Raw genomic sequence first — 57,671 nt, forward strand, 5'->3', positions numbered from 1 at the left:
AAATAACACCCCTTTTTCTTTTATTTTACTAGAAAAGGGGTGTGTTCACAATTTATTTACTCATGCGTTTGTCGTGAAAATCACCCCGTCCCCACTCTAGGAAACGAAGTGATTACACTCATTTTTTTATATTTTATTCCACAATATCGGTAAAAATTTGCCAGTAGATTATTTAATCCGTTTCTGAATATCCTCAACGGATGGCAGTTGCTTTTCCAGATCATCTGGCAAACTGCTGGTTATTTTGTATTCACTCACACCAATTGGTTTCGAAATATCCTTGAGAGAATATTCCGCCACTACATTATTCTTACTTTTGCACAGAAGTAAACCAATAGACGGATTGTCCTGCTCTTTCTTTAAAATGCCATCTACAGCTGACAGATAGAAGTTTAACTGACCAGCATATTCCGGTTTGAAGTCGCCGGTTTTCAGTTCAATAACTACATAGCAGCGAAGGTTCAGATTATAAAACAGCAAATCAATGTAAAAATCATCGCCACCTATATTCAGATGATATTGATTTCCCAGAAATGCAAAGCCTGTTCCAAGTTCCAAAAGCAGTTTCGTGACATCACGAACCAATGCCTGCTCAATATCTCGTTCAAGCATATCTTCACGAAAAGGAATGAAATCAAAGACATATGGGTCTTTCATGGTCTGCACTGCAAGTTCACTCTGTGGAGATGGCAAACGATGTTCAAAATTCGTAACCTTGTCCGCCAGAACCTGTCGTTGGTATAATTTACTTTCAATTTGATGGACAAGAATATTTCGAGACCAGCCATTTTCTGCTGACTTTTTTATATACCATTTGCGTTCATCCATATCAGCGACCTTATCCAGAAGAACAATATTGTGCCCCCATGGAATTTGTGCAACAACCTGTTGCACAAATCTCGATCTGAATAAGTCTCAGCGAATTTTGCCATATACTTCAAATTACGAACAGAATACCCTTTGCTTTCTGGAAAAGTTATTCGAATATCTGCGGCAAGATTATCAATAAACTTATTTCCCCATGATTTATGTTCATTGATAACGCAGCCAATATCATAATAAAGGAGTAACATATCTGTATTCACATGAATCGCCGCATGGTATTGTGCAGCAATAATTTCACGTTTAATATTTTCAACAATGGAAAGATATTCCGGTGTATTCATTAGCATATGCATCGCCTCACTTTCCTATAACTCTTGTTTTTAGTTTATTTACATCATCAAACATTTCAAACTCTACGCCAGTGGATCAAAATCAGTGGAAGCAGAATTATTCAGTTTCGCAATCCATTCTTTTGCCAGAAGTGTTGTTGGTGTTTCTCCTGCAAATGGATTATTTCCAAGAGCTTTAATATAAGCGCTGTCTTTGGCAAAAATATCTCTTGGCTCCATTCCTTCTTTTTTAAAGAGCATGTTCAATTTTTTTGATATAAACTGACGTGAAAATTTTCGTTTTTCATTTACTGCCTGATCATAAAAGGCCGGAAGCAACAGAATCATAAAACGTAAACCCGCTATCTTAGAAAAAGCTCCCAGTTCTTTATCCCTCTCTGCTATTTTTGCTCCAACTGCATCTTCCCAACCTGTCAGATATTCCGAGATCATCTGAAGCATTTTATCATCTTCCAGCGGTATCCCTGCGATGTTAATTACATCAGATTTATCAAGAATCGTAATAACCTGCTGCGCTTTGAAACCGCCCGTTATTTTCTCCGCCCCCATAATAATACGTCCTTTAAGAGGCGAACATGTTTCTGTATTCAAAAGAGCTACAACTGGATGATATACTCTTTCTTTTCCTGACAGCAACCCGAGTTTTTCCCGAAACCACATCAGAAGATTGGATGCTACCTTTTCCTGTTTTTCATTTGTGTTTTTAAAAATAATTCGTTTATCTCTTGTAGTTGGTTTTATGTACATTTCAAAGGTAAGCTCAAATACATCATCATCCGCCAGTCTTTTATATTCCGGCAAAAAAGAAAACAATCTGTGCTGTCCGTCCATGATATCAAAGGAATCCTTAAATTTTGCAAATTCCGCATCTGTTTCCGGAAATTCCATATAATATAAATTTTTCACAGGACTTTCTTTTACTGGATGGACCGTAAGATTATCATTCGTTGTTCCTATAACAATAGATGTTGATAAAGAGCCATTTCCACTTACAAATGTTGCAATCTCTTCCAGTCTTTTGGGGTTAACCGGTCTCTGCGCCTCCTGTTCAACCTTCATCTCAACTTTCGTCGCCAGTCTTACCAAATCTCTGGGGTCTGCTTTTCCCACATATCTTTTTAAATTATGCTGAGTAACCTGAAATAAATATACTTTTCTCATCTGTATTCCTCCAATACTGCAAAACATTAATTACGTTGATCTATATATGTATTATATCAATTTCAGATCAAAAATCAAGATCTATTTTTTAGATCTAAACTGTCAAATAAAAAATCCAGCGATATATGATTATAATGTTCATAACATCACTGGATAAATCTCAACTATAATTCATTTAGGATTTTTTATCCCACATCAAACCCAAATTCCACCCATCCATTTCCCCACTCTCCACGGATCAGGTAGATCATATCTTTCTGTACATCTTTTACTATATAATTTCCATCTTTTTCTTCTACTTCCGCTTCTGCTCCTGCGCCTGGATCGCTTTCTCCGGAAAGTTCTGCCGGAAATGCGGTTGCTATTACTTTTTCTGGTTTTGTGTCGAAATACAGTTCCATATCTGTAGTCCCGTCCACATTCATAACCGGGAGGTCTGGCCACTGAGTGACTGCTGCACTGTCTGCCGTTTTATTCTGTTCAACCCCATCTTTATCTGCATAGCTCCAGCTGTATCCTCCGCGCGTGGCTGCTGCGCTGACTTCACCATAAGATGCACGGTATCCTATGTTCAGATACGGCAGTTCCCCGGGATCTTTTTCCGGCCAGAATTCATCGAGAATGTCCTGATACTGGTCGGCATCGGATGCTTTTCCTTCTTTGACAACTTTGATCTTTGTTACACCTGGATACTGGCCAGGATAGGATTCCAACATGATCTCGTCGCCGTAGATTGCTACGATATCGCCCCGGTTCAGGTCTTCCTCGGAGATTTTTTTTCCGTTTTTATCCTGGATATTATCGGGCATTGTCACGGTAAAAACATTTCCTGTTCCCTCTCCTACCATCAGGTGACCGTCTTCTCCCGCCGGGATATACATGGCTTCTATAGGCTTCGCTGATGAAGATTCCTGACATCCCACAAGCATACTTCCCGCCGCGATCACAATCGCTGTTAAACAACATTTCCATTTTTTCATAATTACGCACTCCTCTTTGCAGCTGATCTTTATCGCTGTTATTTACCATCCTTTAAATACTGAAATCTGATATGCTCCAATGTTTTCCGGATCTTCCAGCGCTTTCTTTCTCCATGAATTCGGGGAAAGTCCGGTGATCTTTTTAAAATTCCGCATAAAGGTAGATAAAACCGTGTATCCGACCTGCTCGGATACACTCTCCACTGAACAGTTTCCTTTCATCAGAAGTTCACAGGCTTTATTGATCCGCACCAGATTCAGATATTCAAGGGGTGTTGTATTGGTATGTTCCAGAAAGATCCTCCTCATATGCGTTTCACTTAACTCACAGCATTTGGCAAGATCCTTCGCCATAATATTTTCCATATAGTGCAGTTCCATATAATTTATCAGTTTCCGAATATAATCCATTGTATCCGAGAGCGGGGTTTCTTCCATTTTTTCCTGCCCCAGCCGGTCAAAAAACAGCAAAAGGTTCAGTGCAAGAGCCGGAATCGCATACTTGTAATTTGGCCTTTTACACTGTTCTTCCTCTATGATCATCTGCATCAGTTCTGCCGCTCTTTTATTGTTTTTTTGATCCAGCGCAAAAACTTTCTGCTCCAGGTTCTTTTTTAATTTTACGTACTTTTCCGGCACATCTGCAAAACATTTTTTCAAAATAGTATCGGAATCAACAAACAGATATTCCCACTTCTGCTTCTCATCTGCCTTTTTCTGCTCCGGACATGTCCTGTGCGGAATGTTATGAGGAATGAATGTAATGGTGCCGGCATCATAAGTAAGTTCTCGATCCGCGAGCTGCACCGTTCCCTTTCCATAATGGCAATAACCGATCTCCAGATAATTATGAAAATGCATATTGTCTGTCCCGTAAATAGTTTCCCACTTTTCCCCGGTAAGCACCAGAACAGGAATATCCCGAGAAATTTCATAATAACGATATTCTGCTTTCTGCATTTATTGTCTCCATATTCTGTAAAAATTCTCTTATGTGTTCCTTTTATTTTATTAGAATCTCTGCGGAATAGCAACGATATTTTATACAGATACTCTTCTTCTCTTGAAACCCTTATATTTTCATGCTAATATATCCAATTAGACAAAAAATATAAAAATAATAAATGGAGGAAGTATGAATCAAAAAAGTACATCTGCTCCCATAGCAGAAAACAAAATGGGCACCATGCCCGTAGGGAAACTTGTACTGAACATGTCTCTGCCAATGATGATCTCTATGTTGGTACAGGCATTGTACAATATTGTGGACAGTGTTTTCGTTGCCATGCTGTCTGAAAATGCTCTGACTGCGGTTTCCATGGCCTTTCCGCTGCAGACACTTCTGATCGCGGTAGGTGCCGGTACCGGTGTCGGTATGAACGCACTGCTTTCCAAATCCCTTGGAGAAAAAAAATTCGAAAAAGCCAACCGCACAGCCAGCAACGCTGCTTTCCTGTACGGCTTAAGTTACCTGGTTTTCCTGGTTCTTGGAGCTACGGTTGTAAAACCATTTTACGCCAGTCAGGTACATAACGCAGATCCTGAGATCCTTAAATTTGGAATCGAATATCTCAGCACAGTTATGATGTTCTCCTTTGGTCTGCTTGGACAGTTTTTCTTTGAGCGTCTGCTCACATCCACAGGAAAAACAATCTTCAGCATGACTTCCCAGCTGTGCGGAGCAGTCACCAACATCATCCTTGACCCGATCCTGATCTTTGGTCTTCTCGGTGTTCCGAAAATGGGAGTTACCGGAGCTGCCGTGGCTACCGTGATCGGACAGTGTGTAGCCTGCATCGTTGCCGGAACCTGCAATCATAAATTTAATCATGAAGTACGGCTCAGTTTTAAGGGCTTCCGTCCTGATCTTAAGATCATCAGCCATATTTACGCAGTAGGTATTCCCTCGATCATCATGCAGTCCATCAGTTCCATCATGACCTACTGCATGAATCTGATCCTGATACAGTTCACAGTTACCGCAACTGCGGTATTTGGCGTTTATTTCAAATTACAGAGTTTTTTCTTCATGCCTGTATTTGGGCTTAACAACGGTATTACACCGATCATTGCCTACAATTATGGGGCACGCCATAGAAAGCGTATGCTTAAAACTGTCAAAGTCAGCATGTTCATTGCATTCTGTTTTACATTTATCGGTTTCCTTGCCTTCGAATTCATTCCGAAAACACTGCTGGAACTGTTCAGCGCTTCCAGTGATATGCTTGCCATCGGTATTCCCGCACTTCGGATCATTGGTATCCATTACCTGATCGCATGGTTCTGTATCATTGCAGGAACTGTATTCCAGGCACTTGGAAAAGCTATATACAGTATGATCGTATCCATCATGCGTCAGCTTTTTGTCCTGGTACCTGCCGCTTATATCCTTGCTTCCATCGGCGGACTTCACGCAGTGTGGTGGGCATTCCCCATTGCGGAAATTATCTCTCTGATCGTATCTGTAGCTTTTCTGGTTGTCATAAACAGAACGATCATTCAGAAAATCACGGAAGCATAAGAACTTCAAAGCAGATATTAACCTTCCGATTTATGTAAAAAAGACAGAAGATTTCCTGTTTTCCCTGCCGGATATCTTCTGTCTTCTTTTTATTCTGTTATTTATAGATTCGGTATCCGTTCCTTCCGGAACGTTTTACCTGATAAAGAGCAAGATCTGCCTTCTGATACAGTTCCATAAAAGTATCCCCGTCCTGCGGTGCAAAAGCAATGCCCGCGCTTAAAGTAAACGTATGACCTTCCATTCCATCCATATGGATTTCACGAATTTTTTCCTGAAGACTTTTTACCCTGTTTTCCATATTTTGACGGGAGCCAATGTTATAAAGTAAAATCACAAATTCATCGCCCCCGATGCGTCCGATCACATCCTGCTCCCGGAACTGTTTTTTCAGAAAATTTCCCAGCATCTCCAGAACTTTATCTCCCATAGCATGCCCATAAACATCATTAACCTCTTTAAAATGATCCATATCCAGGATCAAAAAGCCATGAAAACTGTCGGGATCTTTTTTCCGTAGTATTTCATCAATCATATTCTGTGTATTCTCTTTATTATAAACACCTGTCAAAGCATCGGTCTGTGCAGACCGGATCAACGCTGCCTTTTCTTTATTATTGCGCACTATGATATACAAAACCAGCATTGCTACCAAAATGCAGAAAGCTCCCATAAATATCAGTTCATATCTGGAAATAAAATCATATACCTGCTGGGCATTTTTTACAGGAACTGTGTAGCAGATCATCCAGTCATTGTATCCAATCGGCATATATGCCAGATAACAGACTTCTTCTTTTCTTTCGCCCAGGCTGAGCTTTACCAGTCCATTGTCACCCTTTTTGAAATCCACCTGCATATCCTGGAGCGTATGTTTTCCTCTGAGATTTTTCTCTCCATAATACTCAAAAAGATTGGTTCCATACGTAATCTCCGTACTGGAAGCAGATCCACTGTCAAATGCAATGATCTCTCCATCACTGGTGACCAGAAAACTGTTTCCGGCTCCGTCAAAAAGATCATCAAACAACATATGGCTCAGTGCGGTAACATTACAGGAACCGCCAAGAACTCCAATCACCTTATCATTTTTGTATACAGGCACTCCAAGCACAACTCTCACTTCGTAGTCAACACTGCTTTCCAGCGGATCACTGAGAGTCTGTTTTCCGCTTATTGCCTCTTTGAAATATCTTCTGTGCGAAACATTCTTGGTAGCTCCATTATCATAATACGCATCCCCATTTTTGTCGATGAGCGCTACCCGTTCCAGATCTGTTTTCTCATAGATGGACACCAGACGTTCTTTATTTTCTTCGGAAAAAAGTTCTTCTGACTTTCCTACTGCAGAGGCAATTTCATTCAGATACTGATAATTGATATCCAGAATCGTCCACAGATGCTCTCTCTGTCTTTCCACATTGGTCTTTAAAGTTTTCTGAGAATTCACCTGCACAGATCTCTGCACGCACCCAAAGAAAATCAAAATTCCTGCCACAACCGCCAGGACAAAAACACTGGTTGCAGTAACATAATTCTTCAGTTCAAAGTGACTCTTTTTCATACGTTTTCTCCTGTTTTTGCCTTTTTATATTGCATGCTTTTATTTTACCATGAATTTTTATTTTTCTCATCTATCATTTAAAGGTCAGACCAATAGCCTTCAAAGTTACTCTGTCTATTCTATAGTATTTTCGGCTTTTTCCTTGGCCTGGTGCAAAGGATTTTCCTATGCATACCCAACTGACCGTGCCGCATGCAGGAGCTCACTGATCTGCTCTTTGGAAATTATAACAAAAAAACTGCATCTTCCAATCCTGAGATTAAAAAATGCAGATTTTTTTCAGCAGTATCTGATTACTGTTTTGCCCCTTTTCTGGCCTCACGCCTGGATTCCATATTGGAGACTACAATAGTACAAGCTGCATCGCCTGTAATGTTGACGGTAGTACGTCCCATGTCAAAGATACGGTCAACACCTGCAACAAGTGCAATACCATCCACCGGAAGTCCCACAGATGTAAGAACCATTGCCAGCATGATCATACCCGCTCCGGGCACGCCGGCAGTTCCGATGGAAGCCAGTGTTGCGGTAAGAACAATAGTCAGCATCTGCGGAAGTGTAAGGGAAATACCATAGCAGGATGCAATAAAGATTGCACAGACACCCTGGTAGATCGCAGTTCCATCCATATTGATCGTTGCGCCCAGTGGAAGTACAAAAGATGCAACTTCTCTTTTTGCTCCAAGCTTTTCTGTACATTCCAGGTTGATCGGAAGGGTTCCCACAGAAGAAGCACTGGAAAACGCAAACATAATGGCAGGAAGCATTCCCTTGAGAAATTTTGCAGGGCTTAATCCGCCCATGGTCTTAACAATAAGAGAATACACAACAAGCATATGGACAATATAACAGATATATGCGGCCAGAAGTACCATTGCAAGAGATCCGATGATCGTCGGACCGTTTGCCGCAATGACCGGGCACAGCAGGCAGAACACACCGATGGGTGACAGCTTCAGGATCATTTCCATGCATTTCATAAAAATCTCATTAAGATCATTAAACGCATTTACTACCCGGATATTTTTTTCTCCTACCAGGATAATGGCAAAACCAAGAAGAATGGCCATCACAATGATCTGCAGCATATTTGCTTCTACCATGGGAGATACAAAGTTTGACGGGAAAATATTTACAATTGTATCCATAAAAGAAGTAGCCTCTGCTGCTTCATATGTCAGATCCGTAGTCGCTACCACCGGAAAAAGTCCTTTAAAAAGATTTCCGCCAGTAAGTCCTATGGTAACCGCAAAAGCAGTGGTACAAAGATAAAAGATAACGGTTTTCAGACCGATCGCACCAACCTTTTTGATATCACTCATGGAGATGATTCCACACATAATGGAAAAAAGCACGATTGGAACAACAATAAATTTAACGAGATTCAAAAATATGGTACCGAATGGTTTAATATAAGATTCGGCAAAATCCGCATGGCTCTGCATAAGCAGACCAGCAATGATGGCCAGTACAAGCGCAATAAAGATCTGCATGGCCAGAGACAGTTTTTTCTTTTCTTTCATTTGATCTTCCCCCTGTTTTTTATACAAAAAAAGACACTGCTCCCATCGCAGTGTCTTCATTGACGACTCATTATAACATGATCCGACTGTAAAAACAACGATATTTTATTTATTTCTCTTTTCACTTACAATCAGCGGAACAATTTCCCCTTTTTTCACATCCACCAGGCCCCGGTCTGTCAGTTTCAGTGCCGGACTTACCGGTAAGCCCAGAGTGCCCACAGACATGATCGGATTATTATGCACATAGCCCAGATCCACAAGGCTTTTTCTTACCGCTTTCAGTGCAAGGCCGTTTTCCTCGATGGATTTCTCAGAAAGAAGCCCACATACCGGAAGTGCAAGCTCAGAAAGGATCTCTCCGTCTTTCACTGTCAGAAATTCACCCCTGCTGCGATGGGCATGCTTACCCCTTCATTGGTGATCATAGATGCAATGATCCCAACGCTTCCAAGTCCCGGTGCCAGAGCAAATGGACGATTGGTAAACAATGCCATTGCACAGCTGGTCACAATGATCAGAAGGATCATAACCGTCAGCGTCGTATGTTTGTCATAGCCGGCACCTGCCAGAATGTTGGGAATCGTGGCAAGTACGTATGCCATAGTTACAAAGGTTGTCAGACCTGCCAGAAGTTCTGTTTTTATATCTGTATTGAACTCAGACAGTCTGAACTGTTTTTCCAGCCAGTTTTTCATTTGTTTTTCCCCCTTGATATGATGATAGAAAGTATTGTAAAATACCCATATCAGGAAGTCAAATTCATATTATACATAAAAATTATGCCAAAATGGAATAGTCGGAGGAGTCTATGAATTACCATGAACTGCAGTATATTCTCTGCATCGCAAAACATCAGAACCTTACAAAAGCTGCTCAGGAGCTTTATATTTCTCAGCCAACCTTAACCAAACATCTCCAGAAACTGGAGCGGGAAATGGGAACCAAACTGTTCAGCCGAAGTGGAAACAGCTATACGCCTACCTTCGCAGGCCGCAAATACATGGAATATGCCCGAAAGATCCTGCAGATACGGCAGGACTGGGAAAAAGAACTGAAAGATCTTACAGAAAATAATGAAGGGGAACTGAACGTAGCTTTCCCTCTGATGAGGAGTACCTGTATGGTTCCTCAGATCATGACCTCTTTTTTTCAAAAATATCCCAAAGTAAAGGTTAATATCCTGGAAGAAGCCTATTCCATCCAGGAAAAACTTCTTCTTAACGATCAGCTTGATTTCGGCATTTTTAACGAGGTTCATGAACACCCCAAGCTGGAATATGAGCTTCTGAAAAAGGAAGAGATCCTTCTGATCATGCCGCCGGATCATCCCCTTGCATCTGCCGGCAAGGCATCCACTCACAGCACATACCCGAAACTTGATCTCTCCCTTCTGGCAGAAGAGCCTTTTATCCTGCATTTTCCGGAACAGACCACCGGACAGCTTTCACTGGAAGCTTTGAAAGCTGCCCATATCAAACCCTACGTACCCATCCAGAGCCGCAACACAGAAACCTGTGTCAAGCTCTGCATGCAGGGACTTGGTATGTGCTTCACTCCAGAAACCTATGTCCGAAATATGGACCTCCCTGTAAAACCAGCCTGCTTTTCCATTGGTGAAGATGGCGTTTTCAGCACACTGACTATTGCATACCGAAGAGGTACCTATCTTCCTCAGTATGCCAGGGATTTTATCTGTACTGCAAGGGAGGTGTTGTAGGATTAAGTAAGTATTTCTCTGTAAAAAGGCTCCCACCGCCTGCCATGCTCTGTGAAGTATTGATGTCAGCTCCATATTTCCTGACCAGCTATCTTGATTTTTATTTTTCAACATGGATATTTTTATCTGGTTTCAGTGAAAATATTTTTATAACCGCCATTCTATAGTATTTTCCGGTTTTTTCCTTGGTCTGGCGCAGGTTTTTTCCTCTGCATAGCCCACGGCCAGTGCCGCATAAAGTTCTCCATTCAGCCATTCGCTCAGCTCTTTCTGTGCAAAAAATGTATCACAGATCCACAGGCTTCCAAGACCAAGTTCTGTAGCGGTAAGTGTCATATTTTCAATGGCTGCACCTATGGACTGTGCATTGCAGATTTCCGATACACGTTCATCCATAGTCAGTATCTTATCAAAGGATGCCGCAATTTCATTTACAACAAAAATAACCACCGGAGCCTGTCTCATGATCTGAAGAGTATGCTCCGCACCGGTTATATATGGGCTGCTGTCTGGAAACCGGCATGTCTTTGTATTTTCGGATACTTCTTCTGTTTTTGATCGCTTCCTGCATTTTTTGCCTCCTGATTTTTTTCCCTGTAGTTTTAACCAAATCAAGTAAGTCCCCTGCTTCAATTGCGAAAAGCAATAAGCAGTGGGTGGGGACTTGCTTGTATCAGGATGAGCGCAAGCTCCTCCTGATAAACTGCGGAGCAGTTATTTGGTTATGAGCAAGTAGCGAAGCGGATTGCGAATATCCGCTTGACTTTTCCATCTTCACATAATCGAAGAGAACGAATGAAAGAAAGGAAGTTTTGTCGCATCGCAAAACTCCCCTCACTCTACATCCACACCATGTTTCTGGCAAGATTCATCATGGTCTGCATTCCTTCTTCATCCTGCGGTGCTTCCTCTCCATACAAACCATGCACCATGTTCCAGTATGTAGAACCAGCAACCGGCATCTGTGCAATTCCGAAATATTTATTCAAACCATCCAGCGCTGCAGTTGTTCCGCCTCTTCTTAGGATATATGGTCCAAAACATGCAAAAACTTTTTTCCTTAATTTGATATAAAACTGAATATCTGAATAGAAATATTCCATTTTATTTGTTAATAACTAAGACTTCCCATACCTAAAATGGGATTCGCACCTTGAAAATTCAATATTTCAGCTAACAAAATAGCAATTTATGCCGCTACAGCCTTGGGATGGAGTGCATTTCGCAGATATTCCGGCAGTCTTGCTTCAAAATCAGTGGTAAAAGCAGTCAGTTGTTCATCACTGAGCTTTAAATTTTCTTGAAGGCTCGCCATTAAGGAATCCATTAGGATGCCAAGTGATCTGTTGAAAGTAATGTCTGCCATTTCATCAACAAGGAAGAAGAACAGTTCCCCAAGAGTTCGCTGATCTTCATTTTGTCTCTGTTCCATTGCAAGTAACATATATCTGGTAAACACAATGGCCACATGGGCTGTCAGTGCATCATAAGATAAACTATGGCATTCTCCAATCAGGTTCAGCATGGATTTACAGGTCTTGAAGAAAACCTCGATCTGCCAGCGTTTCCCATAAATACGGATGATCTCTTCTTCGGAAAGAGTAGTATCTGTACAGATAAAGGCAAGCCAATCCCTGCGATTTGCTTTGTTCCTTACGCAAACAATTTTTGCAGGAATTGGATTTTCTTTTCCTACCATAACATCAACAGAAAGCAGATACTTTGATCTGCCGCGGCGTTTTTTATTCCGGGAATAGATCTCTTTGATATTCAGCTGTTCACCACAGTACAAATATTTAATCCGGCTGCTTTTCTTGATCATGGCAATCACATCCATACCTCTTGAGTGAATGTCTGTGACCTGTGCCGGGTTGGAAAACCAGGAATCAAACAGGATATAATCCGCTTTCAGTCCTGCACTGATGGCAGTATCCAACAGTGTCATCATTACTTCCGGTGCTTTTGTCTGAGCAAGTTTGCGTCTTTTGCCTGCAAGGGTTCTGTTATCAAAGGTCTTTACCGGGCCAATGATATTTGTATCTTTTGCGGATGCCAACAGACAGCTGTTAACAGGAATCAATGTATTTCCATCACTCCAGCTTAAAGTAAGCACTCGGAAGCCTTTTTTGAAATGCATATCCGTGTGGTCAAAAACTCTTGATCCCCGTTCTGTTTTCTTACAGCTTGTGCGATTAAAAAGACTGTCATCAATGATGAATACATTTTTTCTTTCTTGGTTTGTCAGATCACGAATGTCATTATTCACGATATCTGCTGCAAGAAGAGAAGTAAAACGGAGCCAGTTTGTTTTTGTAGAATTAAGGAAGCGATAGAAAGTGTTTTTAGAAAACTGTTCCTTAAAAGAGCCGGTTCGTTGCTGCATATACATACTTCTTCCGATAAAAATGTTACTGAGCTTGTAACGAAGCAGGGAAACAGGTGAAACACCTTTTTCTTTCATTCCGTTGCATTTAGCAAGAAGTTTGCCGACATGATGTTTGGAAAAAAATCTTTGAACACAGTCGATTAAGTCGTTCTCATCGAAATGGTTTTGTGGTATACTGGACATGGCATAAATCTCCTTTGTAAAGATGGTTTCTAGTCAACTCCATTATACCAAAGTGAACAGATTTATGCCTTTTTTATTGGCTGAAATATTGAATTTTCAAGGTTCAACACACCGCATCGGTGTGGGAAGTTTTAGTCATATATTTTTATGTATTTTCTTATTCTGTGGTTCCGACCAATATACCAAAATCATATATCTTCATAACCTTTCATTTGTAATATCGTCCATATAATTGATAACATGTTCCATATCACGCGCCGCATCCACCTGCAGTTTTTCACAGATTAAGAAAATAAATGAAAGAAAGGAAGTTTTGTCGCATCACAAAACTCCCCCCACTCTTTTATCTTTGGTTATCTTCTCGTCTGATAAAATTCGTACATGCTTCTGTCTCTGTCGCAGGATAAGGCACCCCTTCTTTCTTTCCAAGGGCAAAACATCTCATCATCCATACCATATTTCTGGCAAGATTCCGCATGGTCTGCATTCCTTCTTCATCCTGCGGTGCTTCCTCTCCATACAGACCATGCACCATGTTCCAGTATGTAGAACCAGCAACCGGCATCTGTGCAATTCCGAAATATTTATTCAGACCATCCAGCGCTGCAGTTGTTCCGCCTCTTCTTGCAACAGCTACCGCTGCTCCCGGTTTAAATTTAAAGACATCATAAACTTCATCACCCCCTGCACTGTAAAACGCCCGGTCCAGGAAATCATAAATCCTTCCACTGGGATGTGCAAAATACACCGGCGTTGCAAAAACAAAACCATCAGCAGATTTCGCCTTTTCTACAAAATCATTCACACCGTCATCTTTAAACACGCACTTTCCTGTTTTCTGACAGACATTACACTGCAGACAATCCGCAATCGGCTTTCCGCCCACCTGAATCACTTCCGTTTCTACGTTCTCTGCGTGAAATACTTTTTCCATTTCTTTGATTGCTGCCATTGTGGTTCCGTTGGGGTGGCTGCTTCCGTTTAGTAGTATTACTTTCATGTGAATACCCTCCTCTTTATTTTACAAAAAATTTTACAATTTCCCTTTTAATTCAATTGAAACATGTCCATGGCCTCCTCCTGGGATATATGGTCCAAAACATGCAAAAACTTTTTTCCCGGGTTTGATATAAAACTGAATATTTTCTAAACTTCTTTTTATAATTTATATGCTATCTCATCTTAACATTAAATCTACTGTCCCATTCCAATCTTCCCAATCAACTCCACATCCGCCGGCAACCAGTCTACTTTATCCAACTCGTTCTTCTTTAGCCATTTCGCATCTTCAGCTTCTTTCAGTACCAGATTGCCTTTTATCACCTCACACCAGAAGCAGTCCATGGACAGATGAAAGGTTGGATAGTCATATTCTATTGTATCAATCAGTTCTCCAACAGAAATTTCTGTATCCAGTTCTTCCATGATTTCTCGTTTCAGGGATTCCTGGGGTGTTTCTCCTTCTTCTATCTTTCCACCCGGAAATTCCCAGCCGTCTTTGAATTCTCCGTATCCCCGCTGAGTTGCAAAAATAATATCTTCACCATTTTTATTTACTGCTTTGATAACTGCCGCTACTACTTTTATTGTTTTCATACTATTTATTTTCTCCTGTTATAATTTTGCTTTCTAAATATCTGAGCAAATCTTCTCTAACCGCATAATGCATTTTCATTGTCACTTTTGTAATGTCCCTTAAATTTCCGTTATTGTCTTTTTTCTTATCACCGATGATATTTATAATGTCGAATGTCCCCATATAATAAAAACTGGTTTCTGCATCACTTTTCTTAATAAAAAGATGCCGTCTCTTTGCTTCTACAACATCTTTCATATAACCACTTTCCGGCCCTTTGCCAATCTGAGAATCCCATTTAAAAATCATATTATCAACAAACATGTCTGCATAATCCGGCTTTCTATCTGCATATAATTTATCTTCATTTTCTGCTCCAACTTTGTGATATGTTACAAAAATGAAAACATCTTCACCAATTCGTTTCATACCGTACATCGTTGATGATAAGTCTTTTTCACAATTCATCAAAAAACTTACATCTCGCCGAGAATATTTTTCATATAAAACAAATTTACTATCCTTTGCATAGCTGTATTTGTTTTTATATCTCTTTAGCCCTACCAAGACAATATCTTTCATCTGTTTACGAAATTCTGCATGACTTAACCGTTGCGTATAACTATACATTCTTTCCAGCATATCGTCTGTATTGGTTTTCACAATTTCAATATTTGCAAATTTCTCATATTCTTCTTTATTGCTTACAAAATGTCCTTCAAGAACATAAATCGCATTATCCCAAGCATTTTCATTTTCAATCAAATATTCCTGTTTCATTTTTTCCACAAATGTTTCTTTGGTGATACTCTCTTTTTCAAATAAATCTTTTAATATTTCCAATTCATAAGGTCTTACACCACTTAATACAGTTTTACAAAGATATTCTAATGTTACCTTCTCCTGTTCAGAAATTACCCCTTTGTAAATTTGAGGTTCTACGATACAAAGAAAATCCTGGTATGTTTTGTATTCTCGTATAAGTACCAGTGGATCAATTTCACCATTTTCATAAAAGTCCAGTAAATATGGAATTCTGCCCAAACGATTTTTCAGCATCATATAATTCTCGCGAATAATAGCTCTTATTCCTCGGATTTTATCAATAGAATGAAATATTCTTTCTTTAGAAATTTCATCAAAATGAATCGTTGAAGATCCTGGTATGATATTATTTCCACTAATCATATATTTTCGGATCGTGTCAGAATTGTAACTTCTGTCTCCATATAATGCAATCGGGATCATAAAGTTATTCCGATAATTTCCGATAAAATCCAAAATCACCACAACAACACATTAGCTTCATCGATTCGGCTGCAAAAAATCAAACCTTTTACACGTTCTCCGCTATGGCCAAAATATTCCGCCTGCTTCATAACATGTTCTACACGTTCATCCGATGTCAGATATCTGAAACTTTCCATTTTTTCTGTTGCTGATTTTCCCGCGTCTGAGATAACCTTCAGATCTGTAATCCCAAAATAATGAAATGTACATAACAGATCCTCTTCCATTGCATCCTGTAAACGAATCTCATAGGCAATCTGATGATTAAAGATTTCATAGATATTTCTGCCTTCCAGATTATCATCTCGTTTATCCGGTGTCGCTGTCATACCTAGCCATAACTTTGGAGTAAAATATTCCATTACTTTTTTGTAGCTGTTTGCAGAGCTGTGATGTGCTTCATCGATCACAATCGCATCAAACGCATTCCTGTCATATTTTTTCAAAACTTCTTCTTTGCTCAAGGTCTGAATTGTTGCAAAAACATAGGCAGCTTCATAATCCTGATGTTTCCCTGTAACCATTCCCATAGAAATATTTTTATCAAATACTTTCTTATAAGATTCCAGTGCCTGCTTTGCGATCTGGCCTCTGTGAACAAGAAACAGTACTCGTTTATATCCAAGTTCTCTCATGGCAAAAGCTGATGCATATGTTTTTCCCGTCCCTGTAGCAGAAATCAACAATGCCCGTTTCTCACCAGCTTCTACAATTTTCTGAAGATTTGTGATAAATCCAACCTGCATGGAATTCGGCTGCAGACGATATTTTTCTATTGATGTAATTTCTTCACTTCGAGCAAGTTTTCGCTGTTTTTTTATGAGTTCGTATCTCTTTTTATAGTTTTCGTAAAACTCATCAAAATCCAGTGCATACTTACTATTCCAAAGTTCATAAAATTCATCTACTACACTTTTTGACATTTCACCCTGGCTGGTGGATACAATTCGTGTATTCCATTCCCGGTTTGTAGTAAGTGCTGTTTTTGTTATATTGGAGCTTCCTATGATGATCCTGTAGATTTCTGCTTTCCGAAAAATATATCCCTTTGTATGAAATCCTTCTCCGGATTTGTCTACATCATACATTTTCAGCGTTATATTAGAAAGCGCATTCAGCGTTTTCAGAGCTTCCGGTTCACTGAAACTTAAGTAATTGGTTGTAAGAATTTCACCTTTTATCCCTTTCTCTTCCAGCTCCTGCAAAATCTGCAATAAGGGTGTAATTCCGCCCATTGTAATAAATGCAACACTGATCTGAAACTGATCGCATGTCATCAATTCATCCTCTATTGATGACAGCACCTTTTTCCCCTGTTTATAATCGTTTGAGATAAACTGTGGTTTATATGCCAGATTTGATGTACTTGTTTTATCTATGTATGCGGTTTCAAATCCATTACGTAATTCCTGAAGTTTTTCCTGCATTCCCATTCGTACTATTTCCAATCCTGTTTTTAATGAATGTTTATTGCCAATATCGATTTTTATAATTATACCATTGTTCTGTCCCTATTTGTTTTGCAATTGTTGATCTTACAAATATTTTCTCCCATACACCACAAAAATCCCTTCCCGCACCGCACATCCACATCCTGGAAATGATTCCCCTTATTCCATTCCAGCACACACTCTATCTTCTCGCTGTTTTTATAACAGCTATCCATTTCCCGGATGTTCTGCCCGACCTGGCGCATTGCTGCATTCCGGGTTCTCTCTTCACGGTCTCCCAGGCTGAGATATACCCTTTTCGTTTGTATCTGTTTTGTTTTCATATATTCCAGCCATCCTGGAAACCAGACCGACGGAGACATTCCGGCTGCTGCCGCAAATTTGACAGCGCAGCTTTCCTGGTAAGCGCTCCACAGGGCAAACAGTCCCGCAAGGGAATATCCTCCCAGGATCACCGGAATATCTTTTATATTTTCTTCTAATCCATATCGTCTTCCAATCTCCGGTATCAGCATTTTTTCTATAAATGCCAATGTCTCTCCGGCACCTTTCCCAAAGTCCTCTTTTCTAAATACCGCCGGAGCACACCAGGGTGACAGATCCTGATTCCAGTCTTTTACCAGAAACGAAACCAGCAGAAAACTTTTTTCCGTGTGCTCTGTCATAAACCGGATCTGCTGATCCAGCATCTGTGAGTGTGGTTCGTTAACCGGCTGGAGCAGAAGATATTGCGGATTTTTCTTTCCATATGCAATGCATGTAATTTCGTTGATCTCAAAAATATTTTTTTCCATAATCATTTTCTCACGATACATAATATCCAATCTTATCTCTGGCCATCCGGTACTGTTCCAGGGACATGACAACCTTTCCTTTTCGGGTATCAATAAGGCCGTCTTCTTTCAGTTTTGTGATGGTTCGGTTGATGGTTTTTACAGTCATGCCCAGTTCTTCCCGGATTCCTTCTCTCGTTTTCCGAAGGATAACTTCTCCCTTCTTCTCGATATTGTGGGTGGAAGCAAATTTCAGCATATAGTCCAGAAACAGGAATGTAGGAGGATAAAATAATCTGGCACCCCGGTTATAGGAGGAGCGATAGAGTTTGTATGCAATCTTGTGGGCTACCAGCCGCAGAAGATGGATATCCTGGGCGATCCACATCTCAAAATCCTCCCTGGAGATCATAAACACCACACATTCGGTCAGTGTTTCAATGGATACGGATGTGAGCGGTTTTTCCGCAAGAATGGTAACTTCGCCGATAAAATCAATTGCTTCATTTTTTTCGATCATAAATACATTTCCATTCTCAAATTCATTGATCACCCGGTGGTCTCCACTGCATACGATTCCGAAATAATCCAGGGGATAATCTTTCTGATGGATGATGGTCCCAGGCGGAAATTTCCGGATGGTGTAACGGGTTTTCAATTCTTCCGGCATGTTTTTAAAGTAGGTTTCTGCCTCCGGATAGGTTTCGATCAGTTCTTCCAGTGTCATTTCGCGTCTCCTGATACAGGCAGATTACATGGGATCATCTGCCGTTTTTCATAAAACAGATATTTTTTTCCTTCTGCCTGTTTTCTAAATCCCCTGACATAAGAATGGTCATATTATATCATGGTATTCTCATAATTTTACAAATTTTTCTAAAAAAGTACCTTTTGTCCTTTTTTTGCCTTTCCAAAAGCGTACAATCCTCACCGTGAAGAGTTCAGATGAGCATCGTTATTTACATATTGATCTGCTTTGTCCAAAGCTCTGCACCGGATTTCCACAGATGGTATCCGAAACACTTTACTGGCAGTTTTTTGCATCCAACCAGTTGCTTATCACAGATGGGAGCCCCGAAAAACTGTCTCTAAACACAGGGAGGAAAGAAATGAAGCAACAGGACTTTATGTATTCAGGCCTTGGCGAGCGCCTGAAAAAAGAATGGAAAATCTATCTCGCCGCACTGATCTTTATCATAATTGCTGATTCCATAGGACAGATCAAGATTCCCCTGGGACCAGGAACTTTGATCTTGTTTCCTATTTTTTATTCTATTTTTCTTGGTATCCTTTCAGGGCCTCAGATTCTGAAGACATTCAAAAAGCCTGAGGTAAAGGCTGCATCCAAACTTGTTATTGTATGTATCTGTCCTTTTATCGCCAAGCTTGGCATTAACGCAGGTGCAAGCATTGAGACTGTGATCTCCGCAGGTCCGGCACTTCTCCTTCAGGAGTTCGGAAACCTGGGAACCATCTTTTTATCACTGCCGATCGCACTGCTCCTTGGCCTGAAACGTGAGGCTGTAGGCGCCTGCCATTCTATCAACCGTGAAACAAACCTTGCTCTGATGCAGGATGTTTTCGGCCCGGATTCTGCTGAAGCCCGGGGAAGCCTTTCCATTTATATCATCGGTGGAATGGTTGGAACTATCTTCTTTGGATTCATGGCAACTGTGATTGCCTCCACCGGTATCTTCCATCCATATTCTCTTGGTATGGCTTCCGGTGTTGGTGCCGGTATCATGATGGCAACAGCTACTGCTACCTTATCGGAAATGTTCCCTGCAATGGCCGATCAGATCAGTGCACTTGCAAGTGCCAGTGAAACCATTTCCGGTATTGACGGAATTTACATGGCTCTGTTTGTAGGTATTCCACTGTGCAACTGGCTTTATGCAAAACTGGAACCCAAGCTTGGCCCCATCCATGACAAACTGACTGGAAAAGGAAGAAAAGGAGAGAAATAACAATGAGATATATTGAGTGGGCTGTAATGTTTCTTGTGGCAGGCATCGGAATCGCCCTTGCCAACTTTGTAGGATTTCAGGTAAACTTTATGGATTCTGTCCCAGGCATCCTGATCCTTCTTGCGATCTCTTTTGTATCCGTAGTGATCAGTAAGCTGGTACCTTTTAAATTGCCGGTGATCGCTTACTGTTCTCTTATCGGACTTCTTGTGGCAAGCCCGTTATGTCCGGCACGTGAGTTTGTGATCGAAGCTGCCGGAAAGATCAATTTCACCGCACCGCTGACTATGGTTGGCGCTTATGCCGGAATCTCCATCAGCGACCAGCTGAAAGAATTTGCAAAACAGGGATGGAAAATGCTTCTCATCGCGGCTCTGGTCATGATCGGAACTTTTACCTGTTCTGCCATCATCGCCCAGATTGTTCTTTCCATGACGCATGTGATCTAACAGATCTGACCAGATCAGGTATGTCCCCTGTGAGATCACAAAAACACGAAACAGCGTGATGAACTTTCTTGTAACTGTCTTCAAGCCGGCTGGTGTATTTTCACTGACCGGCTGTTTTTTCCTGTCACCCAAAACAAAGATTTCAAAAATCAGCTTTAATCTGAGAGGTAAACATGAACGAAAAAACAACTTGTGATATCTTAATCCGCAACACTTCCATCCTGGATGAAAACTTCCAGATCCGGCGCAATATTTTCATCGCCATTCAGAACGGAATCATTCTTTCCATCACTGAAAAAGAACCTTCCGGTCTTACAGTCACAAAAATCATCGACGGGAAAGATCTCCTGTGGATGCCAGGTCTTGTGGATGGCCATATGCATACCGGACAGCAGCTTCTCAAAGGTGCGGTTCTAGATGAACTGCCTATGATCTGGACCAGGATCATGCTGCCTTTTGAGAGCACTCTGACTCCGGAAAAAATGCGCCTCAGTGCCAGCCTTGCAGCCCTTGAGATGATCAAAAACGGAACGACCGGTTTTGTGGACGCCGGAAGCTATTTTATGGAAGAAGCCGCCAGAATTTATCTGACTTCCGGTCTTCGTGGCGCACTTTCCCATTCTTCCATGGATCAGGGAAATTTTCCGGATTCCATCCGCCAGACCACAGAGGAAGTTCTTGCATCGGAAGACCGGCTTTTTGATGAATTTCATGGAAAGGGTAATCTGAAGGTATTCTATTCTTTACGGGCACTGATGAACTGTTCCCCTGCACTTATCAAAGCCACTGCCGGGCGAGCCACAGAGCGGAATACTTTTTTCCAGGCTCATATGAACGAATACGCAGGGGAAGTGAATTATACTCTGGAAAAATACCAGATGCGCCCTGTGGAATATCTGGATTCCCTTGGAGTCCTGAATGAAAATTTTCTTTCTGCACACAGCATCATGTTGTCCGCCCACGAGCGTTCTCTTCTTGCAGAAAATCAGGTAAAAGTTGTTCATTGTCCTTTCAGCAACTGCGGAAAAGGTGTACCGGATACTCCTTCTCTTCTGGAGCAGGGAGTCTGCACCGGCCTCGGCACTGACGGAGCCGCCCACGGAGGCCTAAGTCTCTGGAATGAAATGAAGATCTTCCGCTCTGTTATGAATGCTTTCTGGGGAGCAAAAAATGCTGATCCCGCTGTAATGCCTGCAAAAACCATCCTGAAAATGGCCTCCGAAAACGGTGCACACCTTCTCGGCGAAGAAAAATCCGGTGTATTAAAAGAAGGGTTCAAAGCAGATCTGATCTCCATCAACTGGCGCCAGCCTCATCTTCTTGCCACAAACAATCCGGTAAATACACTTCTGGAATGTGTCTGCGGAAATGATGTGTCTGACAGCATTGTAAACGGAAAGCTTCTGATGCGAAACCGCCAGGTCCTGACCCTGGATGAAGAAAAGATCCTTTGGCAGGCAGAAAAATATTTTACTTCCGGGGAGGTGTCTGAATGAGTTCTTTAACCATCCTGACTCTCGCGATCATCGCAGCCGCAAATATGGCAGTCGGCGGATGCATCGGAATCTGTGGAATTGCCGGTTTTCTGCTTCCCATGCTGTATACCGGCGGACTGGGCTTTGATGTGACCTATGCGCTGGCACTCAGTTTTCTTGCGTTTCTGGTGTCCGGCATCATTGGTTCTTTCAATTATTACAAAGCCGGAAATCTGGAGGTACGGATGTCCCTGAAACTTGGTATCGGCAGCCTCATCGGAGCCATTGCCGGTGTGTTCCTCCAGTCCATGATCGAGAAATCCACAGCAAAAACCATCCTTTATCTGGTGGTACTGTTTTCCGGTGCTTCCATTCTGGTCCGGATGTGGAATGAAAAACGGAAAGCGGATTCTGTCTCTGCAAAGAAAGTTATTTCCGATGGAAAAAAATCAGCATCTTCTAATCCTTCCCATCCAAAATCTATTGCAGACCATATGGGATTCCTGATTTTCCTCGGAATCACAACCGGAGCGATCTGTTCTCTCTCCGGTGCAGGCGGCCCGGTACTTGTGATGCCTCTTCTGGTAGCATGCGGAGTGTCCGCAAGGATTGCCGTCGGTGTGGCACTTTTTGATTCTGTGTTTATTGCCATTCCTGCATGTATCGGCTATCTTTCCAGAATTACCTGGACAGAAATCCTGGGACTTCTGGTGCTGATCGTTCTGACTCACGGAATTGGCGTATGGCTTGGAAGCCGGTTTGCAGGAAAAGTTCCGGTTCAGGGTCTGAAAATATTTGTAGCCGTTTTCTCTGTCTGCATCGCAATTTATATGCTGGCATAAAATACTGTAAATTATCTTTTTTTGTTGCATCATTCTAAAAATTCCTGTATAATCAACATAATCATTACAACAAAAGAGCGTAACGTACAAGGGCGTACAGCACATATTTTCATATGTCTGCACGCCCTTGTGTTATTTCTGCAGTCTTCCGATGATCACTTTCTCCATCACAGCATAAGGTATCTTTTTCATACCTGCCGACCTTAGAGCTTCGGAGATCTTTTTTGAATATTGCAGAATCCGCTTTGAGAAAGGGAGGAGATTTCTATGATGAATGCAATCGGAAATGTGATAAACCAGATCGACAGCCTGGTGTGGGGCTGGTGGATGATCGTTTTGCTTCTGGGCACCCATATTTTTATGACCATCCGTACCGGTGTGATCCAGCGAAAGATCGGTACTGCCATCCGCCTGTCTGTTACCAAGGATCCCGACGCAGAAGGTGAAGTCAGCCAGTTTGGTGCTCTGACCACAGCACTTGCTTCTACCATTGGAACCGGAAATATCATCGGTGTGGGAACCGCCATTGCTCTTGGCGGTCCCGGCGCAGTTCTCTGGTGCTGGCTTACCGGTGTTTTCGGAATCGCCACCAAATACAGCGAATCTCTCATTGCCGTAAAATACCGTGTCAAAACCAAAGACGGCCGTATGCAGGGTGGTGCCATGTATGCTCTGGAGCGTGGACTGAATATGCGCTGGCTTGGTCTGATCTTTGCATTCTTCGGCGGTTTTGCTTCCTTTGGAATCGGATGTGCCACACAGGTCAATGCCATTGCAACGGTATGCAATGAAAACCTCCATATCCCACCTGCAGTGATCGGTATCGCAGTTGCGGTTCTTACTGCTCTTGTTATTTTCGGTGGGATTAAATCCATTGCAACGGTATGTGAACGTCTTGTTCCGTTTATGGCATTTTTCTATGTGATCGGCTGCATCATCATCCTTGGGATCAATTTTGACTTTATTATCCCCGCTGTAAAAACCATCTGCAAGCTTGCATTTACACCAGGGGCTGCTGCCGGTGGTCTTGTAGGACGTGGTATCATGATGGCCATGCAGTATGGAATCGCAAGAGGACTTTTTTCCAATGAATCCGGTATGGGTTCTGCTCCTATCGCTGCCGCTGCTGCTCAGACAAGAAATCCGGTACGTCAGGCTCTTGTTTCCAGCACCGGTACCTTCTGGGATACCGTTGTAGTGTGTCTGATGACCGGTCTTGTTCTCGTTACCAGTATTATGAAAAATCCATCTATCGATATGGGAAATATCACAGATGGCGGTGTCCTTACCACCCTTGCTTTTCAGCAGATCCCAGGTTTGGGTCCCGTGATCCTGGTGGTAGGTATCATTTCCTTCGCATACTCTACCGTCCTTGGATGGGCATATTACGGGGAACGGTGTGTCGAGTATTTTTCCGGCAAAAAAGGCCTTATTCCATATCGTGTTCTGTACATTGCGGTAGCCGCCATTGCTCCTGTTATTTCTCTGAATCTGGTATGGACCGTAGCCGATATCCTGAATGCCCTGATGGCCATTCCGAACCTGATCGCAGTATTACTTCTTTCCAATGTGATCATAAAAGAGACCCAAAAATATATCAATGATCTGGATGCACGGGATGACACACCTGTAGAAGTGATCGATAAGTAAAAACACACAAATATGATTATTTTATATAACAAAATTACAGCTCCGACTGCTTCTGATATTACAAAGCAGTCGGAGCTGTTCATTTATGATCGGAACGCAATCGCAAAGCAATTACTTTCATAATAATACATCCTGCTCTTTCATCTCTTCAGACACTGCAAGATATTCTTTGCTGTTTTCCACAATCCCAAGTTTTTCTTCCCAGGTAAGATTACGTTTGATTCTGGCCGGACTTCCCATTACCAGAGAACCATCCGGGATTACTGTATTCTTGGTCACAAGGCTTCCGGCTCCTATGATGCAGTCGTTTCCAATCTTTGCACCATCCAGGATCACTGCCCCCATTCCGATCAGTGTCCGGTCTCCGATGGTACAGCCGTGGATTACTGCATTATGTCCTACAGTAACATTATTTCCGATATGGACCGGCATGTTATGGCTGACATGAATCGTACAGTTCTCCTGGATATTCGTCTCCTCTCCAATCACTACAGGAGCATCATCTCCACGGATCACTGCATAATACAGCACACAGCTGTCACGACCGATCGTCACATCACCCAGGATCACCGACTGTTTTGCGATCCTGGCACCTTCTGCAATTTTTACATTTTTATAATTCATATTAATCTCCAAACATTATCAAGGGGATATTCGCGATCCGCAGGATATTTCCCTGATTCAGCTAAACTTTTTTCAAACCACAGACTGTCTTCAGCCCATGTTATATCTGGTACGGATCACGATATCTGTATATTGGAATTCTTTCTCCGGCTTCTTACTGTCAAATAGTAGCTGAAAAAGAATGGTCACCGGGGAATGCCCCTGTACAGCGGCATCCTGGCCGATAAGGAAATTAATGGTACCCTCTTTCAGCCATTTCAGATTTTCTTCCAGAAAATCGTTGGCGATCACATGCATGGTTTTATCTTTTCCAAGTTTCTGCAGAGTCTGGCAGACACCTTTTACTCCATGGCCGGTAATATAAATACCGGTAAGGTCCGGATAAAGCTCCAGAAGCTCTTCCACGATCTTGGATGCCACCCACTCATCATCGTAAGAATACCGGATATCCACAACTTCAATTCCCGGAAAGCTCTCCTTGATCTCTGTTGTGAATCCCTTCTGTCTGCTGATCAGTCCAGGATTTGCAACCTGTCCGGAAATAATGGCAACCTGTCCGTTTCCTCCTGTCATCTCTCCCATCAGGCCCGCCGCCGTACGGCCGGCCTGAAACGTATCCTGTCCTACAAAACATAATCTTTTCGTATCTTCCAGATCCGCATTAAAGGTAACTACCGGAATTCCATACTCTTCCTGATACTGATTGATTCTGGCTTTCAGAAGCTGATCTTCCGACGGTGTCAGCGCAATTCCATTGAATCCATCTTCCCGGAGTTCTTCCATTGCAGCCATTACTTTTTCCGGTTCTACGCCATCAATCTCATAAATCTTTACCGTTCCGCCAAAACTCTCCACTTCTTCTTTTGCTTCCAGGACTCCCTTCAAAACCTGCTGCATAAAAGGAGTTGTCATATACTGAAGGATCACGCCGATGCGGATTTTTCGCTTCGCCATGGCAAGAGCACGACCTGCGCGGCTGGGCTGATACCCCATCTCCCTGGCAATCTTCTTGATCTTTTCCTCTACTTCCGGACGGATGCGGCCTCTGTTATTCAGGGCCCGGTCCACGGTTCCTCTGGAAACTCCTGCTGCTTCCGCAATCTGCTGTAACGTCACTGCCATATTTTACCCTCCAAAATATCTCCTGTACTTTCCGTGTTCACGTGCACATGTTTTTATTTCATTATACACATTTACGTGTTCTCAGGCAATCCCTGATTTGATTATTTTTATAATTTCCAGGCAAGTCCCCACCCACTGCTTATCTCTTTTCGCACTCCCACAAGAGACTTACTTGATTTTGTAAAAAAATGCTTCCGAAAATTTTTCCGGAAGCATTCTTATCATTCTAAAATAAATCCCTGCGTCAGTCCAAAAGCTCCTGTACCATCTCCGGGGTAAAGGTCACGGCTTTCACATGATCCACTTCGATCTGATACAGCGCATTGGCCGCGATATGCTCTGCCGCCTGCTCCAGATCACGGATTCCTGTAGTGTCCTCAAATTTCTTGATCACTGCATCCAGCGCCTCATCGGTTACAATACATTCTTCCGGCTTCAGGCTCATACGTTTCAGAACCTTCGGAAGTGCAAATCTGGAGAAGATGATCTTCTTTTCCTCCGGTGTGTAATCCGGAATGTCGATCACTGCAAAACGTGACATCAGAGGAGCACTGATCTGTGCCTTGTCATTGGCTGTGGCAATCGGATAGACACCAACGGTCGGAACCATACATTCCATATAGTTATCTGTGAAACCAAGGTTATCCAGAAGTGTCAGAAGCACATCTGCCGGATTTCCGTTGCCTTTCCCTGATGCAGCCTTGTCAAGCTCGTTGATGATAAATACCAAATTGGATTCTCCTGCCATGGAAAAAGCCTCCATGATGATTCCTGGCTTGGCATTTGCGTAGACACGGGAACTTCCGGTCAGCTGTTCCGGATCGTTAATGGAACTCATATCCAGAGTTGTCCACGGCATTTTCAGGATCCTTGCAACTGCATAGGCGATCTGAGATTTACCGGTACCTGCCGGTCCTACAAGAAGCAGTCCGTAAGCAGGAAGTGTATGGGTACGGTTGATCTGGATGATCGTTTCAATGATCCTCTGTTTTACACGTTCCATTCCATAAAGTTCCTCATCCAGGATACGACGTGCTTCCTTGGGATCAATAGACTCAAAATAATTATGTTTCCACTGAATGTTCATCATAATAGAAAGTGCTCTCTGAGCATGGCGTCTTTCCTCCTGGGAAACTTCATGGGAGCGGGCAACTGCCAGGTTTCTTCTCGCCCAGAGACGGATATTATCCGGCATAGTCTTTCCGGCACAGGTCATAAAGTCGGTGATACTCTGAATGCTGGTGAGCTTCATGTCATCACCGTCTTCTTCCTCCTCATCGTCCTCATTTACTTCTGCCGGCGCACTGCTTGCAAAGAGACGCTCGATCATGAACTGAAGAAATCCATCCTCTGCAGAAAGCTTGGTACCGCCGCCAAAAGCGATCTCACAGATCTTGTAAACGGCATATCCCTCTTCTGTATTCTGTCCGGAAAGACGGATGTTGATATGATTTTCTCCGAGCCATTTGATCAGGCTTGTAAAACGAGAATCGATCTTCAGGATATCTGCCGGAAAAACACCGTCCTCTTCCTTGAACTCAAATGCCGTCTGCTTTGCAGGGTTGGAAAAATATCCACAGGAATGATGCTTCCATTCTCTTTTGCTGTTATCCAGGATCAGCACTGGTTTCTCCGGTGTGGCTTTTGTCTCATTGGAACGAAATGTTGTATATGTGCACTGGCTCTTTGTCTTATTTTCGTCTGCCGGTGCTGCGCTGAAATCAAAAACTGGCATATTTTTTACTCCTCTTTCTCTGAAAAATATCTTTTGTAAAGCAGACTTCGCATCCTGTTCTGACGCATATTTCTGAGCATAGTCTCTTTACAGCCGTCTGCGTTCAGTGTATCACGGATTAAAGATCTCAACAACCGCTGATATGATTTTTTATACATTTTTTGCATAAAAATCAATGAAATATTCTTCTTATTGCATTCTGTCATCATCGTCAAACGGATATTCGCAATTCGCCTTTACCACATAACTCTACACCAAATAACTGTTTCGTCATTTTCCCATAAGTTGTTTAAACAATTTCACAGTTTACCGATTGACACTGTCTGTAAACTGTGTTATTGTGCAACTATGTCTACTTTTACTATTCTTTTACAAAAGCCGACACAGTTACAGTTCCTGTGGATTTTTAATTTCCGTGGTGCTGTGATCGTATATTTTTTGGAGGAGGAAATGAGAAATCAACTTTCGCAGCGGGATGACTTTTATCCACAGATCGTTAAGCTTGTCATCCCTATCATCATTCAGAACCTGCTCAGTGCAGCGGTCAATTCTGCTGACGTTATCATGCTGAACTTTGTAGGTCAGTCATCCATCTCCGCAGTTTCCCTGGCAGCTAATTATTCCAATGTCCTGTTCATGGTATACTACGGTCTTGGTACAGGTGCTACCCTGCTTTGTGCCCAGTATTACGGAAAAGGGGATTACAAAGCCATTCAGATCATTGAGGGAATTGCACTTCGTTTTTCCATGATCATCTCTATTCTTGTGGCTCTGGTTGCGTTTACCATGCCGCAGATGATGATGAAACTGTTCACCAATGACCCGGAACTTCTGGCCATAGGTTCTTCTTATATCCGCATTATGGGTATCACCTATATCTGCTGGGGTATGACGGAGGTTTATCTGGCTGTCCTTCGAAGTATCGGGCGGGTGACTGTCAGCATGGCCATGAATATGCTGGCTTTCGGGCTGAATATCCTTTTGAACGCAACATTTATCTTCGGCCTTTTCGGAGCTCCAAAACTTGGAGCCACTGGTGTTGCCATTGCTACCGCGCTTTCCAGAACCGTGGAGCTGATCGCATGTTTTATCGTTTCCGCCTTCAGTAAAAATGTACGGCTGGATCTTCGGTATATGTTTATTAAAAATAAGCTGCTGTTCAGCGATTTTGTACGGCTTTCCCTGCCGGCTCTTGGCAATGATATTTCCTGGAGTGTTGGTTTTTCCATGTATTCGGTGATCCTCGGGCATCTTGGCACAGATGCAGTTGCTGCCAATTCTCTGGTTGTGGTTGTCCGTAATATTGGTACAGTTTTCTGTTTTGGTATTGCAAGCGCAGGTGGTATCCTTCTTGGAAATGTGATGGGCCAGGGAGATCTGGAGCGTTCCAAGCATTATGCTTCCAAAACTTTGAAACTTACAGTGATCGCCGGTGCTTTTGGCGGCCTGATCGTTCTTGCTATTACGCCTTTTATCATGAAGTTTGCTTCCCTGACTCCTACGGCTATGCATTATCTGAAGTATATGCTTCTGATCAACTGTTATTACATTATGGGAACTGCAGTAAATACAACCCTGATTGCCGGTGTATTCCGTGCAGGCGGTGATACGAAGTTTGGCCTGATCTGTGATACCATTGATATGTGGGTATATGCAGTACCACTTGGATTCTTCGCCGCATTTGTACTGAAGCTACCGGTTATGTGGGTGTATTTTCTGCTCTGTACGGATGAATTTGTGAAGTGGCCTTGGGTTATTAAGAGGTATCTTAGTGGAAAATGGGCTAAGAATATTACCCGTGAGGATATATTTGAGAATAATAAATAGAATATTGGGTGGATGTGGAGTATTGACTTTTACTGACAAACGGACGCAGGAGAGCGCAGATCAAGCTGCGCTCTCCTGCTGTGTTTTCATTGGGTGAAATTTCCAGTCAATTCAACAGGACAGAACGTTCACGTTCGTCTCCGTCCCTTCCGGTTTGAAATGCCAGCCTGGGAGACAGTATCTGTCTCCCGGGCGTCCGTTCAGCACCAACACCTTCCGCCCGACTCCCTCCCCGGTACACCAGACCGAAGCCGCAAACTACACCTGCAATCTTCTTATCACACACTCTGTCAAACGTCCAACACTCTCCTGCACCTCCCGGATCTCCTCCGCCGAAATCCCATCTTTATGAAATCCCCCGGTACAAATAACTCTCCTGTTCAATTCTCCGGAAACTTTCTCCGCCATCCATCTGCAGATCACCTCATCCTTATGCCCCGGAAAATTCAAAACCGAAGAAGTCGCACTCACCGAACCATCCCCTGACAGAGACACCCTCGGTTCCGTCTGCACCACACACCCCAGATGCGGTCGCTCCCCGCCCTGCAGGCAAAGAAGCACATCCTCACCGATCAATGCAGCACTGACCTCCAACTGACATCCCGCAGCCACCATACATTCCGTCACAATCCATTCCATCTACGATACTCCTTCGCTTCAATCCCAAACGGCTCCAGAAGCTTCGCCGCAATATGATATACCATATCATCAATACTTTCCGGCTTATGATAAAACGTCATCATCGGCGGAATGATCCGCACCCCCGGGAGCATGGAAAGCTCATAAAGATTCCGGAGATGGATCCCGCTTAACGGCGTTTCCCTGGCAGCCAGCACCAGCGTTCTCTGCTCCTTGATCGTCACATCTGCCGCACGCAGGATCAGATTATCCGCATAGCCGCTGTGGATACCCGCAATCGTCTTCATGCTGCAGGGTACGATCAGCATTCCCTCTGTTTTAAAAGAACCACTGGCCGGTTTTGCCCCGATTTCCTCCGGTGCACATACATGATCAGCCAGTCGTTTCACATCATTCACTTCCAGTTCCGTCTCCTGCCGAAGAGTCAGTTCTGCACTGGAACTCATGATCAGATAAGACTCAAAATCCGGATCCTCCCGGATAATCTCCAGACATTTTACAAGGAGCGGCAGGCCACTTGCACCTGTCGCACCGACTACAATTCTCTTTTTCATTTTTTCAGCCATTTCTCCGGATCCAGTTCCATAAAACGCGCTCTGTGGAAATGATCTTTCAGATCATAAGGTACCGTACAGTCAAAAATCGTTTTGCATGCAATTCCATGATCCCGGATACTTGGAGAAAATGCCGGATCATTGGACGGATCCAGCGGATGGCATCGAACACCCGGAATGGTGATCACATCCACATCCCCCTGGAACCTTGTGTTCATTGCCCAGAGAACATCATTCATGTCAAAGCAGTCCACATCTTCATCTACGAGGAATACATTTTTCAGCTCACTGAACGCGGAAAAGGCAAGAAGTGCAGCCTGACGCTGTCTGCCCTCATCACTTGGAGAAAGTTTCTTAAACTGAAGAACAGCCATATATTTTCCACCGCCGGCACTGCTGCAGTATACATTCTGAAGTCTTCCCGGCATCGCCTTCTCCACCATTCCATAGATACTGGCCTCTGTAGGAATTCCTGCCATGGAAACATGTTCTTCACTTGGTCCGATACAGGTCTGCATGATCGGTTTCTCCCGATGCGTTACCGCAGTTACCTTGATCAGCCAGCACTGGTCACTTGCAGGACCAGTATATCCCGGAAACTCCGGCATCGCATAGCCGGTATTGCTGTTCTGATCTTCCTTTACACGTACTCCAGGGATCACTTCTCCCTCGATCACATATTCCGCATTTGCAATAGCACGCTCATTTACCGTCACACATTTACAAAGCTCCACCGGTTCTCCACGCAAAGCCCCTGCCACAGAAAGCTCATCATATCCCAGCGGTGTTGTAGGCGGCTCAAAGCAGGAACCGATCTCAATGGCGGGATCAACTCCGATACTGATAGAGATCGGAAGCTTCTGTCCCAGTTCCTCAGCACGCTCCGCCATTGCTCCGATATGTCTGGCCCCAGGTGTAAAGAAAATCGAAAGCTCATCTTTTCCCTGAATACAGAGACGGTGAATCGTCACATCATGTACACCAGTATCCGGATGTGTGGCATAACACATACCAAGTGTAATGTACGGTCCAGCATCATCCGGTGTATTGGTCGGTGCCGGAACCAGCTTGTACAGATCAAAATCCGGATCTGTTGCTTTATGGATCACCTGCTGACACGGTACATCCCCTTCAAAATCTATCGGTGGAACAGGATTCTCCACACTTTTACAAAGCATCTTTCCAAGATTTTCCAGCTGGGTATCAAGTAAAGCAGCAACTCTTTTCCTGCTTGCGAGAAGACCGATGGCTACTTTTGCATCCGGATGTCCTTTCACATGATTAAAGATCATGGCCGGTCCCTCTTTTGTAGGACGCTTTACTGTTCCACCGGCTCCTACATAACGGTATACACCTGCAAGCTCTGCCATCGGATCTACTTCCACATCTGTCTCGATCAGCTGATCCGGCATCCGTTCCAGAAGTGCCAGGGCACTTCTTAAATCTCTTACTTTCTCTGCCATAAAAACCTCCTGCATTCTCTTTATTTCCTGATGTTATTTTATCTCTTTTTCACGTGGTCAATCAATTCTTTCTATGGTATAATTGTTTCCAATATGGAATGATTCGGTTAAAAATCAATATCCTATGAAAGGCAGGTGTTATCATGACTCTCGAACAGATCGACTATTTTATCTGCACGGTCCAGTCCCGGACTTTTTTTGATGCAGCGGAAACCATGCATATCTCCCAGTCCTCTCTTTCCAAACAGATCATGAAACTGGAAAAAGAACTGGACCTCACCTTATGGGATCGTAGTAAACGGACTGCTGTGCTTACTCCTGCAGGGGAATTTTTTTATAAAGAAGCACTTAAGATTTCCAGACAGTATCATCGTTCCATGGAATCAGTGTCCCATTTTAAGGACTGTGAATCCCAGACCCTTCATATCGGAACCCTTCCTTTTCTCTCCCAGTACCATCTCACTTCTGTGATCCACAGTTTCTGTGCCGCACATCCGGAGCTTTCTTTCTCTCTGAAGGAGGTGGAAGATCAGGATCTTCTCTCCGGCCTCGAAAAAAATCTTTTCGATCTGATTTTTGTACGGAAGCACATGCTGGATCTGAAACTTTATACTTTTCACGTTCTCACAGAAGACCGGTTGGTTGCCGTACTTCCCAAAAATCATCCTTCTGCGTCCAAAAAAACGGTCTCTCTTACTGAACTGAAAAGGGAAATTTTTATCCTGATGCCCCCACACACTTCCATTTACCGTTTCTGCATGCAAAGTTTTCATGATGCAGGGATCCATCCTCAGATCCTGCGTACTGCCCGTGCAGAATCCATCGTCAGCGCAGTGGAAATTGGTGAAGGAATCAGTCTTCTTACAGAAAGCAGCTTTCAGCTTTTCCGTCAGCCTTCTCTTGCTGCAGTCCCGATTAACGGACTGGAAAAATTATCCGTTGGAGTTGCCCATAAAAAAAATATGGCTCTCACATCTTCCGCAGAATGTTTTCTGCAGTATGTGAAAAGCCATATATAAAATATTTTTTCTATAATCCAAGCATCATTCCCACACCATGTACAACAAATGCAACGATCCATGCAGTGGCACACTGCATCAGTGCAATACCTGCTGCGGCCCTTACGGTTCCCATCTCTCTCCGCACAGTTGCAATAGCTGCAACACAAGGTGTATAGAGCAAAGTAAAGATCAAAAATACATAAGCAGTAAACGGAGTAAACAAAGTCTGAAGCAATGCCGTCTTTCCGCCCAGAAGAACTGTCAGCGTTGACACAACACTCTCTTTTGCCATAAAGCCGGTAATCAATGCTGTGGATACTCTCCAGTCACCAAAGCCCAGTGGGGCAAAAAGTGGTGCCACAATACTTCCGATCTTTGCCAGAAGGCTCTGATCTGCACTGGAAACCAGATGCAGGCCTGCATCAAAGTTCTGCAGGAACCATACGATCAGCGTTGCCGCAAAAATAATGGTAAATGCTTTCTGAATGAAACCCTTTGCTTTCTCCCAGATCAGCTGTCCCACGCTTTTTGCAGAGGGAAGACGATAGTTTGGGAGCTCCATGACAAATGGTACCGGCTCACCTTTATATTTGGTTTTCTTCAGGATCAGCGCATACAGAATACCACAAAGGATACCTGCAAAATAAAGACTGATCATCACAACGCCTCTCCACTGTTTCGGGAAAAAAGCACTGGTAAGAAGTCCGTAAATTGGAAGCTTGGCACTGCAGCTCATAAAAGGAGTCAGCAAAATCGTCATCTTCCGGTCACGTTCACTGGACAGTGTTCTTGTTGCCATAATAGCAGGTACGGAACATCCAAATCCGATCAGCATCGGCACAAAACTTCTTCCGGAAAGTCCGATCTTTCGAAGAAGTTTGTCCATAACAAAAGCCACCCTGGCCATATATCCGGTATCTTCCAGAATTGACAGGAAGAAAAACAAAGTAACAATGGTGGGAAGAAATCCAATTACACTTCCGATACCACTTAAAATTCCATCTACAACCAGGGACTGCAGTACTGAGCTGACACCTGCTGCTGCCAGTCCCTTGCCGATAAGAGCAATTACCCAGTCCACAGCCATGGTCATTCCATCCGAAAGCCAGGCTCCCAGATAATTAAACGTCATCACAAATACAAAAGCCATAATTCCCACGAAACAGGGAATCGCTGTATATTTTCCGGTGAGGATACGATCTATGGCTACACTTCGTTTATGTTCCCGGCTTTCTGCCGGTTTTACCACAGTTTTTTCACAGAGCTTTTCAATAAAATCAAAGCGCATGTTCGCAAGCGCTGCCTCACGGTCCAGGCCCCCATCTTTTTCCATGACATGTACCAGCTCACCAAGGACCTTTTTTTCCCCTTCAGGCAAAGCCAGACGTTCTTCGATGAGCGGATCTTTCTCCACGATCTTTGTAGCTGCAAAACGCACAGGGAGTCCTGCTTTTTTTGCATAGGGTTCGATCAGATGAACGGTTGCATGGATACATCTGTGAAGCGCACCTACCGGATCCTTCGGTGACTGATTGTCCGTACAGAAATCAATTCTTCCCGGTGCTTCTCTATATCTTGCAACATGAATCGCATGATCGATCAGCTCATCGATTCCCTCATTCTTTACTGCTGAGATTGGAACAACCGGTATACCCAGGATCTCCTCCAACTCATTGATCCGGACAGAGCCTCCATTTGCCCTTACCTCATCCATCATATTTAACGCCAGCACCATTGGAATTCCGAGTTCCATCAGCTGCATGGTAAGATAAAGATTTCTTTCAATATTGGAAGCATCTACTATATTAATGATTCCTGTAGGTTTCTCATTCAGCAGAAAATCCCTTGTTACGATCTCCTCGCTGGAATACGGAGAAAGTGAATAAATTCCGGGAAGATCCGTCACTGTCGCCTCCGGATGTCTCCGGATACTGCCTTCTTTCTTGTCAACAGTTACACCTGGAAAGTTTCCAACATGCTGATTGGAACCAGTCAGCTGATTAAAAAGTGTTGTCTTTCCACAGTTCTGATTACCTGCCAGGGCAAACGTGATCGGTTCTCCCTTGGGGATCGTGTCCCCAATCCGGTTCTTACGGTAATCACGGGCCTTTCCAAGCTCTCCAACGCCAGGATGGGCAATTGGCTGATGCCGTTCGCTCTCTTTCTTCGTTTCTGTCATCGATTCGATCCCAACGATCTCAATCTTTGCAGCTTCTGCCAGCCGCAATGTCAGCTCATATCCACGCAGCACAAGCTGTACCGGATCTCCCATAGGAGCGGTTTTACGAAGGGACACCTCTGTCCCTGGTGTAAGCCCCATGTCCAGAAGATGATGTCTCAGCTCCCCCTCGCCACGAACACTGATAATTCTGCCACATTCTCCAGTCTTTAATTTGTCCAGTGTCATATCGTCACCTCATCATAAGTACAATTTATATGGTAATACAGCTGTCTGTATTATCCACTGGTATAAATGTAACACACTTCAAGTTGTTTGACAATAACTGATTAATCTGATAAGTTTTATATAAATAACATTAATTTATGAGTTATTTATCATTAACATTTTTATTTTTTCTCATTTTAATTTAATTTAAATTTAACAGACAAGAAACTGTATCTTTTCAGCAAACATCTTCTAACATATTCTCCTCACTAAAAAAGCACAAACGACATATTACCTGTCGTCTGTGCTCTCTTATTACTTTGAATTTGTTTCAAAAAATTCTTACTCACCAATCAGCCAGTTATACATCTCTTCATACTGACGTGCGGAATTATTCCAGGAGAAATCTGCTGCCATTGCACGATCTACCAGTTTATTCCATTCACGCTTCTTATCATAATATACACTCTCTGCATAACGGATCGTAGCAAGCATTTCATGTGCATTGTAATTCACGAAGGAAAATCCTGTTCCTGTTCCCTCGAATTCATTGTATGGAATAACCGTATCCTTCAGACCGCCGGTTTCTCTGACGATCGGAAGAGTTCCATAACGAAGGCTCATCAGCTGACTTAAGCCACATGGCTCAAACAGTGACGGCATCAGGAATGCGTCAGATGCTGCATAAATTCTGTGAGACATTGCCTCATCATAGTAAATCTGTGCAGATACCTTGCCGTGATATTTCCAGTCAAAGTGACGGAACATATTCTCATAGCGTTCTTCACCGGTACCGAGGGCAACGATCTGAACCGCATCCTGGCAAAGCTCATCCATGATGTAAGCGATCAGATCGAATCCTTTCTGATCTGTCAGGCGGGATACGATACCGATCATCATGGCCTTTGGATCCTGCTCAAGTCCGAGATCTTTCTGAAGCTGGATCTTATTCTTGATCTTTTCCTTGCGGAAATTCTTCGCATTGTAGTTTCTGGTGATGTTTGGATCTGTCTCCGGATTGAATTCATTGTAATCAATACCATTTACAATACCTCGCAGGCTGTTGGCCCTTGCATTGAGAAGACCATCCAGCTTTTCACCGTAGAATGGTGTTTTGATCTCCTCTGCGTAAGTATTACTTACTGTGGTGATCGCATCTGCAAATACTATACCGCCCTTCAGGAAGTTGGCATCCTTATACGCCTCCAGTTTATCCGGTGCAAAATAGTAATCAGAAAGCCCTGTAATATCCTTAACAGTCTTAACATCCCATACACCCTGGAATTTCAGGTTATGTATTGTCATAACAGTCTTGATTCCACGGAAGAATTCATTCTGCTGGAAAGAATCATGAAGGTAAACCGGAACAAGTCCTGTCTGCCAGTCATGACAGTGAATGATATCCGGTCTGAATCCGATCACCGGAAGAACTGATAACACAGCTTTGGAAAAGAAAGCAAATTTCTCAAGATCCCACGGTGCGCTGTCATATGGTTTCGGACCGCTGAAATAATATTCATTGTCAATGAAGTAGAACTGGATCCCATCATACTGCATCTGCATGATTCCCACATAGCAGTTCTTGAATCCAAGATCCATATAAAAATGGGTCACATACTCCATTTTATCTTTCCATTCCTGTTTCATGCAGGCATATTTCGGTAAGATCACGCGGATATCAAAATATTTTTTGTCAAAGCACTTAGGCAGTGAGCCGGCAACATCAGCAAGTCCTCCTGTTTTGATAAAAGGTACTGCTTCTGATGTAGCAAACAGAATTTTTTTCATCTGTATTCCCCTCCCTGGGTACACCCGTTTTTATTTATGATTATACTCCAAAATTCCTCTAATTTAAAGACCGATTTTTATATTCCAGTCTGATTTTATCGGCAATCAGTGCTATGAATTCTGAATTCGTGGGTTTCCCTTTTCCGGTGCTTACGGTATATCCAAACAATTCATCGATGGTATCCATCTTTCCGCGGCTCCATGCCACCTCGATCGCATGGCGTATCGCCCGCTCCACCCTGCTTGGCGTTGTCTGATGGCGTTTCGCAATGGTTGGATATAAAACTTTGGTGATGGAATTGAGCATTTCCATGTCATTGACAGACAGGATGATCGCATCCCTTAAATATTGATATCCCTTGATATGTGCCGGAACTCCGATCTCATGAATGATATTCGTCACATCGGTTTCCAGATTCCTCTCCGGCTGAGGTTTTTTGGTTTCTGTGATACCTGGCCTTGGAATCTCCCGCACTCTTCTTTCCCCGATTTTCCGGATATGTTTGATCCGGTTTAAAAGTGTGGTGTTGTCAAAAGGCTTCAACACATAGTAGTCTGCTCCAAGACTGAATGCATCCTCTGTAATCCTTTCCTGTCCAACTGCGGATAATACGATAAACACTGGAACTTTTTTGACATTTGCGTCATGGGAAAATTTCTCCATAACGGAAAGGCCGTCCATCTTCGGCATAATGATGTCGAGAATCACAACATCCGGCTCCTTATCTTTGATTATGTTACAGATTTCTTCTCCGTTGTGTGCTTTTCCGACCAGTTCAAGGTCTTTATCTTCTTCGATCATCTGACCGAGCATGTCTGTCATTTTCGCGTTATCATCAGCAATTGCAACATTTAATTTGTCCATGAGGACCCTCCTAACTTCTCTCTCCTTGGGTTTCCAGACATACCCCCTGTCACCACGGCAGTAACCGACACTGTTAGCTGCCTGCGCTTTCCCCTTGCTGGCGACAAAATTATTATAGTGGAAATCCTATGGTAAAATCAAGATAAAAGTAGTTATTTTACCTCACTTTCGTACGATATTTTTCGACATTTTTTCTCTTTTATATCACAAAATTCACTAAAATACTGACGTTTCCTTCTGTATCCGGCATTTTTTTCCATATAAAAAAGAGGCACTTTTCCTGGATTTTTCCGTGTTTTTCTGTGCCTCTTTCCAAAGTTTCCGATTATGCATTACCTGTCATATTTTCTATAAAAATCCCATACCCTCCGGTAGAATCCTGCACAAATACATGAGTCACGGCACCAAAGAGTTTTCCATTCTGGAGCACCGGGCTTCCGGACATTCCCTGAACGATCCCGCCGGTTTTTTCCAGGAGTTCTTTGTCTGTGATCCGGATCACGAAGCTTTTGTTGGAGTCCTCATGGTTCATATCGATCCTGGTGATCTCTGCGGCATATTCTTTTACTTCGCCATCTGTACAGCAGAGAATGGACGCAGGTCCGGTTTTCAGATCCTGTTTGTAGCCTATGGGGATTTTTTTCAGATCCAGATTTTTCATCCGCCAGGCATCCATGATCCCAAAAATGCCATTTTTACTGTTTTCCGAAATTTCTCCCAGGATATTATCGGCGTCGTATCGGATCAGCCCGGAAAGTTCTCCCGGATTTCCTTTTTCTCCTTTCCGGATTCCCAGAATCTGGGCATCATAAAGATTTCCGTCTGCAATACTTAAAAGTTCACCTGTGTCCACATCGCTGATCCCATGACCAAGTGCGCCGAATCTTCCATCTTCATCCACATAGGTTAACGTTCCGATTCCCTGTGTATCATCCCGCACCCAGATTCCCAGTTTGTATTTGCCTTCTTTATCTTTTACCGGAGTCAGAGACAGAGGAATCGTCTCTTTTCCCCTGCGGACTTTCAACATCACAGAATCTCCGTCAAGAGCAGCCAGATCCTCCATAAGATCCTGCTTGCACTGGATCCTGTTCTGATCAAAAGCCACAATATAATCTCCCGGCTTTACAATGTCCCGGGCAGGTTCTTCCGTCTCACCACTTTCTGAGAGGATCTCACCTGTGTCAATGATCAGGACACCTTTGGTCTGCATATAGATGCCCACTGCGTCTCCGCTTACGTATACTCCTTTTGCAGTTGTATGTTTTACTTTCACATCCTTAAAAGGAATCACTCCAAAAACTCTGCAGTGCAAAGTATAGCTGTCTTTCCCCGAGACTGTAATGGCATCATCAAAACTGACAAAAGGGCGCTCAAGAAGGCCTGCCACCTCCCGGCTGTTCTCATGATCTACCAGGATCTGATCCGGAATCTTCCGATCCAGAAGCCGATAGCCCAGCCATCCCATCAGCATCAGATCCAGAGCAAGAAATGCCAGGATCAGATAGCGGTACTTCCTTTTTCTGTTCATCATACGTCACATCCTTTGTATTTTTTTAACAAGGGGCTATTCGCAATCCACATTCGGTTAAAAAAGAGGACTGACCTTTCGGCCGTCCTCTCTTAGTATGTAACGTATGATTTATTTCAGTCTTGTATTTTTTTGTTGCTGTGCCAATTCCTTCATTTCTCTCGCATTTCCAAGAACAGCCGGCGTGATCTCTGCGCCGCCCAGGAGTCTTGCAAGCTCTCGGACGGATTCCTCTCCTTCAAGAGGATGGATCTGAGTGATGGTCTCTGTTCCCTCCACATGTTTCTCAATCTCAAAATGGGTATCTGCCATTGCCGCGATCTGCGGAAGATGGGTGATACAAAGCACCTGTCTGTGCTGTCCGATCACTGCCATTTTTTCGGATACTTTCTGCGCGGTACGGCCGCTGATTCCTGTATCGATCTCATCGAAGATCAGCGTATCGATCTGGTCCTTATCTGCAAGGATCGCTTTGATGGCAAGCATGATCCTGGAAAGCTCACCACCGGATACGATCTGCCCCAGCGGTTTTCTGCTTTCACCTGGGTTTGTGGAAATCTCATATTCTACCGCATCATAACCATTATCTGTATAATTTTTCCTGCGGTCAAAACGGATAGAAAAATCCACATCCGCAAAATTCAGCTCCTTCAATCCATCGATGATTTTTTCATCCAGCTGTTTACTGTATTCTTTCCGGATTTCTGAAAGTTCATGCGAAGCTTCTTCAAGAATTTTTTCTGACTGTACAAGTTTTTCTTTCAGAAACTGGAAATTTTCTTCAAATTTTTGAAGTTTTTCCAGTTTTTCCTGCTGTTCTTTCTGATAAGACAAAATTTCCGGGATCGTCTGTCCGTATTTTGCCTTCAGGCTGTTGATCAGATCCAGACGTTTTTCTGTTTCAAAAAAAGTTTCTTCGTCAAAAGTAAGACTGTCCATATAAGAGGACAGATCCCGGCAGAAGTCGCTGAGAAGAGAATCGATTTCTCCGAGAGCTTCCTGCAAAGGCGCAAGTTCCTTATCGTAATCCACAATTCTTGAAAACTCTTTCAGAGCGTTTCCGGTCATGTCCGCAGCGCCCTGTTCATATCCGGTCATCCCATGGACCATCTGTGCGGTTTCCATGATCCTTCTGGCATTGCTCAATTTCCGGTATCGGTCTTCCAGCGTTTCGTCCTCGCCCGGAATAAGAGCTGCTTCTTCAATCTCATTGATCTCAAATTCCAGAAAGGCCTTTTCCCTGTTACGCTGTTCCTCATCCATATCCAGCGCTTTCAGCTGATCCATGCAGGCCCGATACTCCCGGTAAGCTTCCCGGACTTTCTCCCTGGCTGGAAGGATCCGTTCTTTTCCGTATACGTCCAGAATCGACAGCTGGCGATCCCCGTAAAGAAGGGACTGATGTTCATGCTGCCCGTGAATGTCCAGAAGGCAGGCTGCTGCTGCTTTCATCTGGCTGACTGTGCTTGTCTCTCCGTTGATTTTGTTGATACTTCTGCCATCCATGATCTTACGGGACATCAGCACCTGTCCGTCCTCCGGATAGATATCAAGCGCCGCAAGGGACTCTCTGGCTTTCGTGTTTTCAACCTGAAATAACAGCTCTACCAGGGCATGGGAAGCATTTTCGCGGATCATGCTTCTGGAAGTTTTTCCGCCCAGGATGAGCTGTATAGATCCTAACAGGATGGATTTTCCGGCTCCGGTTTCACCGGTTAAAATGTTTAATCCCGGTCCGAATTCCACCTCTGTTTCCTCTATCAGTGCAAGATTTTTTACATGCAGATGTACTAACATTGGTTTCCTTTCTGGTATAAAGTGTCTACATATTCTGTCATTTTATTTTCCACGGGATAAGATCCCGCCAAGCTTCTGTACTACTCCAGGCGCCTGCTCGGAAGTTTTTACCACACACATGATGGCATCATCTCCGGCAATGCACCCCAGAATCTCCGGCCATTTCATGGCATCAAGAGCTGCTGCTGCAGCCATGGCCATTCCGGGAATCGTTTTTACCACTACGATATTCTGTCCGATATTCATGGAGATCACTGCATCTTTCAGGACTCTGGAATATTTATCACTTAACATATCCGGTGTATGTTCTTCCAGGATCGCATATCTGGATTTTCCGTTGCTGCCTGCAACTTTTGTCATCTTCAGAGCCCGGATATCTCTGGATACGGTAGCCTGTGTAACCTTGAAACCGGCCTCATTCAGTCTTGCCGCAAGTTCTTCCTGTGTATCGATCTCGTACTGACGGATCAGTTCGATAATTTTTTCATGTCTTGCTACTTTCAAAATTGAACCTCCTGCATCAGCTGTTACTCATTTTCTGTCTCAGAACCTCCACAAAGCTCAGATGATTCAGCTTGAGGATCTTTGTCCTGACTGTGGCTTTCCGGATGACGATCCGGTCACCGGTGACCATGGATATCTGGGTATCCCCGTCAAAAGATGCCACCGCTTTCTCAATGGTATTATGTCTTCCCTCGCCGATCTCCACTGTAACCGCCTCTTCCCCGGAAAGAATGATACTTCGGGTATTCATAGTGTGGGGTGCAATGGGTGTCATGATCATCATACTGGCACTTGGAGAAACTACCGGGCCTCCTGCTGACAGGCTGTATCCGGTAGAACCGGTTGGCGTGGAGATGATGATTCCATCCGCATTGTAGGAATTCATATATGAATCATTGACATAATTCTTGAAACGGATCACACGGAGATGTCCCTCTCTTCCGATCACAATATCGTTTAACGCGATATCTTTTCCGATCAGTTCTTCTCCCCGATAGATCTTTCCCTCCAGCATCATCCGCTCTTCCAGCTCATAATCGTCAGTCAGAAGTCTGTCCAACGCCGGATATACGGAATTTTTGTCCACCTCTGCAAGAAATCCCAGAGTTCCCAGATTGATTCCGAGAAGAGGGATATCCAGATGTACCACGTCCCTTGCAGCCTGCAGAAGTGTTCCGTCTCCGCCCAGTACGATAATACACTGTGTATCCCCGGGGATTCCGTCCGGATCTGTATAATGATACGGTCCTTCCATTTTTTCGGTGATCTTCTGCACGTGGCACCTGGCACCATGTTCTTCCAGATAGTCGATGATCATATTGGAAAATGTCAGTTCCGGATCCTTGGCACTGTTTGGAATTATATAAAATCTGTCCATATTGCTTCAGTCCTTTCCAAACATCAGTCCAGCTGACCGTGGGCTTCCTTTACCACATCCTCTACGGATACCTCAAGACTCATAGGCACTTCGGTTCCTTCCGGATGTTTTTTGAGGTGAAGAAGATATTCAATATTTCCCTCCGGTCCTTTGATCGGGGAAAAGGAAAGATGACAGGGCTCCATGGAAATGCTCATGGCATAATCCCGTACCTTCTCAATGACTTCCTCATGGACTTTCGGATCACGGACAACGCCTTTTTTTCCGACTTTTTCTCTGCCTGCCTCAAACTGCGGTTTGATGAGACATACGATCTCTCCGTCTTCTGTGAGAAGATTTCTTACAGGAAGAAGAACTTTTGTCAGGGAGATGAAAGAAACATCGATGGAAGAAAATGCTGCCGGCCCTTCCAGATCTTCCGGTACCACATAACGGATGTTTGTCTTTTCCATGCATACAACTCTCGGATCATTCCGAAGTTTCCAGTCCAGCTGTCCGTATCCCACATCAATGGAATAGACTTTGACCGCTCCGTTCTGAAGCATACAATCTGTGAAACCGCCGGTGGATGCGCCTACATCCATACATACTTTATCATTCAGCGTTACGCCAAAATTTTTCATGGCTTTCTCCAGTTTCAGTCCGCCTCTGCTGACATAGGGAAGGGTTTTTCCTCTTACCTCCAGCTTGGCAGTTTCCGCAAACATAGAACCTGCCTTGTCCTCTTTCTGACCATTGACATATACTTCCCCGGCCATGATATAAGCTTTTGCTTTTTCCCTTGACGGTGCAAGTCCCTGTTCCACCATCATGATATCCAGTCTTTTTTTCATGTTATCCTCCAACAGCCCGGCTCTTTATGTGCCGGGCTGTAAAATGCCCTGCAAGTCCTTTTCCCTGCAAAGGCTGTCTCTTTTATTTTCTGTTATTCCCAATATCTTCCCAGCTCTGTTCTACAGCATCCAGGACTGCCTGTACATTCAAACCAGTTTTCATCCGCTGACTGTCCACAGTTCCGTGTTCAATAAAGTGATCCGGTATTGCCAGAGGAAGCACTCTAACTTCCGGATGACAGGCCTCCATATAAGCAGATACATGTTCTCCGAATCCACCGCTTTTTACATTCTCCTCCACAGTGACCAAAAGACTGTGGTTCTGTGAAAGCCGGTCAAGAAGGCTGGTATCCAGCGGCTTTACAAAACGTACATTGACAAATGTAGATCTTGCGATTCCGTGATCTCTTATCTCCCTACAGACTTTCTGACAGACAGAAACCATACTTCCGACACCGAGAACAGCGATCTCACTGCCCGGAGTGATCACTTCGCTTCTGCCCCTCTTAAGTGGTTCATCATGCTCTTCCATATCTGTACATGCCGTTCCCTTCGGATAACGGATCGCACAGGGACCATCCAGCTCTTCTACTGCAAATTTCAGCATCTCTTCTAGTTCTTTCCCATTCTTGGGAGCCATAACAGTCATATTGGGAATCATAGACAGATAGGAAAGGTCAAAGCATCCATGATGTGTTTCTCCGTCCGCCCCCACAAAGCCTGCCCTGTCAATAGCAAAGATCACATGAAGGTTCTGCATGCATACATCGTGGAGGATCTGATCGATTCCTCTCTGCAAAAACGAAGAATAGACCGCAAAAACCGGGATCATTCCTCCAAGAGCCAGCCCTGCCGCAAAGGTTACCGCATGCTCTTCCGCAATCCCCACGTCAAAAAAACGCTCCGGGAATTTCTTCCGGAACCGGTTCAGTCCGGTCCCATCGGGCATGGCAGCCGTAATGGCAACTACTTTCCGGTTCTTCTCTGCCACAGAACATATTGCGCTGGAAAAACAGTCCGTATATGTCGGCGCCGTTTTTTCCGCAAGGGGTCTTCCACTTTTGACCTCAAAAGGACCGGTTCCATGAAAACGCTCCGGGTGAGAAGATGCCGGGCCATAGCCTCTGCCCTTTTCCGTAAGGACATGGACAACCACCGGTCCCTCCACTCTTTTTGCCTCATTAAAAAGCTTCATCATCTGACGCATATTATGGCCGTCTACTGGCCCCAGATAAGTCAGACCCATATTTTCAAAAAGCATTCCGGGAATGATCAGCTGCTTAATACTGCTCTTGGTTTTGCGGACCGTATCCACCACGGCAGTTCCAACATGTGGAATTTTTTTGAGCGTTTTTGTCACGCCGATTTTCATTCCCGTGTAAGTCTCCGCTGTACGCAGGGCACTTAAATAGGTGGACATTCCTCCTACATTCTTGGAAATGGACATGTTGTTATCATTGATGATGATAATAAAATTCGTCTTCAGCTCAGCTGCATTGTTTAATGCTTCATATGCCATTCCGCCGGTAAGCGCACCATCTCCGATGACAGAAACCACATGGTGTTTCTCTCCCCGCAGATCTCTGGCACGGACATAACCAAGTCCTGCGGAAATGGAATTGGAACTGTGTCCGGTATCAAAAGAATCACAGTCACTTTCATTTCTCTTCGGGAAGCCACTTAAGCCTCCCTCTTTACGAAGATCCTTAAAGCCATCTTTCCTGCCTGTAAGAATCTTATGCGTATAAGCCTGATGTCCCACATCCCAGATCAGTTTATCCTGTGGAAAATCAAGCACATTATGCAGAGCAAGGGTCAGCTCCACCACACCCAGATTGGATGCCAGATGGCCGCCTGTCTCACTTACACTCTGGATCAAAAAGCTCCTGATTTCCTCGGCAAGGCGCGGAAAATCCTCCAATGAAACTTTATGAATATCATTTGGCTTTTTAATTTTTTCCAGAATCATTCGTATCCTTCCTTTATTCCTTCTATTTCCTGCGGCTGATAAGACTTTCCACAAGAAGATCCAGAAATTCGTTCTTCCTGTCAAGACTGTTTAAAAGCTCTACCGCATGTTCAGAAAGTTCTTTAACCTTGCCGGCTGCTGCCGGGGCTCCCATGAGGCTTACATAGGTAACCTTATTGTTCTTCTCATCACTGTGGATCGGTTTTCCCAGTTCCTCCTGGGTACTGGTCACATCAAGGATATCATCCTGGATCTGAAAAGCCAGCCCGATGTTCTCTGCAGCCTGCTCCACAACTTCAAGTTCTTCCTCCGATGCCCCTGCCAGCACGGCGCCGGTCATCATAGAAGCCTCGATCAGTGCGGAGGTCTTGTTCTTGTAAATATAATCCAGCATCTCACGTTCCAGAGGTTTGCCGTCATTCTCCACATCCACACTCTGTCCTCCAAGCATACCGTTAATGCCTGTCTTATCTGCCATGATCCGCATGGCAGCTATCACACGTTCTTTATCTTCAGTCAGGTCGAAAGCGGAAATCATCACCTCATAGGCTCTGTTTAAAAGTGCCACGCCGCTTAAAACGCCCATGGCCTCTCCATATACCTTATGTGTAGTCAGCCTTCCCCTCCGGTAATCATCATTATCCAATGCCGGAAGATCATCGTGGATCAGCGAATGTGTATGGATCATCTCCATCGCCGCCATAAAGGTTTCACAGAGCACGCCCTCTCCTCCAAACAGACGATAGGTTTCCCGGATCAGGATCGGACGAAGTCTCTTTCCGCCTGCCGTCATACTGTAATTCATGGCCTCTGCCATGGTTTTCGCAAAACCGGATTCTTCCGGAAGATATTTCCGGATCACGCGTTCCGCTTCTTCTGTTCTTTTTTTCAGTTCTTCATTAAAATTCACGAAATGTCCCATCCTCATTCATCTGAAGCATCTTTTTTTCTACAGTGTCCAGTCTTCCGTTCAGATCCTTAAGAAGCTCCATTCCCTGTCTGTAGAGACGGAAAGACTCTTCCAGAGGGGTATCTTTATCCTCAAGCTTCCGGGCAAGCTGATCAAGCTCCCCAAAAGTTTCTTCTATGGATCTCTCTTCTTTCTTTTCTTCTGTCTCTGCCATTATCGCTCTTCCTTCCTGATGCGATCCGCAACTGCTTCTATAACTCCGTCGGTTACTGCAATGGAAATCCTGTCACCCTTTTTTATCTGGCTGATCTCTGTCACTGCATGTCCTCCTTCGTCGGACACGAAGGCATATCCTCCATTTAACTTTCTTAATGGGGAAAGCCCTTCAAAACGCTGGATCCATATTGCCAGTTCATGTCTTTTCTCTGTAAGCTTCTGTTCCATGAAAGAACGCAGACGTTCCTCCATATCTGATGCATACTGGCGTTTTTCCCGCAGCATGGACTCCGGACTCAGATACTGAAATCTGGTCTCATAGGACTTAAGTCTTGCAGAAAAAAGAGCTGTCTTACTGTTCATGGCACGCTGCAGACGATCTCCGTACATACGGAAATTCTCCAGGACACTGCGAAAATCATCTACTGCCAGCTCTGCTGCAGCTGATGGTGTAGGTGCCCGTAAGTCTGCCACAAAATCCGCAATGGTAAAATCCGTCTCATGTCCCACTGCCGAAATCACAGGTGTTCTGCACTCAAAAATAGCACGGGCCACGCTCTCCTCGTTAAAAGCCCAGAGATCTTCAATAGAGCCACCTCCACGGCCAACGATGATCACGTCCACCCCTGCTTCATCCAGCATCCGGATTCCCTTCACAATACTCTGTGCCGCTCCTTCTCCCTGCACAAGTGCCGGGTAGAGGATCACCTGCAGATACGGATTCCTTCTGCCTGCAATATTGCGGATATCCTGTACTGCCGCACCGGTAGGTGCTGTCACCACGCCAAGAGTATGGATAAAATGAGGAATAGGCTGCTTATATTCCTGGGCAAACATTCCCATATCCTCAAGCTCCTGTTTCAGTGCCAGATACCGCTCATAGAGAGCACCAGCGCCCTCCAGTGTGATTTCTTTCGCATAGAGCTGATAACGCCCGTCTCTCTCATATACGTCTACAGCACCACCTACAACTACCTTATCTCCGTCCTTCATGCGAAAAGCAAGGCCACGACGATGCCCCGCAAACATCACACAGCTTAATGTACCTGTTTCATCCTTCAGGGAAAAATAGATATGCCCGCTGGTATGATATTTACAATTGGATACTTCTCCCTTTACATAGACTTTGCGGAGAAAGTAATCCTGAGTAAACATATTCTTGACATAATGGTTTACCTGGCCGACAGAATAGACGTTTCTCATGCGTTCTCTTCTGGGGTTTCTGCTGCTTTCTCTTCTGTGTCAGCAGTCTCCTCCTCGTTTTTCTTCTCTTCCTTTTCGGATGCGATCTTTCCAAGGACTCCGTTTACAAAAGAACCGGAAGCATCTCCGCCAAATCTCTTGGCAAGTTCTACCGCTTCATTGATCGCTACTCCTGTCGGTACATCCTCATCATATTCCATCTCATATACTGCCAGACGAAGTGCCGCGAGATCCACACGGCTCATACGTTTGGTCTTCCAGCCACGGCTCGCACTGTTCAGCTGTGCATCGATCTCTTCCAGATGCTCCTTCACATGTGCATACTTCTTCTTCATATATTCCTGGTCCTGCTCTGAAAGTTCTCCAAGACCCTCAAAATAAAGAGAGAGCTGTTCTGTCATCTCTTCTTCTGAATTAAACTCTGTCATAAACATAAGTTTAAATACATGTTCTCTCTGTTCTCTTCTTCTCATAATTTCCTCCTAAGACGGAAAAAAGGAAAGGTTTACTTTCCTTTTTCGTTCTCCATATCCACGCTGGCAATATGAATATTTACATCTGCAACCTCAAGTCCTGTCATATTCTCGATAGCGGATTTCACTTTCTCCTGAACCTTCTTGCTTGTCTCAAGAATGTTTCTGCCATACTCGATATTCAGTGACAGATCCACGGTAACGACGCCTTCCAGAATGGTTACTCTCACACCCTTGGACAGGTTCTTCTTTCCAAGTTTACTTACCAGCTCATTGGTGATATTTCCTGCCATGGAAGCAACTCCATCCACGTCTGTTGCCGCAAGTCCTGCAACGATCGCAACAACCTCATCTGCAATGTGGACTTCACCGATTCCGCCCAGATCCTGTATCTTATATGTTGTTCTTTTTTCTGCCATGGGAAACCCTCCTACGGATATAATATTTTTGTTCGTAATTTTATACTATTATACCAAAAAATGTTATGAAATAAAAGGGCTTATTTACTGAATTCTGTCAGTACCAGATCCGGGTTTCTGTCCTCAACCATACCAACGCTCCATGCATTGACAAAGAGAAGCAGCGGATTTCCCTTAAGATCTGTGACTTTCTTCATATCTGAAGTTCCCACGATCTTGTCTACTTTCACAGCTTCCTTGTTGGCGATCCAGCGGATATGCTCATATGGAAGTGTTTCAAGGCGGATATCTACATTATACTCATTCTCCAGACGATATTTCAGGACATCAAACTGAAGGACACCTACAACGCCCACGATGATCTCTTCCATACCGGTATTAAACTCCTGGAATATCTGGATCGCACCTTCCTGAGCGATCTGGTTGATACCTTTTACAAACTGTTTTCTCTTCATGGTATCGATCTGACGTACACGTGCAAAATGCTCCGGTGCGAAAGTCGGGATTCCTTCAAAAGCAAATTTCTTTCCAGGCGTACAGATCGTATCTCCAATGGAAAAGATACCCGGATCAAAGACACCGATGATATCTCCTGCATAAGCCTCGTCCACAACATGGCGGGATTCCGCCATCATCTGCTGCGGCTGAAGAAGGCGCATTTTCTTGTCACCCTGAACATGATAAACTTCCTTGGTCGCGTCAAACTTGCCGGAACAGATCCTCATAAATGCGATACGGTCTCTGTGAGCCTTGTTCATATTTGCCTGGATCTTAAATACAAAGGCTGAAAAATCATCGCTCATCGGATCTATCGGTCCGCAGTCAGCAGTTCTCGGAAGCGGAGAGGTGGTCATCTTCAGGAAATGCTCCAGGAATGTCTCCACACCGAAGTTAGTAAGAGCGGAACCGAAAAATACCGGTGTCAGCTGTCCTTTGCTGACTTCTTCCTGGGAAAACTCCGCACTTGCGCCATCCAGAAGCTCAATTTCTTCCATCAGCTGCTCTTTCTGCTCCGGATCCATGATCTCATCTGCATGCGGATCATCAATATCGATCTCTTCGATCACACCTTCCTTGGTACCTTTTTGTGTATCGGAGAAGGTAAGGATCTTCTTTGTATTACGGTCAAAAACTCCTCGGAATTTCTTACCGGAACCAATCGGCCAGTTGATCGGACAAGTAGCAATACCAAGCTCTTTTTCGATCTCATCCAGAAGATCAAACGTATCATTTGCATCTCGGTCCATCTTATTGATAAAAGTAAAGATCGGGATGTGTCTCATAACACAGACTTTAAAAAGTTTACGTGTCTGTGCCTCAACACCTTTGGAACCATCGATGACCATGACTGCGGAATCCGCTGCCATCAGTGTACGGTAAGTATCCTCGGAGAAATCCTGATGTCCCGGTGTATCCAGAATGTTGATACAATATCCGTCATAATGGAACTGAAGTACGGAAGAGGTGACGGAAATACCTCGCTCCTTCTCGATCTCCATCCAGTCTGATACTGCATGGCGGGCCGTAGCCTTACCTTTTACGCTTCCGGCCAGATTGATGGCCCCTCCATACAGCAGAAATTTTTCTGTCAATGTTGTTTTACCGGCATCCGGATGGGAGATGATGGCAAAAGTTCTTCTTTTTTCTATTTCTTTCGTATACTTCGACACGTGAGCCTCCTGTATATTCTCTGATATCTCTATTTTACTATAACCTTACCTATTCTAGTATAGACAAGGCTTTGCTGTCAAGGCAATTCAGTCGTAAATTCCCTCTGTATCAATGGTAGGATCATTCTGAGCACCTGCTGCTGTCTCTTTGTCCTCTGATCCTGAATCTGCAGGATCACTTTCTGCTGATGCAGCGGTATCCTGCGCTTCATTGCCCTCACTCCCCGCTGTATCTTTTGTGTCTGTGGCATTTTCCGCACCTGCTGCGTCTGCTGCTGTATCCGGGGCATCTGATGTATTATCATCTGCCGCTTCTTTACTCTGGCTCAGAGGCGTGATCACAATACTCTCTGCTGCCACACCGGTTTTCCGTTTTACAATATCCTCGATCTGTGCACGTTTTACATCTTCAAGATCCGCATCCGGCACTACCACATCCGCAGTTTCTCCCGTCAGATTTACGATCACATTCTCAAAGCCCTTCGCTTCCAGAAGAAGTTCTGCTGCCGACTCTTTTTCTGTAAGATCTGTCATGGAAACCATGGTATTGATGGCATTCTGTTTTTCTTCATCGCTGATATCCTTATTGCTGATGATCGCCTGCAGGTCCGCCTTGTTCTGAGAGCGCACCTGTTCTCTGCTGATTTTCGCCTGCGCCGCAAAATCCGACGCACCGGTAAGTACGGCTTCGCCCGGAGATGCGGTATCCATCACCTCCGACTGGGTTGTGCCATCTGCCCCGTTCTCATCCAGAAGGGCTGTTTCATCGGTCAGGTCATAATTCACATCGTCCAGGATACTGCTGCTGTCGGTGCTTGCCTCCTTATCTTTAAATCCCAGATCCACATCTGCGAAATTCAGATACCCGGCCACCGCGATCAAAATGGCCAGCGAGGTGATGATTACCTGGTTTTTCTTCATGATCTTTTTCACTTCTACTCTCCTCATTTCATTTTCATTACTCTAATTTTATGGGCGTCAATCTGAAATAATGCCATAATTGCCTGCTGAATATTCTGAACTGTCACTGCGCTGCCCGCCCCCTGGGCAGCCACCAGCACGCCGGTCACTTCATTTTTGCTGCTTATGGAAAAACCATCCGTATTTCCTTCATCTCCGGTCATAATGATCACTTCCACCTCTCCGACTCCTTCCACGTTGGAAAGCAGTTCCTCCAGGCGGCTCTCCAGTCTTGTTTTTTCAGACACCTGGGTATTCGCATTCTTACTGCTTTTCTGGGTTACCGGAAGCCCTGCCACCAGCAGAAGTATCCCCAGAAGAAGTACGATTCCCCACTCCTTCCACCCCATCGCCAGGATCCAGGATCTGATACTGATCTTTTCCGAGTCCGCAGATCCTTTCACACCCATCTTGTACCGCCTCCTTCTGCTTTTCCGTGATCTTCTCAGAAAACCTTATGATCACCCGGAGATTTTTCTCCATATCCACTTCAATTTCCCCACAAAAAATCTTCTGTTCATTTAAGATCTCCTCCACCTGTTTTTTCAGCTCACTTTCGTAAGCTTCCTTCAGAAAGGTTTCCCGGATCCCCTGCGCTTCCGCTTCCATCCGCTCCTGTTCTTCCTGGCTGTAATTTTTCCGGAATCCCTCCAGAAGTTCCTGACTTTTTCCTACAACAGCAAAAACAGGCGTGCAGATAAGAAGTATCAGGAGAAGGCCCATGAACAGACGGACATACTGTTCATACCGTTTATCCGGCAGAATATGCAGGATTGCCGTAGTAAGCACATGAAAAAAAGCCAGATCTTTCATCCACTGATAGATTTCCTGCCGCATGATCAGATTCCCCCTGCCATCAATATCAGAAATGTCAACATACATAAAACTTCTGCTGTAAACAGGATCCGCATCAGAAGAGCGCACCCTTCTCCCATGGTACTGAATACTTCCACAAGCCGTTTATCAGACACCGGCTGTGCCACTGCCGCCAGAAACCTGTATACAAGAGCCAGCAGTCCGTAGCGGATCACGGGGCCGGCTCCGACCACCAGAAATACAAGAAGAAACACCACACCCAGACTGTTTCTTACAAGAACTGCTGTCGTAAGCACCAGTTCTGTCACTGCATTGACCGCATTACCTACCCCCGGAAGCGTACCGGCAGTTTTTCCGATGGCACTTCTTTTCAGAGAATCCATCACTGGAGTCACCAGTCCCCGCACTACCTGCAGTCCTGCAACAACCCCCAGCAGCGTCCGAAGGCCCCAGGAAATCAAAGTTTCGATCAGTTCTGCCATCTTTCCCAGCATCTCTTCCCTGGAAAGATGATTCACAAACTTAAGAAGTATATACAAGCTGACTCCAGGAAGCAAAACACTTTCCAGTATCCACTGAAACAGCCACACCAGAAGAAGTACTCCCTGATAAAAAACAGCAGCCGTAGATGCTCCGGATGCAGCAGCCACTGCCATAAAGTACACCGGCGACAGCTCTTTCATAAATTCCGTGATCCACCGCAGTATGGAAAGCAGTGATGCACTTAAGCCGGAAAAGCTGTTCATCAGCAAAGTAAAAACAAGAAGATACACAACATAAAAACTGATCTCACCGATCTGTCCGTTGTCAAAAGCACCTGCAAATCCGGAAAAAACTGCCGCGAATAAGAGAAGAAGCAGCAGTTTTACGATCAGGCTTTTTTCTTTTTCAAGGCTGGAAAAAAGGAGACTGTGCAGAAATTCCCGCACACTCTCCTCCGAAAGCACTTCTTCACCGGACAATAACCTGTGGAAAGCTTCTGTAACAGAAAAGCTGTTCTCACCAAGCATTTCATCCACCATGGACTGCAGATCTGTAAGTTCCAGCTGATCTGTGAGCTGTTTTTCCTGGGAATTGTCTATGGATGCAGAACCTTCTGAGTCTGCCTGTCGGACCGCATCCGCTTCTGTTGTTTCTCCTGATACCGGCTGTGCAAAAACACAAACACCATTTACACCAGTATCCATCCGCTCCGGCCACTGTATCAATCCCGTGCATATCATTACCAGGACCACGATCCTGGCTTTCCACCAGACCTTTGCTCTTCTTTTTTCTTCTGATCCCCTCTTCTGATCTGTTTCTTTTTTTTTCATACAAGAAATCCCTGTATCGTATCCAGAAGTGCCAGCAGTACCGGCATACTCAGAACCATCACAGACAATCTGCAAAACAGATCGATCTGTGCCCCTGTGGAAGCATACCCGGCATCTTTACATATACCAGATGAAAATTGTCCGATATAGGTAATTCCGATCATTTTTAACAAGGTAGTGATGTAACTTCCATCAACCGGAAGACATTCTTTCAGTTTTTCAAGAGACTGAAAAAGATATCCGATCTTTCCTGCCGCCAGGCCCAGGATCATCAGACCGATTCCCACAGTAATCAGACTTGTATATTCAGGAGCCCGTGATTTCAGAAGGATCCCCAGAAGAACACCCACTGTTCCCAAAATGGAAATTCTTAAAATATCCACGTTTTTTACCTCCTTTAAAGAACAAAAAGCTGCTGGATATTTTCAAAGAGTTCATAGATATACGGTACGATCCAGAACAGCACGATCAGAAGTCCTGAAAGACTTACGAGAAATGCCTGTTCTTCCCTTCCGCTGTGCTTCAGGATCTGAGAAAGAACAGAGACCAGAATCCCTACTGCCCCAATCTTAAATATGATACTGACCTCCAAAAACTCCCTCCTTTTTCTTCAATAAGCCCGTCCCATCTTCACTGTTCAGACAAAACCTCTATATCAAAAGCACCGCCAGAAGCAGTCCTCCCAGAATTCCCAGACTCCGGTACAATCTCTTTTTTACGGAGGCCTCTTCTTTTAACCGGGAAATCTCCTCTTCCAGGTTTTCCTCATATAGAGAAAGCTGTTTCATCTGCATTTCCAGATCCAGATAACCAAGATGCTCTCCCAAAGAAAAAAAAGCGTCCTTTTCCCCGGAGGTAAGGCAGCTTTTTTTCAGGGATGTTTCTGCACATTCCCTGCATATCTGTGAGAGCGTTTCTCCTGTTCCAGACTTCATCCTGTCTGCAGCACTTATGAGAAATTCCCTGTATTTTCCATCCATTCTTCCGGCAACTCCGTAAAAAGCATCCGGCAGAGACATATTTCCGCAACGGATCTCTCCTTTCAGGAAGATTCCCATCCGCAGCAGCATCTCAAGCGTATATATTCTCTCCGAAAGCTTCATACTTCCGGAAAATCCCATTCCGGTCCCTGCCGCCACGAGCAGAATGCATCCTACAATTCTGTACATAGGCATTTTCCGTTTCCATCATAAATTCCCTCTACAATTCCCGCACGGTCATGTTTTCCAAGAAAAATATATCTTTGAAAAACCCGCGCTTCCCACAACTTCTGAAAAAACGGCTGAGACAACGTTTCTTCCACAGAATCACCGTGAGCAGTGGCGATCAGACGACAGCCACAGTGGATCACCGCTTCCACTGCCTTGAAATCTTCTTCCTTTCCAAGCTCATCCACAGCAACCACAACCGGTGACATGGACCGGATCAGCATCTGCATGCCCTCTGCTTTCGGACAGCCGTCCAGGATGTCTGTCCGCATTCCAAGATCATTCTGCGGAATTCCCTGATAACATCCTGCAAGTTCACTTCGCTCATCTACCACCCCTACTGTCACACCGGAAATATCTCCCCAACCATTACTCATCTGGCGGATGATATCCCGAAGAAGCGTAGTCTTCCCACATCTGGGCGGGGAAACGATCAATGTGTGCATAATCTGCTCTCGTGTCTGGATATAAGGCATCACGCCTCCGGCACATCCCTGGATCTCATGAGCCAGCCGCACATTGATGCAGGAAATGTATTTCATTCCCCGGACCCGGTTTCCGTCCAGGATCACTTTTCCGGTAACTCCTACACGATGTCCGCCCTGTACACTCAAAAATCCCTGACGTATTTCGTCTTCATAAGCGTACAGAGAATAACCACTGACATATTCCAGTGTCTCCTTCAGATCCTCCCGTGTCACCAGATAAGGCTCTGTGTCTTTCTGCCGCAGAAAACATTCTCCCCCGTCATAGGTAAGAAACAGAGGTCTTCCCACCCGGAGACGTATCTCATATAATTTATCATAATCAAGGTCTGCATCCACCAACAGCTGGCGGACATTGCTGGCAAACAGGTTCTGAATCTGGTTTGCGTCCATTTTTTCACCTCTTACACTTAAATATATTGCGGACATGCAGGATTTAGTACCCTTTGTCTCCTTTGGAAAAAATCTGTTTTTCCTTTATTCTGACAGAAAAAAGAGGCTTTCTTCCTCATCGTAAGCCTCCATCTTCGGAAGGCTCAGCTTCAGTACCCGGTCCACAATATTTACGGAGGATGCACGGTATGCATAGGCACAGGATTCAAACATCACATAGAGATTGTCTCCCTCCACCACGATCTGTTCCAGGCGCTCCGGAAAGCGGTAGGTCCTGGCCGAATTTTCATTTACATACAGACGCTTGTCGGACTGTTCATAAAATACCAGTCTGGATGGCAGGATTCCAAAGGAATGAGAGATCAGCAGTTTGTCATTGTAAAAAGCGATTCCCTGGACCTGCTCCGATATGGTGGAATAATCCAGCGGAACTGCCATTTCAAAATCCATGCCCAGCTCCTCATCCATGGTATTGATCAGATTTCCATCTGCGTCAACTCCGTATCGTGCAATTACACTTTCGTTATATTTTTCAAAGCAGCCTACATACAGACACCCTTCGTAAAAAGTCATAAATGAATCCCTTACAATTCCATAAAGACTGACTGTCTGCAAAGTATCCACCGGCAGGTGACTGTCATCATAATCATAGGCTTCTATTGTATCCATTTTTATGCTTACTGCCTGTGCAATTCCGTTAATATTGGAAGAATACCACAGAATCTTATGTTCCGGATCGTAGGCAAGACCTCCCACATGAGGCTGTCCAGGCAGCACTACTTCTTTTATAAAGTTATGTTTCTCTTTATCGATCACATAGATGACCGAATTATGTTTCTGTGTGCTGCAGTAAGCACTGATCAGCACATAATCTTCGGTAACTGCCAGTCCCTGAGGAGTCATGGACGTGCACATGGCCGGTGTGGCACCTTTTTCCGTAAGCAGCGTCCTTGTATTTTTCAGTCCGGGAATGACATAAGTTCCATATTCTTTCTCTTTTTCTCTTCCGTCAAAGGCAAAATAGGAAAATGCCTCTTTCTGGGAAAGCATCTGTTTCTGGCCCCGCAGCGTATACACTGCAGCACCTCTGTTTGTCACCACAGCTTTTGTTGGCAGTTCTGTTTTTGCTCTGTATACAAATGCATATAAAAAATAACATATACACAGCACAAAAACAACTGCCAGGATCTTCAGAATAAAAATCCGGAAGCTGCGTTTCATCTCTTTGTTCATTTCATTTTCTCTATTCTGGTACAGTTTATCTCAGTATGATATCTTCGTATTCAAAGCGCAATTCCAGATCATCTTTTGACCAGACTGCGCCGCTGTATCCCGGTTCCATTTCCAGCATCATGTAATTTCCTTTGTCCATGGGAATCGTCCTTAAATCTCTGGACAATCCTT

General features: G+C 44.1%; 54 protein-coding genes and 3 pseudogenes (1 of these 57 running past the window's edge). 9 read left to right on the forward strand and 48 right to left on the reverse strand.

From position 1 onward, the window contains the following. Positions 1-168: 168 nt before the first annotated feature. From GPK81_RS18640 to GPK81_RS04260, 5 genes and pseudogenes are all read right to left on the reverse strand, one after another. On the reverse strand, positions 169-657 hold the full coding sequence (locus tag GPK81_RS18640; RefSeq protein WP_442860741.1) for a PDDEXK nuclease domain-containing protein: 489 nt from the start codon (positions 655-657) through the stop codon (positions 169-171). Between the two features lie 135 nt (positions 658-792). Further along, positions 793-1,178 (reverse strand): annotated as a pseudogene (locus GPK81_RS18645) (DUF1016 N-terminal domain-containing protein); the annotation flags it as partial. Positions 1,179-1,238: 60 nt separating this feature from the next. Next, the gene (locus GPK81_RS04250) at positions 1,239-2,336 is read right to left on the reverse strand and encodes a DGQHR domain-containing protein (protein ID WP_215706605.1); all 1,098 of its coding nucleotides are present in this window, start codon (positions 2,334-2,336) and stop codon (positions 1,239-1,241) included. A 185-nt stretch (positions 2,337-2,521) separates the two neighbouring features. Next, positions 2,522-3,316 carry a hypothetical protein gene (locus tag GPK81_RS04255; RefSeq protein ID WP_118071602.1) on the reverse strand — a complete coding sequence of 265 codons (795 nt, stop codon included), beginning with the start codon at positions 3,314-3,316 and terminating at the stop codon, positions 2,522-2,524. A gap of 42 nt (positions 3,317-3,358) precedes the next feature. Then, a complete protein-coding gene (locus tag GPK81_RS04260; protein ID WP_174088732.1) occupies positions 3,359-4,276 on the reverse strand; it encodes a helix-turn-helix domain-containing protein in 918 nt (305 codons plus the stop codon). 175 nt (positions 4,277-4,451) lie between these two features. Between GPK81_RS04260 and GPK81_RS04265 the strand changes: the two genes are divergently transcribed. Next, positions 4,452-5,837 carry an MATE family efflux transporter gene (locus GPK81_RS04265; protein WP_021976867.1) on the forward strand — a complete coding sequence of 462 codons (1,386 nt, stop codon included), beginning with the start codon at positions 4,452-4,454 and terminating at the stop codon, positions 5,835-5,837. Positions 5,838-5,934: 97 nt separating this feature from the next. Here GPK81_RS04265 and GPK81_RS04270 read toward each other — a convergent pair whose 3' ends face one another. The 4 genes from GPK81_RS04270 to GPK81_RS04285 all read right to left on the reverse strand — a co-directional run bounded on the left by GPK81_RS04270 (position 5,935) and on the right by GPK81_RS04285 (position 9,622). Continuing rightward, positions 5,935-7,401 carry a sensor domain-containing diguanylate cyclase gene (locus tag GPK81_RS04270; protein WP_021976866.1) on the reverse strand — a complete coding sequence of 489 codons (1,467 nt, stop codon included), beginning with the start codon at positions 7,399-7,401 and terminating at the stop codon, positions 5,935-5,937. Positions 7,402-7,694: 293 nt separating this feature from the next. Beyond that, on the reverse strand, positions 7,695-8,924 hold the full coding sequence (locus tag GPK81_RS04275; protein ID WP_021976865.1) for a dicarboxylate/amino acid:cation symporter: 1,230 nt from the start codon (positions 8,922-8,924) through the stop codon (positions 7,695-7,697). A 105-nt stretch (positions 8,925-9,029) separates the two neighbouring features. Then, entirely contained in the window at positions 9,030-9,296 is a 267-nt protein-coding gene (locus GPK81_RS04280) for an adenine deaminase C-terminal domain-containing protein (protein ID WP_294421083.1), read from the reverse strand. Between the two features lie 2 nt (positions 9,297-9,298). Then, positions 9,299-9,622 carry a hypothetical protein gene (locus GPK81_RS04285; RefSeq protein WP_244096117.1) on the reverse strand — a complete coding sequence of 108 codons (324 nt, stop codon included), beginning with the start codon at positions 9,620-9,622 and terminating at the stop codon, positions 9,299-9,301. 113 nt (positions 9,623-9,735) lie between these two features. On the opposite strand from GPK81_RS04285, the gene GPK81_RS04290 reads away from it, so the two are divergent. Further along, a complete protein-coding gene (locus GPK81_RS04290) occupies positions 9,736-10,644 on the forward strand; it encodes a LysR family transcriptional regulator (RefSeq protein WP_215706606.1) in 909 nt (302 codons plus the stop codon). A gap of 147 nt (positions 10,645-10,791) precedes the next feature. Here the strand turns inward: GPK81_RS04290 and GPK81_RS04295 are convergent, their stop codons facing one another. The 8 genes and pseudogenes from GPK81_RS04295 to GPK81_RS04330 form a co-directional block, all read right to left on the reverse strand. Then, on the reverse strand, positions 10,792-11,259 hold the full coding sequence (locus GPK81_RS04295) for a nitroreductase family protein (RefSeq protein ID WP_252196596.1): 468 nt from the start codon (positions 11,257-11,259) through the stop codon (positions 10,792-10,794). A 227-nt stretch (positions 11,260-11,486) separates the two neighbouring features. Next, positions 11,487-11,672 (reverse strand): annotated as a pseudogene (locus GPK81_RS04300) (flavodoxin family protein); the annotation flags it as partial. 161 nt (positions 11,673-11,833) lie between these two features. Next, positions 11,834-13,213, reverse strand: a complete 1,380-nt coding sequence (locus tag GPK81_RS04305) for an IS4 family transposase (RefSeq protein ID WP_174087615.1) — start codon at positions 13,211-13,213, stop codon at positions 11,834-11,836. Positions 13,214-13,556: 343 nt separating this feature from the next. After that, positions 13,557-14,213 carry a flavodoxin family protein gene (locus tag GPK81_RS04310; protein ID WP_118071593.1) on the reverse strand — a complete coding sequence of 219 codons (657 nt, stop codon included), beginning with the start codon at positions 14,211-14,213 and terminating at the stop codon, positions 13,557-13,559. 194 nt (positions 14,214-14,407) lie between these two features. Continuing rightward, positions 14,408-14,809, reverse strand: a complete 402-nt coding sequence (locus GPK81_RS04315; protein WP_215706607.1) for a (deoxy)nucleoside triphosphate pyrophosphohydrolase — start codon at positions 14,807-14,809, stop codon at positions 14,408-14,410. A gap of 1 nt (position 14,810) precedes the next feature. Further along, positions 14,811-17,506, reverse strand: a pseudogene (locus GPK81_RS18650) (DEAD/DEAH box helicase). Positions 17,507-17,571: 65 nt separating this feature from the next. After that, on the reverse strand, positions 17,572-18,324 hold the full coding sequence (locus GPK81_RS04325; RefSeq protein WP_202031865.1) for an alpha/beta hydrolase-fold protein: 753 nt from the start codon (positions 18,322-18,324) through the stop codon (positions 17,572-17,574). Between the two features lie 10 nt (positions 18,325-18,334). After that, the gene (locus tag GPK81_RS04330; protein ID WP_118063021.1) at positions 18,335-19,030 is read right to left on the reverse strand and encodes a Crp/Fnr family transcriptional regulator; all 696 of its coding nucleotides are present in this window, start codon (positions 19,028-19,030) and stop codon (positions 18,335-18,337) included. 382 nt (positions 19,031-19,412) lie between these two features. Here GPK81_RS04330 and GPK81_RS04335 point away from each other — a divergent pair, with 382 nt between their 5' ends. From GPK81_RS04335 to GPK81_RS04355, 5 genes are all read left to right on the forward strand, one after another. After that, the gene (locus tag GPK81_RS04335; RefSeq protein ID WP_215706608.1) at positions 19,413-20,270 is read left to right on the forward strand and encodes a DUF3100 domain-containing protein; all 858 of its coding nucleotides are present in this window, start codon (positions 19,413-19,415) and stop codon (positions 20,268-20,270) included. 2 nt (positions 20,271-20,272) lie between these two features. After that, on the forward strand, positions 20,273-20,719 hold the full coding sequence (locus GPK81_RS04340; RefSeq protein WP_118063026.1) for a hypothetical protein: 447 nt from the start codon (positions 20,273-20,275) through the stop codon (positions 20,717-20,719). A 173-nt stretch (positions 20,720-20,892) separates the two neighbouring features. Continuing rightward, positions 20,893-22,215, forward strand: a complete 1,323-nt coding sequence (locus GPK81_RS04345) for an amidohydrolase family protein (RefSeq protein ID WP_215706609.1) — start codon at positions 20,893-20,895, stop codon at positions 22,213-22,215. Then, positions 22,212-23,036, forward strand: a complete 825-nt coding sequence (locus GPK81_RS04350) for a sulfite exporter TauE/SafE family protein (protein WP_244832601.1) — start codon at positions 22,212-22,214, stop codon at positions 23,034-23,036. Before GPK81_RS04345 ends, GPK81_RS04350 begins: the two co-directional genes overlap by 4 nt. A 270-nt stretch (positions 23,037-23,306) precedes the next feature. Beyond that, complete coding sequence (locus GPK81_RS04355; RefSeq protein WP_442860742.1) at positions 23,307-24,686, forward strand: alanine/glycine:cation symporter family protein; 1,380 nt, start codon at positions 23,307-23,309, stop codon at positions 24,684-24,686. 117 nt (positions 24,687-24,803) lie between these two features. On the opposite strand, the gene GPK81_RS04360 is transcribed toward GPK81_RS04355, so the two are convergent. The 3 genes from GPK81_RS04360 to GPK81_RS04370 form a co-directional block, all read right to left on the reverse strand. Then, complete coding sequence (locus GPK81_RS04360) at positions 24,804-25,310, reverse strand: gamma carbonic anhydrase family protein (protein ID WP_021976849.1); 507 nt, start codon at positions 25,308-25,310, stop codon at positions 24,804-24,806. A 90-nt stretch (positions 25,311-25,400) separates the two neighbouring features. After that, a complete protein-coding gene (locus GPK81_RS04365) occupies positions 25,401-26,432 on the reverse strand; it encodes a LacI family DNA-binding transcriptional regulator (protein ID WP_118169890.1) in 1,032 nt (343 codons plus the stop codon). Between the two features lie 244 nt (positions 26,433-26,676). Then, positions 26,677-28,167 (reverse strand): AAA family ATPase, encoded by a 1,491-nt coding sequence (locus GPK81_RS04370; RefSeq protein ID WP_215706611.1) that lies wholly within the window; start codon positions 28,165-28,167, stop codon positions 26,677-26,679. A 450-nt stretch (positions 28,168-28,617) separates the two neighbouring features. Here GPK81_RS04370 and GPK81_RS04375 point away from each other — a divergent pair, with 450 nt between their 5' ends. Further along, entirely contained in the window at positions 28,618-29,994 is a 1,377-nt protein-coding gene (locus GPK81_RS04375; RefSeq protein ID WP_021976846.1) for an MATE family efflux transporter, read from the forward strand. 258 nt (positions 29,995-30,252) lie between these two features. Here the strand turns inward: GPK81_RS04375 and GPK81_RS04380 are convergent, their stop codons facing one another. From GPK81_RS04380 to GPK81_RS04390, 3 genes are read right to left on the reverse strand one after another with little or no spacing between them, the layout of a single operon-like run. Further along, positions 30,253-30,633 (reverse strand): prenylated flavin chaperone LpdD, encoded by a 381-nt coding sequence (locus GPK81_RS04380; RefSeq protein WP_021976845.1) that lies wholly within the window; start codon positions 30,631-30,633, stop codon positions 30,253-30,255. Then, positions 30,618-31,187 carry a UbiX family flavin prenyltransferase gene (locus tag GPK81_RS04385; protein ID WP_174087621.1) on the reverse strand — a complete coding sequence of 190 codons (570 nt, stop codon included), beginning with the start codon at positions 31,185-31,187 and terminating at the stop codon, positions 30,618-30,620. The genes GPK81_RS04380 and GPK81_RS04385 overlap by 16 nt, the downstream gene beginning before the upstream one ends. Further along, a complete protein-coding gene (locus GPK81_RS04390) occupies positions 31,184-32,650 on the reverse strand; it encodes a UbiD family decarboxylase (protein ID WP_021976843.1) in 1,467 nt (488 codons plus the stop codon). Before GPK81_RS04390 ends, GPK81_RS04385 begins: the two co-directional genes overlap by 4 nt. A 143-nt stretch (positions 32,651-32,793) precedes the next feature. On the opposite strand from GPK81_RS04390, the gene GPK81_RS04395 reads away from it, so the two are divergent. Continuing rightward, on the forward strand, positions 32,794-33,669 hold the full coding sequence (locus tag GPK81_RS04395; protein ID WP_021976842.1) for a LysR family transcriptional regulator: 876 nt from the start codon (positions 32,794-32,796) through the stop codon (positions 33,667-33,669). 10 nt (positions 33,670-33,679) lie between these two features. Here GPK81_RS04395 and feoB read toward each other — a convergent pair whose 3' ends face one another. The 25 genes from feoB to GPK81_RS04520 form a co-directional block, all read right to left on the reverse strand. After that, positions 33,680-36,058, reverse strand: coding sequence for a ferrous iron transport protein B (feoB, locus tag GPK81_RS04400; protein ID WP_021976841.1), 2,379 nt, complete (start codon positions 36,056-36,058; stop codon positions 33,680-33,682). 321 nt (positions 36,059-36,379) lie between these two features. Then, on the reverse strand, positions 36,380-37,825 hold the full coding sequence (gene glgA, locus GPK81_RS04405; RefSeq protein ID WP_118169895.1) for a glycogen synthase GlgA: 1,446 nt from the start codon (positions 37,823-37,825) through the stop codon (positions 36,380-36,382). Positions 37,826-37,883: 58 nt separating this feature from the next. Further along, a complete protein-coding gene (gene spo0A, locus GPK81_RS04410) occupies positions 37,884-38,690 on the reverse strand; it encodes a sporulation transcription factor Spo0A (RefSeq protein ID WP_118063038.1) in 807 nt (268 codons plus the stop codon). A 325-nt stretch (positions 38,691-39,015) separates the two neighbouring features. Then, a complete protein-coding gene (gene spoIVB, locus GPK81_RS04415; RefSeq protein WP_252196599.1) occupies positions 39,016-40,224 on the reverse strand; it encodes a SpoIVB peptidase in 1,209 nt (402 codons plus the stop codon). A gap of 108 nt (positions 40,225-40,332) precedes the next feature. Then, complete coding sequence (gene recN, locus GPK81_RS04420; protein ID WP_215706612.1) at positions 40,333-42,018, reverse strand: DNA repair protein RecN; 1,686 nt, start codon at positions 42,016-42,018, stop codon at positions 40,333-40,335. Positions 42,019-42,060: 42 nt separating this feature from the next. Continuing rightward, a complete protein-coding gene (gene argR, locus GPK81_RS04425; protein WP_118071583.1) occupies positions 42,061-42,522 on the reverse strand; it encodes an arginine repressor in 462 nt (153 codons plus the stop codon). A 16-nt stretch (positions 42,523-42,538) separates the two neighbouring features. Beyond that, positions 42,539-43,399: an NAD(+)/NADH kinase gene (locus GPK81_RS04430; RefSeq protein WP_118071582.1), complete on the reverse strand. Its 861-nt coding sequence runs from the start codon at positions 43,397-43,399 to the stop codon at positions 42,539-42,541. Positions 43,400-43,422: 23 nt separating this feature from the next. Continuing rightward, positions 43,423-44,232, reverse strand: a complete 810-nt coding sequence (locus tag GPK81_RS04435; protein ID WP_118071581.1) for a TlyA family RNA methyltransferase — start codon at positions 44,230-44,232, stop codon at positions 43,423-43,425. Positions 44,233-44,314: 82 nt separating this feature from the next. Next, positions 44,315-46,201, reverse strand: coding sequence for a 1-deoxy-D-xylulose-5-phosphate synthase (dxs, locus tag GPK81_RS04440; RefSeq protein ID WP_178087514.1), 1,887 nt, complete (start codon positions 46,199-46,201; stop codon positions 44,315-44,317). Between the two features lie 22 nt (positions 46,202-46,223). After that, the gene (locus GPK81_RS04445; RefSeq protein WP_118071580.1) at positions 46,224-47,111 is read right to left on the reverse strand and encodes a polyprenyl synthetase family protein; all 888 of its coding nucleotides are present in this window, start codon (positions 47,109-47,111) and stop codon (positions 46,224-46,226) included. Next, on the reverse strand, positions 47,101-47,325 hold the full coding sequence (gene xseB / locus GPK81_RS04450) for an exodeoxyribonuclease VII small subunit (protein ID WP_021976830.1): 225 nt from the start codon (positions 47,323-47,325) through the stop codon (positions 47,101-47,103). Before xseB ends, GPK81_RS04445 begins: the two co-directional genes overlap by 11 nt. Next, complete coding sequence (gene xseA / locus GPK81_RS04455; RefSeq protein WP_021976829.1) at positions 47,325-48,530, reverse strand: exodeoxyribonuclease VII large subunit; 1,206 nt, start codon at positions 48,528-48,530, stop codon at positions 47,325-47,327. The genes xseB and xseA overlap by 1 nt, the downstream gene beginning before the upstream one ends. Then, a complete protein-coding gene (gene nusB / locus GPK81_RS04460; RefSeq protein WP_021976828.1) occupies positions 48,527-49,003 on the reverse strand; it encodes a transcription antitermination factor NusB in 477 nt (158 codons plus the stop codon). Before nusB ends, xseA begins: the two co-directional genes overlap by 4 nt. A 32-nt stretch (positions 49,004-49,035) precedes the next feature. Beyond that, positions 49,036-49,422 carry an Asp23/Gls24 family envelope stress response protein gene (locus GPK81_RS04465; protein WP_015524453.1) on the reverse strand — a complete coding sequence of 129 codons (387 nt, stop codon included), beginning with the start codon at positions 49,420-49,422 and terminating at the stop codon, positions 49,036-49,038. 80 nt (positions 49,423-49,502) lie between these two features. After that, entirely contained in the window at positions 49,503-51,092 is a 1,590-nt protein-coding gene (locus GPK81_RS04470; protein ID WP_021976827.1) for a peptide chain release factor 3, read from the reverse strand. Between the two features lie 87 nt (positions 51,093-51,179). Next, the gene (locus GPK81_RS04475) at positions 51,180-52,025 is read right to left on the reverse strand and encodes a SpoIIIAH-like family protein (RefSeq protein ID WP_021976826.1); all 846 of its coding nucleotides are present in this window, start codon (positions 52,023-52,025) and stop codon (positions 51,180-51,182) included. 11 nt (positions 52,026-52,036) lie between these two features. Beyond that, a complete protein-coding gene (locus GPK81_RS04480; RefSeq protein ID WP_021976825.1) occupies positions 52,037-52,351 on the reverse strand; it encodes a hypothetical protein in 315 nt (104 codons plus the stop codon). Continuing rightward, complete coding sequence (locus GPK81_RS04485; RefSeq protein WP_118169900.1) at positions 52,317-52,934, reverse strand: stage III sporulation protein AF; 618 nt, start codon at positions 52,932-52,934, stop codon at positions 52,317-52,319. Before GPK81_RS04485 ends, GPK81_RS04480 begins: the two co-directional genes overlap by 35 nt. Next, the gene (locus GPK81_RS04490; protein ID WP_021976823.1) at positions 52,892-54,181 is read right to left on the reverse strand and encodes a stage III sporulation protein AE; all 1,290 of its coding nucleotides are present in this window, start codon (positions 54,179-54,181) and stop codon (positions 52,892-52,894) included. Before GPK81_RS04490 ends, GPK81_RS04485 begins: the two co-directional genes overlap by 43 nt. Continuing rightward, on the reverse strand, positions 54,178-54,564 hold the full coding sequence (locus tag GPK81_RS18270) for a SpoIIIAC/SpoIIIAD family protein (RefSeq protein ID WP_021976822.1): 387 nt from the start codon (positions 54,562-54,564) through the stop codon (positions 54,178-54,180). The genes GPK81_RS04490 and GPK81_RS18270 overlap by 4 nt, the downstream gene beginning before the upstream one ends. Positions 54,565-54,578: 14 nt before the next feature. After that, a complete protein-coding gene (spoIIIAC, locus tag GPK81_RS04500) occupies positions 54,579-54,773 on the reverse strand; it encodes a stage III sporulation protein AC (protein ID WP_021976821.1) in 195 nt (64 codons plus the stop codon). 58 nt (positions 54,774-54,831) lie between these two features. Continuing rightward, on the reverse strand, positions 54,832-55,350 hold the full coding sequence (locus tag GPK81_RS04505) for a stage III sporulation protein AB (protein ID WP_021976820.1): 519 nt from the start codon (positions 55,348-55,350) through the stop codon (positions 54,832-54,834). Then, positions 55,335-56,267 (reverse strand): stage III sporulation protein AA, encoded by a 933-nt coding sequence (gene spoIIIAA / locus GPK81_RS04510; protein ID WP_021976819.1) that lies wholly within the window; start codon positions 56,265-56,267, stop codon positions 55,335-55,337. Before spoIIIAA ends, GPK81_RS04505 begins: the two co-directional genes overlap by 16 nt. 84 nt (positions 56,268-56,351) lie before the next feature. Continuing rightward, a complete protein-coding gene (locus GPK81_RS04515; protein ID WP_021976818.1) occupies positions 56,352-57,500 on the reverse strand; it encodes a YncE family protein in 1,149 nt (382 codons plus the stop codon). Between the two features lie 25 nt (positions 57,501-57,525). Beyond that, a protein-coding gene (locus GPK81_RS04520) for a 4'-phosphopantetheinyl transferase family protein (protein ID WP_118071578.1) crosses the window boundary here: on the reverse strand, positions 57,526-57,671 show its end. The gene runs 403 nt beyond the window's last position; only the last 146 of its 549 coding nucleotides appear in the window; its start codon lies off the right edge, out of view; the stop codon is at positions 57,526-57,528.

The sequence above is a fragment of the Blautia sp. MCC283 genome (genome assembly GCF_018785565.1).
In the GTDB taxonomy this organism is placed as follows: Bacteria; Bacillota; Clostridia; order Lachnospirales; family Lachnospiraceae; genus Blautia_A.

Bases quoted from the DNA above. Each gene is read 5' to 3' on its own strand.
- GPK81_RS18640 (WP_442860741.1), bottom strand. From the start codon at position 657: ATGAAAGACCCATATGTCTTTGATTTCATTCCTTTTCGTGAAGATATG.
- GPK81_RS04250 (WP_215706605.1), bottom strand. From the start codon at position 2,336: ATGAGAAAAGTATATTTATTTCAGGTTACTCAGCATAATTTAAAAAGA.
- GPK81_RS04255 (WP_118071602.1), bottom strand. From the start codon at position 3,316: ATGAAAAAATGGAAATGTTGTTTAACAGCGATTGTGATCGCGGCGGGA.
- GPK81_RS04260 (WP_174088732.1), bottom strand. From the start codon at position 4,276: ATGCAGAAAGCAGAATATCGTTATTATGAAATTTCTCGGGATATTCCT.
- GPK81_RS04265 (WP_021976867.1), top strand. From the start codon at position 4,452: ATGAATCAAAAAAGTACATCTGCTCCCATAGCAGAAAACAAAATGGGC.
- GPK81_RS04270 (WP_021976866.1), bottom strand. From the start codon at position 7,401: ATGAAAAAGAGTCACTTTGAACTGAAGAATTATGTTACTGCAACCAGT.
- GPK81_RS04275 (WP_021976865.1), bottom strand. From the start codon at position 8,924: ATGAAAGAAAAGAAAAAACTGTCTCTGGCCATGCAGATCTTTATTGCG.
- GPK81_RS04285 (WP_244096117.1), bottom strand. From the start codon at position 9,622: ATGAAAAACTGGCTGGAAAAACAGTTCAGACTGTCTGAGTTCAATACA.
- GPK81_RS04290 (WP_215706606.1), top strand. From the start codon at position 9,736: ATGAATTACCATGAACTGCAGTATATTCTCTGCATCGCAAAACATCAG.
- GPK81_RS04305 (WP_174087615.1), bottom strand. From the start codon at position 13,213: ATGTCCAGTATACCACAAAACCATTTCGATGAGAACGACTTAATCGAC.
- GPK81_RS04310 (WP_118071593.1), bottom strand. From the start codon at position 14,213: ATGAAAGTAATACTACTAAACGGAAGCAGCCACCCCAACGGAACCACA.
- GPK81_RS04315 (WP_215706607.1), bottom strand. From the start codon at position 14,809: ATGAAAACAATAAAAGTAGTAGCGGCAGTTATCAAAGCAGTAAATAAA.
- GPK81_RS04325 (WP_202031865.1), bottom strand. From the start codon at position 18,324: ATGGAAAAAAATATTTTTGAGATCAACGAAATTACATGCATTGCATAT.
- GPK81_RS04330 (WP_118063021.1), bottom strand. From the start codon at position 19,030: ATGACACTGGAAGAACTGATCGAAACCTATCCGGAGGCAGAAACCTAC.
- GPK81_RS04335 (WP_215706608.1), top strand. From the start codon at position 19,413: ATGAAGCAACAGGACTTTATGTATTCAGGCCTTGGCGAGCGCCTGAAA.
- GPK81_RS04340 (WP_118063026.1), top strand. From the start codon at position 20,273: ATGAGATATATTGAGTGGGCTGTAATGTTTCTTGTGGCAGGCATCGGA.
- GPK81_RS04345 (WP_215706609.1), top strand. From the start codon at position 20,893: ATGAACGAAAAAACAACTTGTGATATCTTAATCCGCAACACTTCCATC.
- GPK81_RS04350 (WP_244832601.1), top strand. From the start codon at position 22,212: ATGAGTTCTTTAACCATCCTGACTCTCGCGATCATCGCAGCCGCAAAT.
- GPK81_RS04355 (WP_442860742.1), top strand. From the start codon at position 23,307: ATGAATGCAATCGGAAATGTGATAAACCAGATCGACAGCCTGGTGTGG.
- GPK81_RS04360 (WP_021976849.1), bottom strand. From the start codon at position 25,310: ATGAATTATAAAAATGTAAAAATTGCAGAAGGTGCCAGGATCGCAAAA.
- GPK81_RS04365 (WP_118169890.1), bottom strand. From the start codon at position 26,432: ATGGCAGTGACGTTACAGCAGATTGCGGAAGCAGCAGGAGTTTCCAGA.
- GPK81_RS04370 (WP_215706611.1), bottom strand. From the start codon at position 28,167: ATGCCAGTTTTTGATTTCAGCGCAGCACCGGCAGACGAAAATAAGACA.
- GPK81_RS04375 (WP_021976846.1), top strand. From the start codon at position 28,618: ATGAGAAATCAACTTTCGCAGCGGGATGACTTTTATCCACAGATCGTT.
- GPK81_RS04380 (WP_021976845.1), bottom strand. From the start codon at position 30,633: ATGGAATGGATTGTGACGGAATGTATGGTGGCTGCGGGATGTCAGTTG.
- GPK81_RS04385 (WP_174087621.1), bottom strand. From the start codon at position 31,187: ATGAAAAAGAGAATTGTAGTCGGTGCGACAGGTGCAAGTGGCCTGCCG.
- GPK81_RS04390 (WP_021976843.1), bottom strand. From the start codon at position 32,650: ATGGCAGAGAAAGTAAGAGATTTAAGAAGTGCCCTGGCACTTCTGGAA.
- GPK81_RS04395 (WP_021976842.1), top strand. From the start codon at position 32,794: ATGACTCTCGAACAGATCGACTATTTTATCTGCACGGTCCAGTCCCGG.
- feoB (WP_021976841.1), bottom strand. From the start codon at position 36,058: ATGACACTGGACAAATTAAAGACTGGAGAATGTGGCAGAATTATCAGT.
- glgA (WP_118169895.1), bottom strand. From the start codon at position 37,825: ATGAAAAAAATTCTGTTTGCTACATCAGAAGCAGTACCTTTTATCAAA.
- spo0A (WP_118063038.1), bottom strand. From the start codon at position 38,690: ATGGACAAATTAAATGTTGCAATTGCTGATGATAACGCGAAAATGACA.
- spoIVB (WP_252196599.1), bottom strand. From the start codon at position 40,224: ATGATGAACAGAAAAAGGAAGTACCGCTATCTGATCCTGGCATTTCTT.
- recN (WP_215706612.1), bottom strand. From the start codon at position 42,018: ATGTTAGTACATCTGCATGTAAAAAATCTTGCACTGATAGAGGAAACA.
- GPK81_RS04430 (WP_118071582.1), bottom strand. From the start codon at position 43,399: ATGGACAGATTTTATATAATTCCAAACAGTGCCAAGGATCCGGAACTG.
- GPK81_RS04435 (WP_118071581.1), bottom strand. From the start codon at position 44,232: ATGAAAAAAAGACTGGATATCATGATGGTGGAACAGGGACTTGCACCG.
- dxs (WP_178087514.1), bottom strand. From the start codon at position 46,201: ATGATTCTGGAAAAAATTAAAAAGCCAAATGATATTCATAAAGTTTCA.
- xseB (WP_021976830.1), bottom strand. From the start codon at position 47,325: ATGGCAGAGACAGAAGAAAAGAAAGAAGAGAGATCCATAGAAGAAACT.
- xseA (WP_021976829.1), bottom strand. From the start codon at position 48,530: ATGAGAAACGTCTATTCTGTCGGCCAGGTAAACCATTATGTCAAGAAT.
- nusB (WP_021976828.1), bottom strand. From the start codon at position 49,003: ATGAGAAGAAGAGAACAGAGAGAACATGTATTTAAACTTATGTTTATG.
- GPK81_RS04465 (WP_015524453.1), bottom strand. From the start codon at position 49,422: ATGGCAGAAAAAAGAACAACATATAAGATACAGGATCTGGGCGGAATC.
- GPK81_RS04485 (WP_118169900.1), bottom strand. From the start codon at position 52,934: ATGTATGTTGACATTTCTGATATTGATGGCAGGGGGAATCTGATCATG.
- GPK81_RS04490 (WP_021976823.1), bottom strand. From the start codon at position 54,181: ATGAAAAAAAAAGAAACAGATCAGAAGAGGGGATCAGAAGAAAAAAGA.
- GPK81_RS04505 (WP_021976820.1), bottom strand. From the start codon at position 55,350: ATGTACAGAATTGTAGGATGCATTCTGCTCGTGGCGGCAGGGACCGGA.
- spoIIIAA (WP_021976819.1), bottom strand. From the start codon at position 56,267: ATGGACGCAAACCAGATTCAGAACCTGTTTGCCAGCAATGTCCGCCAG.
- GPK81_RS04515 (WP_021976818.1), bottom strand. From the start codon at position 57,500: ATGAACAAAGAGATGAAACGCAGCTTCCGGATTTTTATTCTGAAGATC.